This is a genomic window from Phaeovulum vinaykumarii (assembly GCF_900156695.1).
Lineage (GTDB): Bacteria > Pseudomonadota > Alphaproteobacteria > Rhodobacterales > Rhodobacteraceae > Bieblia_A > Bieblia_A vinaykumarii.
On the sequence record NZ_FTOM01000005.1, the window covers coordinates 1 to 56,781 of the forward strand.

General features: G+C 69.2%; 46 protein-coding genes, 3 tRNA genes, 5 pseudogenes and 1 riboswitch (1 of these 55 only partly in view). Of the genes and pseudogenes, 25 read left to right on the plus strand and 29 right to left on the minus strand.

Features of this window, described 5'->3' with window-relative positions:
- Window positions 1-200 (plus strand): annotated as a pseudogene (locus tag BW949_RS10730) (IS3 family transposase); the annotation flags it as partial.
- A gap of 346 nt (window positions 201-546) precedes the next feature.
- Here the strand turns inward: BW949_RS10730 and BW949_RS10740 are convergent.
- Window positions 547-1,932, minus strand: a complete 1,386-nt coding sequence (locus BW949_RS10740; protein ID WP_076365967.1) for a short-chain fatty acyl-CoA regulator family protein — start codon at window positions 1,930-1,932, stop codon at window positions 547-549.
- A 149-nt stretch (window positions 1,933-2,081) separates the two neighbouring features.
- Between BW949_RS10740 and BW949_RS10745 the strand changes: the two genes are divergently transcribed.
- The 4 genes from BW949_RS10745 to prpB are packed head-to-tail and all read left to right on the plus strand — an operon-like array spanning window position 2,082 to window position 6,105.
- Window positions 2,082-2,459 (plus strand): acyl-CoA thioesterase, encoded by a 378-nt coding sequence (locus BW949_RS10745; RefSeq protein WP_235816276.1) that lies wholly within the window; start codon window positions 2,082-2,084, stop codon window positions 2,457-2,459.
- Window positions 2,460-2,478: 19 nt separating this feature from the next.
- Window positions 2,479-3,990, plus strand: coding sequence for an MmgE/PrpD family protein (locus tag BW949_RS10750; RefSeq protein WP_076365971.1), 1,512 nt, complete (start codon window positions 2,479-2,481; stop codon window positions 3,988-3,990).
- Between the two features lie 12 nt (window positions 3,991-4,002).
- Window positions 4,003-5,190 carry a bifunctional 2-methylcitrate synthase/citrate synthase gene (gene prpC, locus BW949_RS10755; protein ID WP_076365973.1) on the plus strand — a complete coding sequence of 396 codons (1,188 nt, stop codon included), beginning with the start codon at window positions 4,003-4,005 and terminating at the stop codon, window positions 5,188-5,190.
- Window positions 5,191-5,193: 3 nt separating this feature from the next.
- Complete coding sequence (gene prpB / locus BW949_RS10760) at window positions 5,194-6,105, plus strand: methylisocitrate lyase (protein WP_076365975.1); 912 nt, start codon at window positions 5,194-5,196, stop codon at window positions 6,103-6,105.
- A 112-nt stretch (window positions 6,106-6,217) separates the two neighbouring features.
- Here the strand turns inward: prpB and BW949_RS10765 are convergent, their stop codons facing one another.
- From BW949_RS10765 to BW949_RS10780, 4 genes are read right to left on the minus strand one after another with little or no spacing between them, the layout of a single operon-like run.
- A complete protein-coding gene (locus tag BW949_RS10765) occupies window positions 6,218-7,639 on the minus strand; it encodes an ABC transporter ATP-binding protein (protein ID WP_076365977.1) in 1,422 nt (473 codons plus the stop codon).
- Complete coding sequence (locus tag BW949_RS10770) at window positions 7,636-8,412, minus strand: ABC transporter permease (protein WP_076365979.1); 777 nt, start codon at window positions 8,410-8,412, stop codon at window positions 7,636-7,638. The genes BW949_RS10765 and BW949_RS10770 overlap by 4 nt, the downstream gene beginning before the upstream one ends.
- The gene (locus BW949_RS10775; protein WP_076365981.1) at window positions 8,409-9,341 is read right to left on the minus strand and encodes an ABC transporter permease; all 933 of its coding nucleotides are present in this window, start codon (window positions 9,339-9,341) and stop codon (window positions 8,409-8,411) included. The genes BW949_RS10770 and BW949_RS10775 overlap by 4 nt, the downstream gene beginning before the upstream one ends.
- Window positions 9,338-10,831, minus strand: coding sequence for an ABC transporter substrate-binding protein (locus tag BW949_RS10780; protein ID WP_076365983.1), 1,494 nt, complete (start codon window positions 10,829-10,831; stop codon window positions 9,338-9,340). Before BW949_RS10780 ends, BW949_RS10775 begins: the two co-directional genes overlap by 4 nt.
- Window positions 10,832-11,086: 255 nt before the next feature.
- A riboswitch (cobalamin riboswitch) is annotated at window positions 11,087-11,303 on the minus strand.
- Between the two features lie 621 nt (window positions 11,304-11,924).
- Here BW949_RS10780 and BW949_RS17060 point away from each other — a divergent pair.
- The 3 genes and pseudogenes from BW949_RS17060 to BW949_RS17740 form a co-directional block, all read left to right on the plus strand.
- Entirely contained in the window at window positions 11,925-12,089 is a 165-nt protein-coding gene (locus tag BW949_RS17060) for a hypothetical protein (RefSeq protein WP_159440065.1), read from the plus strand.
- Between the two features lie 443 nt (window positions 12,090-12,532).
- Window positions 12,533-13,023, plus strand: a pseudogene (locus BW949_RS17735) (sodium-dependent bicarbonate transport family permease).
- Window positions 13,020-13,322 (plus strand): annotated as a pseudogene (locus tag BW949_RS17740) (sodium-dependent bicarbonate transport family permease); the annotation flags it as partial. The pseudogenes BW949_RS17735 and BW949_RS17740, both read left to right, overlap by 4 nt.
- Before the next feature lie 50 nt (window positions 13,323-13,372).
- On the opposite strand, the gene BW949_RS10800 reads toward BW949_RS17740, so the two are convergent.
- Window positions 13,373-14,278, minus strand: coding sequence for a LysR family transcriptional regulator (locus BW949_RS10800; RefSeq protein ID WP_076365987.1), 906 nt, complete (start codon window positions 14,276-14,278; stop codon window positions 13,373-13,375).
- Window positions 14,279-14,389: 111 nt separating this feature from the next.
- On the opposite strand from BW949_RS10800, the gene BW949_RS10805 reads away from it, so the two are divergent.
- From BW949_RS10805 to BW949_RS17385, 5 genes are all read left to right on the plus strand, one after another.
- Window positions 14,390-15,811, plus strand: coding sequence for a form I ribulose bisphosphate carboxylase large subunit (locus BW949_RS10805; protein ID WP_076365989.1), 1,422 nt, complete (start codon window positions 14,390-14,392; stop codon window positions 15,809-15,811).
- Between the two features lie 24 nt (window positions 15,812-15,835).
- Window positions 15,836-16,192, plus strand: coding sequence for a ribulose bisphosphate carboxylase small subunit (locus tag BW949_RS10810; protein ID WP_076365991.1), 357 nt, complete (start codon window positions 15,836-15,838; stop codon window positions 16,190-16,192).
- Window positions 16,193-16,288: 96 nt separating this feature from the next.
- Complete coding sequence (locus BW949_RS10815) at window positions 16,289-17,104, plus strand: CbbQ/NirQ/NorQ/GpvN family protein (RefSeq protein WP_076365993.1); 816 nt, start codon at window positions 16,289-16,291, stop codon at window positions 17,102-17,104.
- A gap of 20 nt (window positions 17,105-17,124) precedes the next feature.
- Window positions 17,125-19,368 (plus strand): nitric oxide reductase activation protein NorD, encoded by a 2,244-nt coding sequence (locus BW949_RS10820; protein WP_076365995.1) that lies wholly within the window; start codon window positions 17,125-17,127, stop codon window positions 19,366-19,368.
- Window positions 19,369-19,730: 362 nt separating this feature from the next.
- Window positions 19,731-20,015 carry a M48 metallopeptidase family protein gene (locus tag BW949_RS17385; protein WP_268875851.1) on the plus strand — a complete coding sequence of 95 codons (285 nt, stop codon included), beginning with the start codon at window positions 19,731-19,733 and terminating at the stop codon, window positions 20,013-20,015.
- Between the two features lie 266 nt (window positions 20,016-20,281).
- Here BW949_RS17385 and BW949_RS10835 read toward each other — a convergent pair.
- Window positions 20,282-20,371: transfer RNA gene (locus tag BW949_RS10835), tRNA-Ser, on the minus strand.
- Between the two features lie 378 nt (window positions 20,372-20,749).
- On the opposite strand from BW949_RS10835, the gene BW949_RS10840 reads away from it, so the two are divergent.
- Window positions 20,750-22,192 (plus strand): HlyC/CorC family transporter, encoded by a 1,443-nt coding sequence (locus BW949_RS10840; protein ID WP_235816278.1) that lies wholly within the window; start codon window positions 20,750-20,752, stop codon window positions 22,190-22,192.
- A gap of 67 nt (window positions 22,193-22,259) precedes the next feature.
- Here the strand turns inward: BW949_RS10840 and BW949_RS10845 are convergent, their stop codons facing one another.
- Window positions 22,260-23,423, minus strand: coding sequence for a M20 aminoacylase family protein (locus BW949_RS10845; protein WP_076365999.1), 1,164 nt, complete (start codon window positions 23,421-23,423; stop codon window positions 22,260-22,262).
- A gap of 64 nt (window positions 23,424-23,487) precedes the next feature.
- On the opposite strand from BW949_RS10845, the gene mazG reads away from it, so the two are divergent.
- Window positions 23,488-24,318 carry a nucleoside triphosphate pyrophosphohydrolase gene (mazG, locus tag BW949_RS10850; RefSeq protein ID WP_076366001.1) on the plus strand — a complete coding sequence of 277 codons (831 nt, stop codon included), beginning with the start codon at window positions 23,488-23,490 and terminating at the stop codon, window positions 24,316-24,318.
- A 69-nt stretch (window positions 24,319-24,387) separates the two neighbouring features.
- Here mazG and BW949_RS10855 read toward each other — a convergent pair whose 3' ends face one another.
- The 3 genes from BW949_RS10855 to BW949_RS10865 all read right to left on the minus strand — a co-directional run bounded on the left by BW949_RS10855 (window position 24,388) and on the right by BW949_RS10865 (window position 26,824).
- A complete protein-coding gene (locus BW949_RS10855; RefSeq protein ID WP_076366003.1) occupies window positions 24,388-25,203 on the minus strand; it encodes a sulfite exporter TauE/SafE family protein in 816 nt (271 codons plus the stop codon).
- A gap of 214 nt (window positions 25,204-25,417) precedes the next feature.
- Complete coding sequence (locus BW949_RS10860) at window positions 25,418-25,834, minus strand: hypothetical protein (RefSeq protein ID WP_328585820.1); 417 nt, start codon at window positions 25,832-25,834, stop codon at window positions 25,418-25,420.
- Window positions 25,835-25,957: 123 nt separating this feature from the next.
- Entirely contained in the window at window positions 25,958-26,824 is an 867-nt protein-coding gene (locus BW949_RS10865; protein WP_097177043.1) for a DMT family transporter, read from the minus strand.
- Window positions 26,825-27,204: 380 nt separating this feature from the next.
- On the opposite strand from BW949_RS10865, the gene BW949_RS10870 reads away from it, so the two are divergent.
- Entirely contained in the window at window positions 27,205-28,080 is an 876-nt protein-coding gene (locus tag BW949_RS10870; protein ID WP_076366007.1) for an S-methyl-5'-thioadenosine phosphorylase, read from the plus strand.
- Between the two features lie 4 nt (window positions 28,081-28,084).
- Window positions 28,085-28,615: an adenine phosphoribosyltransferase gene (locus BW949_RS10875; protein WP_076366009.1), complete on the plus strand. Its 531-nt coding sequence runs from the start codon at window positions 28,085-28,087 to the stop codon at window positions 28,613-28,615.
- Between the two features lie 475 nt (window positions 28,616-29,090).
- On the opposite strand, the gene ispG is transcribed toward BW949_RS10875, so the two are convergent.
- The 3 genes from ispG to hemA form a co-directional block, all read right to left on the minus strand.
- The gene (ispG, locus tag BW949_RS10880; protein ID WP_076366011.1) at window positions 29,091-30,218 is read right to left on the minus strand and encodes a flavodoxin-dependent (E)-4-hydroxy-3-methylbut-2-enyl-diphosphate synthase; all 1,128 of its coding nucleotides are present in this window, start codon (window positions 30,216-30,218) and stop codon (window positions 29,091-29,093) included.
- A gap of 307 nt (window positions 30,219-30,525) precedes the next feature.
- The gene (locus BW949_RS10885) at window positions 30,526-31,824 is read right to left on the minus strand and encodes a helix-turn-helix domain-containing protein (RefSeq protein ID WP_076366013.1); all 1,299 of its coding nucleotides are present in this window, start codon (window positions 31,822-31,824) and stop codon (window positions 30,526-30,528) included.
- Between the two features lie 180 nt (window positions 31,825-32,004).
- Complete coding sequence (hemA, locus tag BW949_RS10890) at window positions 32,005-33,234, minus strand: 5-aminolevulinate synthase (RefSeq protein ID WP_076366015.1); 1,230 nt, start codon at window positions 33,232-33,234, stop codon at window positions 32,005-32,007.
- 295 nt (window positions 33,235-33,529) lie between these two features.
- Here hemA and BW949_RS10895 point away from each other — a divergent pair, with 295 nt between their 5' ends.
- A complete protein-coding gene (locus BW949_RS10895; protein WP_076366017.1) occupies window positions 33,530-33,733 on the plus strand; it encodes a DUF6324 family protein in 204 nt (67 codons plus the stop codon).
- Between the two features lie 177 nt (window positions 33,734-33,910).
- On the opposite strand, the gene BW949_RS10900 is transcribed toward BW949_RS10895, so the two are convergent.
- The 4 genes from BW949_RS10900 to BW949_RS10915 form a co-directional block, all read right to left on the minus strand.
- Window positions 33,911-34,504 (minus strand): DUF6691 family protein, encoded by a 594-nt coding sequence (locus BW949_RS10900; protein ID WP_076366019.1) that lies wholly within the window; start codon window positions 34,502-34,504, stop codon window positions 33,911-33,913.
- Window positions 34,505-34,507: 3 nt separating this feature from the next.
- Window positions 34,508-35,047: a YeeE/YedE thiosulfate transporter family protein gene (locus tag BW949_RS10905; protein ID WP_076366021.1), complete on the minus strand. Its 540-nt coding sequence runs from the start codon at window positions 35,045-35,047 to the stop codon at window positions 34,508-34,510.
- Between the two features lie 166 nt (window positions 35,048-35,213).
- Window positions 35,214-35,287: transfer RNA gene (locus BW949_RS10910), tRNA-Gly, on the minus strand.
- A gap of 249 nt (window positions 35,288-35,536) precedes the next feature.
- A tRNA-Met gene (locus BW949_RS10915) sits at window positions 35,537-35,613 on the minus strand.
- A 368-nt stretch (window positions 35,614-35,981) separates the two neighbouring features.
- Between BW949_RS10915 and BW949_RS16860 the strand changes: the two genes are divergently transcribed.
- Both BW949_RS16860 and BW949_RS10920 read left to right on the plus strand, forming a co-directional pair.
- Entirely contained in the window at window positions 35,982-36,347 is a 366-nt protein-coding gene (locus tag BW949_RS16860) for a hypothetical protein (RefSeq protein ID WP_143524444.1), read from the plus strand.
- Window positions 36,265-36,894, plus strand: coding sequence for a hypothetical protein (locus BW949_RS10920; protein WP_143524445.1), 630 nt, complete (start codon window positions 36,265-36,267; stop codon window positions 36,892-36,894). The genes BW949_RS16860 and BW949_RS10920 overlap by 83 nt, the downstream gene beginning before the upstream one ends.
- Before the next feature lie 195 nt (window positions 36,895-37,089).
- Here the strand turns inward: BW949_RS10920 and proB are convergent, their stop codons facing one another.
- From proB to BW949_RS16865, 3 genes are all read right to left on the minus strand, one after another.
- Window positions 37,090-38,208 (minus strand): glutamate 5-kinase, encoded by a 1,119-nt coding sequence (gene proB / locus BW949_RS10925; RefSeq protein ID WP_083947723.1) that lies wholly within the window; start codon window positions 38,206-38,208, stop codon window positions 37,090-37,092.
- A complete protein-coding gene (obgE, locus tag BW949_RS10930) occupies window positions 38,196-39,230 on the minus strand; it encodes a GTPase ObgE (RefSeq protein ID WP_076366025.1) in 1,035 nt (344 codons plus the stop codon). The genes proB and obgE overlap by 13 nt, the downstream gene beginning before the upstream one ends.
- 364 nt (window positions 39,231-39,594) lie before the next feature.
- Window positions 39,595-39,876 carry a hypothetical protein gene (locus BW949_RS16865; RefSeq protein ID WP_076366027.1) on the minus strand — a complete coding sequence of 94 codons (282 nt, stop codon included), beginning with the start codon at window positions 39,874-39,876 and terminating at the stop codon, window positions 39,595-39,597.
- A 246-nt stretch (window positions 39,877-40,122) separates the two neighbouring features.
- Here BW949_RS16865 and BW949_RS10940 point away from each other — a divergent pair, with 246 nt between their 5' ends.
- On the plus strand, window positions 40,123-41,448 hold the full coding sequence (locus tag BW949_RS10940; protein ID WP_076366029.1) for a UDP-glucose dehydrogenase family protein: 1,326 nt from the start codon (window positions 40,123-40,125) through the stop codon (window positions 41,446-41,448).
- 188 nt (window positions 41,449-41,636) lie between these two features.
- On the opposite strand, the gene BW949_RS10945 is transcribed toward BW949_RS10940, so the two are convergent.
- From BW949_RS10945 to BW949_RS10955, 3 genes and pseudogenes are all read right to left on the minus strand, one after another.
- A complete protein-coding gene (locus tag BW949_RS10945; protein ID WP_076366031.1) occupies window positions 41,637-42,437 on the minus strand; it encodes an iron chelate uptake ABC transporter family permease subunit in 801 nt (266 codons plus the stop codon).
- A gap of 184 nt (window positions 42,438-42,621) precedes the next feature.
- Window positions 42,622-43,377 (minus strand): annotated as a pseudogene (locus tag BW949_RS10950) (ATP-binding cassette domain-containing protein); the annotation flags it as partial.
- A gap of 122 nt (window positions 43,378-43,499) precedes the next feature.
- A pseudogene (locus BW949_RS10955) lies at window positions 43,500-44,048 on the minus strand (Fur family transcriptional regulator); the annotation flags it as partial.
- A gap of 83 nt (window positions 44,049-44,131) precedes the next feature.
- Here BW949_RS10955 and BW949_RS10960 point away from each other — a divergent pair.
- The 3 genes from BW949_RS10960 (at window position 44,132) to BW949_RS10970 (ending at window position 46,986) form a co-directional block, all read left to right on the plus strand.
- Window positions 44,132-45,199 (plus strand): zinc ABC transporter substrate-binding protein, encoded by a 1,068-nt coding sequence (locus BW949_RS10960; RefSeq protein WP_076366033.1) that lies wholly within the window; start codon window positions 44,132-44,134, stop codon window positions 45,197-45,199.
- 281 nt (window positions 45,200-45,480) lie between these two features.
- A complete protein-coding gene (locus BW949_RS10965; protein WP_076366035.1) occupies window positions 45,481-46,476 on the plus strand; it encodes an aldose epimerase family protein in 996 nt (331 codons plus the stop codon).
- 3 nt (window positions 46,477-46,479) lie between these two features.
- Complete coding sequence (locus tag BW949_RS10970; RefSeq protein ID WP_076366037.1) at window positions 46,480-46,986, plus strand: GbsR/MarR family transcriptional regulator; 507 nt, start codon at window positions 46,480-46,482, stop codon at window positions 46,984-46,986.
- A 613-nt stretch (window positions 46,987-47,599) separates the two neighbouring features.
- Here BW949_RS10970 and BW949_RS10975 read toward each other — a convergent pair.
- The 5 genes from BW949_RS10975 to BW949_RS10995 all read right to left on the minus strand — a co-directional run bounded on the left by BW949_RS10975 (window position 47,600) and on the right by BW949_RS10995 (window position 54,203).
- Complete coding sequence (locus BW949_RS10975) at window positions 47,600-49,042, minus strand: cytochrome P450 (RefSeq protein ID WP_083947726.1); 1,443 nt, start codon at window positions 49,040-49,042, stop codon at window positions 47,600-47,602.
- Window positions 49,039-50,286, minus strand: a complete 1,248-nt coding sequence (locus BW949_RS10980) for a hypothetical protein (RefSeq protein ID WP_076366039.1) — start codon at window positions 50,284-50,286, stop codon at window positions 49,039-49,041. Before BW949_RS10980 ends, BW949_RS10975 begins: the two co-directional genes overlap by 4 nt.
- 175 nt (window positions 50,287-50,461) lie before the next feature.
- Complete coding sequence (locus BW949_RS10985; protein ID WP_076366041.1) at window positions 50,462-51,160, minus strand: M48 family metalloprotease; 699 nt, start codon at window positions 51,158-51,160, stop codon at window positions 50,462-50,464.
- A gap of 369 nt (window positions 51,161-51,529) precedes the next feature.
- The gene (locus BW949_RS10990) at window positions 51,530-52,711 is read right to left on the minus strand and encodes a vWA domain-containing protein (protein WP_076366043.1); all 1,182 of its coding nucleotides are present in this window, start codon (window positions 52,709-52,711) and stop codon (window positions 51,530-51,532) included.
- 175 nt (window positions 52,712-52,886) lie between these two features.
- Complete coding sequence (locus tag BW949_RS10995) at window positions 52,887-54,203, minus strand: DUF2927 domain-containing protein (RefSeq protein ID WP_235816279.1); 1,317 nt, start codon at window positions 54,201-54,203, stop codon at window positions 52,887-52,889.
- A 742-nt stretch (window positions 54,204-54,945) separates the two neighbouring features.
- Between BW949_RS10995 and BW949_RS11005 the strand changes: the two genes are divergently transcribed.
- Window positions 54,946-56,781, plus strand: partial view of a methyl-accepting chemotaxis protein gene (locus BW949_RS11005; RefSeq protein WP_083947728.1) — the 5' portion only. The gene runs 243 nt beyond the window's last position; 1,836 of the gene's 2,079 nt are visible here — the first part of the coding sequence; its start codon is at window positions 54,946-54,948; its stop codon lies beyond the right edge, outside the window.

Below are 56,781 nucleotides of genomic sequence, written 5' to 3' on the forward strand. Positions count from 1 at the left end.
CCATCAACGGTCTCTACAAGGCCGAGATCATCCATCGCCGCGGCCCTTGGCGCAGCTTCGAGGCCGTCGAATACGCGACGCTCGAATGGGGCGACTGGTTCAACAATCACCGCCTCCTCGAGCCTATCGGGAATATCCCGCCCGCAGAGGCAGAGGCCAACTTCTACGCAGATCTGGAAACTGAGGACATGGCCGCGTAACTAACGAAAATCAGCCTCCGGAAAAACCGGCGCGGTTCACCGGCGCTTGAGCGCTTCGTTATAGGCCGGCCAGTTCCTGGTCCTGTAGGCAGGAGGTGTAGCTCTGCTCATGACGCCCAGCTACCACGCTGGGTTCACAAGATGAATCCCTCACAGGATTTGTGCAACAGAGCCGGCGAAGATGGAAAACAAACCGACAAGACCGAAACGCGGCAGGTATTACAGAATCTTGAAAGACCAACGTACGGCGACACGGCCGGACGGGGGATGACCCAGGCCCGGGGGCAGGCGTTCGGCGCCACGGGGTGCGCCGCGCCGGACCTGTCGCCGGGCCTGTCGCCGCGCCTCAGGAGCTGCCCGAATAGGGGGCGAAGCGCGCCTCCTCGGGGCGCAGCGCCAGCGGCTTGCCCAGCATCGGAAAGGCCCGCTGCGGGCAATCGGGACGGTCGCACAGCTTGCAGCCCGGTCCGATCCGGGTGGCCAGATCGGGCGCCTTCAGGTTCAGCCCGCGCGCATAGACCAGGCGCTCGGCATGGGCCAGATCGCAGCCCAGCGCCACGGCGAAACGTTTTTCCGGCGCACCGAAGCCGCCCCCCCCCTGCCGCACCTGCCGCGCGATCCACAGATAGGACCGACCGTCGGGCATCTGCGCCACCTGGCGCAGCACTTCGCCGGGGCGCGAGAACGCCGCGTAGATGTTCCACAAGGGGCAAGACCCCCCGATCCGCGAGAAGTGGAAATCGGTCGCGGATTGGCGCTTGGAGATGTTGCCGGCGCGGTCGACGCGGATGAAGAAGAACGGCACCCCGCGCGCCTCGGGGCGCTGCAAGGTGGACAGCCGGTGGCAGGTCGTCTCGAAGCCCACGCCGAACCGGCGGGCCAGAAGGTCGATGTCATAGGCCAGGCTCTCGGCCGCCTCCAGAAAGGCGCCATAGGGCATCAGCAGCGCGCCGGCATAGTAATTCGCAAGCCCCACCCGCAGAAGACGCTGGGCCTCGGGGTCAAGACCCGAGGCCGCGCACAGATCCCCGAGAACCGCGCCCTGTTCCAGGAAGGCAAGCTGGGTGGCGATCTGGAAGGCCTGCTGGCCGGGCGACAGATGCGCGCCCAGATAGAGCACGCCCGCCGCCGCATCGAAGCGCCGCAAGGCGCCGTCGGTCGTCTGCGCCAGCCGGATGCCGTGCGCGCGCTGAAGCCGCGCGCCCAGCGCCGGCGCCATCCGCCCCACGGGCAGATCCGCGGCCACCGCCTCGGCGGCCCCATCCAGCGCGGGGACATGATTGCGGCGGTCGTAGAACCAGTCCCGCACCGCCTCGAAACTGGCCGGCGGGGTCGCGGGGGCGGGCGTGCTCAGCCGGCCGGCCAGCGCATCGGCGCGTTCGGACAGATCCCGCAGCCGCGCCTGCATGGCCACGATCGTGCGCGCCACCTCGGGCATGTTGGCGGCCAGGTCGCGCAGCTCGGCATGGCTGACCGCGGCGCCCTGATCGGCCAGCGCGCCGCGCAATTCGGCGATCAGCCGCGGCTCGTCGGCATCCGAGAACAGCTGCACGTCAAGGCCAAAGGCGGCGTTGAGTTTCAGCAGCACCGGCACGGTCAGGGGGCGCTGGTTGTTCTCGATCTGGTTGAGATAGCTTGCCGAGATCCCGAGACTGCGGGCCAGCGACGCCTGGGTGATCCCGCGCTCCTCGCGCAGACGCCGCAGCCTGAGGCCCATGAATGTCTTTGCCATCTTCGCAACCTTCGCAATTCACTGCGCCGCCCTTCGCAAAACAACGCCTTTTCAATACTTTATCAGACAAGAAAAAGAACCGATAGCTGCCTTTGCCAATTTTGCAAAGGTCGCCCATGTCTCCCCCTGCGCTTCCCCGATCCGGTGCCGTGACATCACCGCCCGCCGTTCTTGTCGAGATGATCTTCCCCGAACAGGCGAACCACTATGGCACGCTCTTCGGCGGGGCCGCGCTGGCGCTGATGGCGCGTGCCGCCTTCGTGACCGCAAGTCGGCGTTGCCGGGGGCCGGTGGTGATGGCGCGCTCGGAACGGGTGGATTTCACCACGCCGATCCGGATCGGGGAAATGCTGGAGCTGCGCGCCGAGATCCTGCGCGAAGGGCGCAGTTCGCTCACCGTGGGGGTCGAGGGCATCGCCCAGCCGATCGGCCCTGAAGCCCCCCGCCCCGCCCTGCAAGGACAGTTCGAGATGGTCGCCGTGGACGCCCATGGCCGGCCCCGCCCGCTTGATCAGACATCTGCTTGAACCGACGAGGAAAGACCCGATGAAGACCCATGTTCTGCGCAGCTATCGTTCGGCCGAGGCCCTGCCGCGCCCCGAGCAGCTGGCCTGGAAAATCGCCGAAGTGGCCGCCGATCCGGTGGCGGTGCGGCCCGATGTCTCGGAGATGATCATCAACCGGATCATCGACAATGCCGCGGTGGCGGCGGCAGCGGTCGCGCGGCATCCCGTGGCCTCGGCCCGCGCGCAGGCCATCTGCCACCCGATGCGCCGCGGCGCGACGATCTTCGGGCTGCCGCACACCACGCGCGTCTCGCCCGAATGGGCGGCCTGGGCCAATGGCACGGCCGTGCGCGAGCTGGATTTCCACGACACCTTCCTGGCCGCCGATTACAGCCACCCCGGCGACAACATCCCCCCGATCCTGGCGGTGGCGCAGCATTGCGGGCGTTCGGGGGCGGATCTGATCCGCGCGATCGCCACCGGCTACGAGATCCAGGTCGAGCTGGTGCGCGGCATCTGCCTGCACGAACACAAGATCGACCATATCGCGCATCTGGGCCCGTCGGCGGCGGCGGGGATCGGCACGCTTCTGAACCTGCCCGTGGAGACGATCTATCAGGCCATTCAGCAGGCGCTGCATGTAACCACCACCACCCGCCAGAGCCGCAAGGGCGAAATCTCGAGCTGGAAGGCCTTTGCCCCCGCCTTTGCCGGCAAGATGGCCATCGAGGCCGTGGACCGGGCCCTGCGCGGCGAGGGCGCCCCCAGCCCCGCCTGGGAAGGCGAGGACGGGTTCATTGCCTGGATGCTTTCGGGGCCCGAGGCGCGCTATCAGGTGCGGCTGCCCGAACCGGGCGAGGCCAAGCGCGCGATCCTCGACACCTACACCAAGGAATATTCGGCCGAATACCAGAGCCAGGCGCTGATCGACCTGGCCCGCCGGCTGGGCCCGAAGATCGGCGATCTGCGGCAGGTCGAACGCATCGTCATCCATACCTCGCATCACACCCACCACGTGATCGGCACCGGCGCGAACGATCCGCAGAAGATGGACCCCGAGGCCAGCCGCGAGACGCTGGATCATTCCATCATGTATATCTTTGCGGTGGCGCTCGAGGATGGCGGCTGGCACCACGAGAAGAGCTATGCCCCCGCCCGCGCGCGCCGGCCCGCGACGGTGGCGCTGTGGCACAAGATCTCGACCGTGGAAGACCCCGAATGGACGCGCCGCTATCACGCGCGCGATCCCGACGAAAAGGCCTTCGGCGGCCGGGTCGTGGTGACGCTGAAGGACGGGCGCGTGATCACGGACGAACTGGCGCTGGCGGATGCGCATCCCGACGGGGCCCGCCCCTTCGCGCGCGCCAATTACGTGCGCAAGTTCCTGACGCTGTCCGACGGCATCCTGACCCCGACCGAACAGTCGCGCTTTCTCGACGCCGCCGAGAACCTTGCCGATATCCCCGCCGACGGGCTCGGCATCCTGAACTTTGCCGTCGCGGCCGACAAGCTTGGCACGCCCAGCCTGCGCGGCATCTTCGACTGGGACTGAGGAGAAATGCACATGTCCGGTTCGATCCTGAAACCGAAGAAATCCGTGGCGCTCTCGGGCGTCGTTGCCGGCAACACCGCGCTGTGCAGTGTCGGCCAATCCGGCAATGACCTGAATTACCGCGGGTTCGATATTCTCGATATCGCCGAGGCCTGCGATTACGAGGAGGTGGCGCATCTGCTCATCCATGGCAGCCTGCCGACGATGGCGGAACTGGCCGCCTACCGCGCCAAGCTGCGGGCGTTGCGCGGCCTGCCGCTGGCGGTGCGCCAGACGCTCGAGGCGATCCCGGCGGCCGCGCATCCGATGGATGTGCTGCGCTCGGGCGTCTCGGCGCTGGGCTGCGTGCTGCCCGAAGCGGCCGATCACAACGCCCCCGGCGCGCGCGACATTGCCGACCGGCTGATCGCGGTGCAGGGCTCGATGCTGCTCTATTGGTATCATTTCGCGCAGAATGGCCGACGCATCGAGGTCGAGACCGACGACGACAGCATCGCGGCGCATTTCCTGCATCTGCTGCACGGGCGGCGCGCCGACGAAAGCGAGGTGCGCGCGCTGCATACCACGCTGAACCTTTACGCCGAGCACGAATTCAACGCCTCGACCTTTACCGCGCGCACCATCGCCGGGACCGGATCGGACGTCTATTCCTGCATCGCCGGCGCCATCGGGGCCTTGCGCGGGCCCAAGCACGGCGGCGCGAACGAGCAGGCCTTCGAGATCCAGAAGCGCTATGCCACCCCCGACGAGGCCGAGGCCGACATCCGCGCCCGCGTGGCGGCGAAACAGGTCATCATCGGGTTCGGCCACCCCGTCTACACGATCGCCGATCCGCGCAACGTGGTCATCAAGCGCGTGGCGCGGCGGCTGGCGCTGCAACAGGGCGCGGGGCGGATGTTCGACATCGCCGAGCGGATCGAACAGGTGATGCAGGACACCAAGGGGATGTTCCCCAACCTCGACTGGTATTCCGCGGTCTCCTATCATCACCTGGGCGTTCCGACGATGATGTTCACCCCGATCTTCGTGATTGCGCGCACGGCGGGTTGGGGGGCGCATGTGGTCGAACAGCGCCTGGATGGCAAGATCATCCGCCCCTCGGCCCATTACACCGGCCCCGATGCGCGGGCCTTCCAGCCCATCGAAGCGCGCGGCGGCCTGCTGCCGGCGCCCCTTCAGCCATCTCTTCAGGCGGAGTGAGACATGCCCTATCTGATCGGTTCCGAACATCCCGCGGCCCCGGCCGGCGCCCGGTTTCGCGCCGCCCTCGCCCGCCCCGGCATCCTGCGCCTTCCCGGCGCCCATAACGGCATGGCCGCGCTTCAGGCGCGCGCGGCGGGCTTCGAGGCGCTCTATCTCTCGGGCGCGGCGATGACGGCGCAGATGGGCCTGCCCGATCTGGGCATTCTCACCGTGGACGAGGTCGCCTTCTTCATCCGCCAGATCACCCGCGCCTGCGGGCTGCCGCTTCTGGTCGATGGCGACACCGGCTATGGCGAGGCGCTCAACGTCATGCATATGGTGCGGGTGTTCGAGGAGGCCGGCGCCGCGGCGGTCCATCTCGAAGACCAGCTTCTGCCCAAGAAATGCGGGCATCTGAACGACAAGAAGCTGGCCCTGCCCGCCGAGATGGCCGCCAAGGTCGCCGCCGCGGTGCGCGCGCGGCGGCATCTGGTGGTGATCGCGCGCACCGATGCGGCCGCGGCCGAAGGGCTCGAGGGGGCGGTGGCGCGCGCCCGGCTCTATGTCGAGGCCGGCGCGGATGCGATCTTCCCCGAGGCGCTGACCTCTGTCGAGATGTTCCGCGAGATGCGCGCCCGGCTGCCCGGCGTGCCGCTGCTGGCCAACATGACCGAATTCGGCCGCACCCCGCAACTGACGGCGGACGAGTTCGAAGCCCTGGGCTATGAGATGGTGATCTGGCCGGTGTCGTCGCTGCGGGTGGCCAACAAGGCGCAGGAGCGGCTTTATGCGGCGCTGGCGCGCGACGGGGCCACCACCGCGATGCTGCCCGAGATGCAGAGCCGCGCCGAGCTTTATGCAACGATCGGGCTGGCCGATTTCGAGGCGCTCGATACCTCGATCGCGCAGAGCGTTTTGCCGCAGCCGGACTGAGCCCGAGACCTGCGGCGAAAAGGGCCCACCGCCTGCGGGGCGCGCCGGACGGGCGCGCCCCCTTCGCGTTTGGGCCCCTTGCGTGTCCCCTTGCGTGCGGCGGGGCATGCGCCTAACCGGCCGCACGCGCCGGATCGACGGCCTCAACATCGGGCGCAAGATGAAGCTGCCGATCGGTCGTCCGGGCGATCAGATCGGGGTTGTGACTGACCAGAAGGACCGCGATCCCCCGCGTCCGGGCAAGCTCTGTCAGCAGCCCGATCACCGCGCGCTGGGTCAAGGGATCCAGACGCGAGCTGGGCTCGTCGGCAAACAGCAGCACCGGATCGAGCAGCAGCGCACGGGCAATGGCAAGGCGCTGCAACTCGCCCCCCGAAACCGCATCCGGCAAGCGCTCCAGAAGCGCCGGGTCCAGATGCAGGCGCGCCATCAGCGGGGCCAGACGGGTTTCGTCGACGCCATGCAGGGCCATCAGATCGCGCAGCCCGCGCCCCAGGGTCTGATGCGGCGCAAAGGCGGCGGGCGGGTCTTGCCAGAGCTTCTGGAACCGGATCGGCGCAAGCCCCGCGCCGCGCGTGATCTGCCCCGCAACCGGCGCGATCAGCCCCAGAAGCGCATCCCCCAGCGAGGATTTGCCCACGCCCGAGGGCCCGCACAGCCCCACCACCTCGCCCGCGTGCAGCGTGATGTCGACCCCCGAGAACAGCAGCCTGCCGCCGCGGGCAACCGCCAGCCCCGTCCCGCTCAGAACCGGCGCGCCCGGCGTCGGCGGGGGGGGCGCGGGCCAGTGGCGCGGCTCGGCGGCCACAAGTGCGGCGGTGTAGCTGTCCTGCGGCCGGTGCAGAACCTGCGCGGCGGGGCCGCGTTCGACGACCTTACCCTCGCGCAGGACGATGACCTCGCCGCCCAGCATCTCGGCCAGCTCCAGATCATGGGTGATCGTCACAAGGGCGCCGCCGGTCTCGGTGACGATGCGCAGGCGGCGGGCCACCTCGTCGCGACGGGCCAGGTCCAGCCCCTTGCTGGGCTCGTCTGCGACCACGATCCGCGCGCCCCCGGCCCGTGCCGCGGCAATGGCCAGACGCTGCGCCATGCCGCCGGACAATTCGAACGGATAGCGGTCAGCCGCCGCGGTCAGCTCCAGCGCCTCCAGATCCGCCTGCGTCGCCCGGCGGGGGGTGTCGCTCTGCGCGACCAGACGATGCACCTCCTCGACCTGGCCCCCGGCCCGCATCAGCGGGTCAAGCGCGCGCCAGGGCTCCTGCGGCAGGACCGAGATCGCACGCCCCCACAGCCCCGCCAGCGCCTGCGGGGCGTCAACGGGAACCTGCCGGCCCAGAACGGCAAGCGTGCCGCGGGCGCGCAGCCCCGCCGGCAAGGTGCCCAGAAGCGCCTGGGCAAACAGGCTCTTGCCCGATCCGGTCTCGCCGATCAGCGTGACCGACTGGCCGGCCGCCAACGCCAGCGAGATCGGCGCGACCATCTCCGCCGTCGGGCCGTCAACGGCCAGTTCCTTTACTGAAAGCAGGGTCATGCGCGCGTCTCTCCCGCGACAAGTGTCAGCGCCAGCAGCGTGATCAGCGTGGCGGCGACAGGTTGGGCCAGCGCCCAGGGCGCTTCGCGCCAATAGGGCAGCAATTCGACCATCATCAGTCCCAGCTCGGGCGTGGGTGCCCGCATGCCCACCGACACGAAGCCCAGCGCGGCAATCCCCATCACCACCGCAGCAAAGGTCAGCGCGAAGGTCGCGCGCAGCACCGGCGCCAGTTCCGGCCACAGATGCACGCGGAAGATGTAAAGCGGGCCAAAGCCCAAAAGGCGCGCGGCCGCAACCGCGGGCGCGGCAAGCCGGGCGCGGATCGTGGCGCGGGTCAGGCGGAAGATCTCGATCCACAGCGTGGCCGACAGCCCCGCCCAGAAGGCCAGCGGCTGATTGGGCAGGATGATCCCGGCGATCAGCACGACCAGCAGCGCCGGCAGCGCCACGACGCTGTCGGCCAGAAGCGTCAGCCCCCGGTCGATCCAGCCGCCGCGCCAGCTGGCCAGCGTGCCCAGCGCCACGCCGATGATCGCCGTCGTGACCAGCGTCGCCGCGGCCAGCCCCAGCGACAGCCGCAGCGCCGAGGCCAGACGCGCGGTCATCGACCGGCCCAGGTGATCGTGGCCCAGCCAATTCTCCGCCGAGGGCGGCGCAAGCGACTGCATCAGGCTCTGCGCCACCGGATCGGCCGGATGGAGAAGCGGCACCCCGAACGCGAAGGCCAGCACCGCGATCAGGAGGGCCGCACCAACATGAGACGCGGTCATCGGCGCACCTCCCGCGGGTCGAGAAGCCGCACGGCGATATCGGCCAGCGCATTGACCAGCACAAAGCCCAGCCCCATCACCAGCGCGGTCCCCTGCACCATCGGCACGTCGCGGTGAAAGACGGCGTGCACCAGCGCATGGCCGATGCCGGGCCAGCCGAAGATCGTCTCGACGACCACGACCCCCTCCATCAGCGCCACGAATTGCGTGGCCATCAACGTCAGCACCGGCACCGCGACATGGCGCAGCCCGTGCCGGCGCAGCACCTGGCCTTCGCTCAGCCCCTTCCAGCGGGCAAAGCGCCACCAGTCAGAGCCGCGCGCCTGAACCAGCGCCTCGCGGGTGATCCGCGTGCTCGCCGCCGCCAGCCCGAGCGCCAGCGTCAGCGCCGGCAGGATCAGATGCTGCGGGGCGCCATGGCCCGCCGCCGGCAGCAGCCCCAGCGCGATGGCGACGACCACGATCAGCACCAGCCCCAGCAGGAATTGCGGCGTCGCCTTCAGGCTGGCGGCCAGCAGCAGCGTCAGACGGTCGAAGGCGCCGCCGGGGCGCAGACCGGCCAGAAGGCCCAGCGGCGGCCCGATCAGCAGCGACAGCACGATCGCCATGCCGGCCAGCGTGGCGGTGGCGCCCAGCTGGTGCCCGATCTCGGCCGAGACCGGCAGCCCCGAGACCAGCGACACCCCCAGATCCCCGCGCACCAGCCCCGCAAACCAGCCCAGGAACGCCCCCACCCCGGCGGGATCGCCAAGCTGGGCGCGCACGATTTCGGCGTTCTGCGCGGTGATGTTGTCATAGCCGAACCGGGCGCCGGCGATCCGCATCACCATGTCGCCCGGCAAGGCGCGCATCATCAGAAAGCTGAGGATGGCGACAAGCACCGCCACCATCCCCGCCTGCGCCAGCCGCCATCCCAGCGCCGGGATCATTCGGCCCACTCCACCGACTTGAGGCCCAGCGTGCGTTCGAACGGATCGAGCACGACGCCCGTGATCCCCTTCGAGACGGCCATGGTCTGCTGATACCAGGCGATGGGCAGAACCGGCAGCTCGGCCTGCATCGTGGCAACCAGGGACGCGCGCGTGCCGTCGGGAGCCACGCCTTCGGCCATGGCCCGCACGCCTTCAGTGAAGGCGGGGTTCGACCAGCCCATCGCGCCCCAGTCCCCGCCCGGCGCGTAATCCTGCAACAGCGTGCCGACCGGGTCGGGGACCAGCGCGAAATTGCGCGCAAACAGCGCGGTATCCAGCGTGCCGTCGTTATGGCGGGTGGGGATCTCGGTGTAATTGGTCGCATTGATCGTGGCCCGGGCGCCGATGGCGGCAAAGGCCTGTTCCAGAACGGCGGCGACCAGCGGCAGCTCGGGACGGTCGGGATAGGTCAGGATCTCGATCTCGAGCTTTTCGCCCTGCCGTTCCAGAATGCCGTCCGGCCCGGCCTGCCATCCCAGCGCCGCAAGTGCCGCGCGCGCCGCCGCCGGATCATAGGCCAGCGGCGCCAGGCTGCTGTCATGCCAGCCGGCCATGCCCGGCGGAAACATCTGCGTGGCCCCCGCCGGATAGCGCAACACCGCCCGCGCGATGCCGTCGCGGTCGATCGCCAGGCTCAGCGCCCGGCGCATGTCGGCATCATAGCGCGCCCCATTGACCTTCAGCATCAGCACCCGCGGAATGGCCACCGAGAGAACATCGAGACCATCGGCCATGCGCAGCCGGCTGACCGAGGCGGGATCGAGGTTGATCGTCACATCGGCATCGCCGCTCTCGGCCATGAGCGCCCGCGTCTCGGCGCGGCTGGCGGCGGTATAGACCGCCTTCGGAATGGCCGGCGGGGCGCCCCAGTAGCCGTCGAAGGCCTCGACGGCCAGCGTGTTGGGCGGCGCAAGTTCGCGCACCCGATAGGCGCCGGTTCCGATCAGCGCGGTGATGCTGCCATCGGCGGCAATCGCCGAAGGGGCCACGATGGCCGAGCGGTATTCCGCCAGCATCGCCGGCAGCATGGCAAAGGGGCTCTCGAGCCGGATCTCCAGCCGATGGGCGCCCGCGGCGCGGATCTCGGCGACGGGCGCGCGGGCCAGAAGGCCGCCGTTTTGCAAGGCGCGGTTGAGCGCGGTGGCAACGGCCGCCCCGTCCATGGGCGTGCCATCGTGAAAGCGCACCCCCTCACGCAGATCAAGGCGCCAGGTCAGACCGTCCGGCGTCACCTCCCAGGCCGTGGCCAGAGCGGGCCGCAGACGGCCTTCGGCATCGGCGTCGATCAGGGTCTCGACGACATCCATCTTCAGGAAGATGTTGCCCGACTGGATCGGGTCGGGCCCTTTCAGCTCGAAGGGGGCGACGACATCAAGAACGCCGTCATTGGCCTGGGCGGGCAGCGCTGCGGTGAAAAGCATCAGGGCAAGGCATGTGGGTCGGATCATTCTGGGCTCCGTGCAGGGGCGCGTCAGCAAAGACGGCCCTGAAAACAGGGGACAATCCCCGGTCCTGCCGCCAAAGCGGGGAAACCGGGCCTGGGGTCAGATCAAGGGGGTGAAGGCCGGCCGCGCGCGGCGCAGACAGCTGTCAGATCTGGGGAAAACGACAAATGCGCGCTGACATGCCGCAGCATGTTACGCGCGCCAAGGCGTCGATCAGCATCATCTTGGTCTCCTTTCCGGGCATCCCCGCCCGGCTTGAGGGTCTATCGGATGATGGCAGGTCTCCTGACTTGCGGGTCATGGCTGGCGCGATCCTTCCCGACCCGATCCGGATCAGTGGAGCCTTTCGCGCGTGCTATCCGCCTACAGTTGCGGGGGCAGTCGCGGATTTGGCGCCTGTCCGGCACCGCACCGCGTTCCCTTTTCATCCCTGGGGGGGCAAGCCCCTTCGGGAACCATCCCGAAATCGGTAGCAAATGCCGGGGAGCCTCCACAAGTGGGAAAACGCGCAGCCGTTATCCGCCGCGCCCCCGACGCGCATCAGCCGGAAGGGACGCCCGGCGGGCGTTGCAAACGACGGGCAAAACGGACAGGGCGGACTGCGCAGCAGTTCAGTTGCGCAAGGCGGGTCGCCCATTGCTGTGCGCTGGACGGGCAAACCGCGGACGTGCCGGCCGTCAGCGACTTGATCCTGCAGGCACCGAAGGTCTGCACAACGAAAGCGACCGAGCAACGGGCATTCGCCACAGCCTCGGCCACCACCGGCGCCCCTGTGCCGATGGCGCGTTTGCGGCTGCGACGCCGACACACGAACGGATCTTTTCTCTCTCACCGGAACGCCGAAAAGCAACGGACAAGGCTGGGATCATGCGCAGCCCAACCACTGATGCCCCGTCGCTGGAGGATGCATCACGCCCTTGCCGAGCGCCGCGCGCCGGAGTTCGAACGAACCAGAGAGCCACGCGCCTTGCCGGCGCCACTTCTGGCCCGTCGCGATGCGGGGGAAGACTGGCGCGTCCCCGACCTTTACGCCCTGAGCGTACCGACGGCCGATCCGCAGCGGTCAATGTCCCGCGCCAGCAAGAGGAGTATGGCAGTGTTCCGCGTTGAAGTGAACGACAAGCAGATCACCGCCGCACGGGACGGGCTCGAGGGCACCAATCCGGCGAACATGGAAAACGCGCTCGAGACCAATTTCGAGTTCTGGATCGACAACGACACCGAGCTGAACGAGCGCGTCAACGCCTGGCTTGTGAACTGATCCCGCCATTTGCGGATCCTGCGCGTCTCTTCCCCGCGAGCTTTTCATGGCAGCGGCCGCCGGGAAGGGCGGCAACGGAAAACGGCGCGCCGCTCGCATGCGGAGATCAGATGGGCCTCAGAGAATGAAATCCGAGGCGGCCAGACCGGTGACCCCGGCCAGACAGACGGTCATCCCGGCAGTGCCGTTGCCGTCGAGGTCGGCCTGCACGCAGACGCCCGAACTGCCCTGAACCCCGAACTGCCCTGAACATAGCCGATCTCGGTGCTGCCGCCGGCGCTGAAGGCCGCCTTCCCGACGAAGCTGCTGCCCGAGAAGATCGAGAAATCCAGATGATCGGTGCCGCGGGTGAAATCGGTGACGATATCGCGCGCCGCCCCCAGGCCGCTGTCGGCGGTGGTGTAATAGACGACCTGTCGGCCCCGGCGGGGGCGGCAAAGTTCATGTCGATCTATCTTTTGCTGGCGATCGGCTTCAAGGGCGGGGTCAGCCTGGCCACGCATGGCATCCGCGCCGATCTGTTCGTGACGCTGCTGGCGGGAGTTGCCCTCTCGCTGCTGATCCCGGTTCCGGCCCATGCGCAGCTGCGGGCGATGACCCGGCTCGACCGGCTGAATGCGGCGGCGGTTGCGGGGCATTACGGCTCGATCTCGATCGTGACCTTCGTCACCGCGACAGCGTGCTTGACGGGGCCGGGATCGCCCATGACGGCTACATGGTCGCGGTCGCCGCCGCGACGGAGGCCCCGGCCATCGTCTCGGCACGGTGGCTGGCGCATCGCGGCGGCGACGCGGCGGCAAGGCCGATCCGGCTTGGACGCGAGGTGCTGGCCAATGGCTCGATCGTGCTTCTGGTCAGCGCCTTCGGCATCGGCGCGCGGGCCGGAGACCGGGGGATGGAGACCGGGGGGATGAAGACCGGGGGATGGAGATGATCGCCCCCTTCATCTTGACGCCCTTCACCGGTATCCTGTGTCTGTTCCTGCTAGACATGGGCGTGACGGCGGGGCGCAGCCTGATCGGTGTCCGGCATTTTCTGACGCCCGGACTACTCGCGGCGGGCGTGCTGATCCAGCTCGTCGGGGCGGCGCTGGGGACCGGCACGCTGATCGGGCTTTCGGGGGGCAGCCTGTTCCGGCTTGTGGTGCTGGCGGCCTCGGCCTCCTATATCGCGGTGCCGACGGCAATGCGGATGGCGCTGCCCGAAGCCGAGCCGGGGATCTCGCTGACGATGGCGCTGGGGGTGAGCTTCCCCTTCAACCTGACCTTCGGCATGCCGCTTTATCATTGGCTGACGCACCGAGGCGGGGCGCCGCGGGCCAGATGCGCCAGAAAGGCCGTCGCCGCCACCGACAGATGCTTGCCGCGCGGATGCGCGACGTTCCACGTCCGCATCAACGGAAAGCCCTGCACATCCAGCACCACCAGCCGCCCGGTGTCGACCTCGAGCGTGATCGTGTCCTGCGACAGGATCGCCAGCCCCAGCCCCGCCGCCACCGCCGCCTTGATCGCCTCGTTCGAGCCAAGCTCCATCCGCACCTGCGGCCGGATGCCTTTCTCGGAAAAGAACTTTTCCGCCGCGGCCCTGGTCCCGGATCCGGGCTCGCGCAAGATGAAGGGCGCCTCGGCAAGCGCGGCAAAGGGCACCGCGGTTCCGCCCGCCAGCGGATGGCCCGGCGGCGCCAGCACCAGAATCGGGTTGCGCGCAATCGGATTGGCGATGACGTCAAGCCCCTCGGGCGGCTGGCCAAGGATGCACAGATCATCCTCGTTTGCGGCCAGACGCGCGATCACCGTCTGCCGGTTGGTGACAGTCAGCGCCACCTCGATGCCGGGGTTTTCGGTGCAGAAATCGCCCAGGAGCCGCGGCAGGAAGTATTGCGCGGTGGACACGATCGCCAGCCGCAGCCGCCCCCGCCGCAGCCCCTGCAGATCGGCAAGCTGCATCTCCAGCCGCTCGATCCCCTCCAGCGTCTCGCGTGCCGTGGACAGCACCGCCTGCCCCGCCTCGGTCAGGAAGAGCCGCTTGCCGATCCGGTCCAGCAGCACCGCTCCGAGCGCATCCTCGAGCTGCTTGACTTGAGTGAAAACCGCGGGCTGGGTCAGGTGCAGTTCCTCGGCGGCGCGGGTGTAGCTGGCGTGCCGGGCGACCGCGGCAAAGACCTGCAACTGGCGAAGCGTGCAACGCATGATAACCTTTTCCCTATTCTGTGACTAAAAAATATTCAGTTTTGTAAAGTCAATCAAGGCCACATAGTCCCCCCCGAGCCCCCAGCAACGGGCCAGCCACACGAGGGAACCATGGCAGCCAAGACCTATGACGCAGGTGTCAAAGACTACCGCTCGATCTATTGGGAACCGCAATATCAGGTGAAGGACAGCGACATCCTCGCCGTCTTCAAGGTGGTGCCGCAACCGGGCGTGAGCCGCGAGGAAGCCGCCGCCGCGGTCGCCGCCGAAAGCTCGACCGCGACCTGGACCACGGTCTGGACCGACCTTCTGACCGATCTCGACTACTACAAGGGCCGCGCCTATGCGATCGAGGATGTCCCCGGCAACGACGAGGCCTTTTATGCCTTCATCGCCTATCCGATGGACCTGTTCGAGGAAGGTTCGGTCGTCAACGTCTTCACCTCGCTGGTCGGAAACGTCTTCGGCTTCAAGGCGGTGCGGGCGCTGCGGCTGGAGGATGTGCGGTTTCCGCTGTGGTTCGTGATGACCTGCCCCGGCGCCCCGCACGGAATGAAGGTCGAACGCGACCTGCTGGACAAATACGGCCGCCCGCTTCTGGGCTGCACGATCAAGCCGAAGCTTGGTCTGTCGGCCAAGAACTACGGCCGTGCGGTCTATGAATGCCTGCGCGGCGGGCTTGATTTCACCAAGGACGACGAGAACGTCAACAGCCAACCTTTCCTGCGCTGGCGCGACCGCTTCCTGTTCTGTCAGGAGGCGATCCAGAAGGCCGAGGCCGAAACCGGCGAGCGCAAGGGCCATTACATGAACGTCACCGCCGGGACGATGGAGGAAATCTACGAACGCGCGGAATTTGCCAAGGAAATCGGCACGCCGATCATCATGTCGGATTATCTCACCGTCGGCTGGTCGGCACATACGAGCCTGTCGCGCTGGTGCCGCAAGAACGGGATGCTGCTGCATGTCCACCGCGCCATGCATGCGGTGATGGACCGCAACCCCAATCACGGCATCAACTTCCGGGTGCTGGCGAAAATCCTTCGGCTGATGGGGGGCGACCATCTGCATTCGGGCACTGTCGTCGGCAAGCTGGAAGGCGACCGCGAGGCGACGATCGGCTGGATCAACCTTTTGCGGGATCGTCACATCAAGGCCGACCGCTCGCGCGGGATCTTTTTCGATCAGGACTGGGGGCCGCAGCCGGGGCTGTTCCCGGTCGCCTCGGGCGGCATCCATGTCTGGCACATGCCGGCGCTGGTCTCGATCTTCGGCAATGACTCGGTGCTGCAATTCGGCGGCGGCACGCTCGGCCACCCCTGGGGCAATGCCGCGGGCGCCTGCGCGAACCGGGTGGCGCTGGAGGCCTGTGTGCAGGCCCGCAACGAGGGGCGCCAGCTGGAAAAGGAAGGCAAGGAGATCCTGACCAAGGCCGCGCAATCCAGCCCTGAGCTGCGCATGGCGATGGAGACCTGGAAGGAAATCAAGTTCGAATTCGACACCGTCGACAAGCTCGATGTGCAGCACCGCTGAGCCCCGGCCCGAAAGGACAGAAAGATGAGCACCATTCAGGATTACCCCTCCCGCCTCTCGCGCCCGGAAAGCCGCAAGATGGGCACCTTTTCCTATCTGCCGCCGATGGGCGAGGCCGAAATCCGCCATCAGGTCGAGTGGATCGTGCAGAATGGCTGGAACCCGGGGATCGAGCATACCGAGCCCGAATTCGCCGCCCAGATCTACTGGTACATGTGGAAACTGCCGATGTTCGGTGAAACCGATGTCGATGCGATCCTTGCCGAGCTGAAGGCCTGCCACGAGGCGAACCCCGGCCATCACGTTCGGCTGATCGGCTACGACAACTTCACCCAAAGCCAGGGCGCCAACATGATCGTCTATCGCGGCGCCACCGTCTGAGCTGAAAGCCTGCCCGCCGCCCCTTCCCTCCCGGCGGCGGGAAAATGGCCCGCCGCATCCTCCTCTGCGGCGGGCCCCCAATCCCACGAGGCGGCCATGAACGAGACCCTGAACGATCTGACCCAGCCTTTCCGCATCGCATCCGAACCCTGGTATCGCCCCGTCGCCGATGAAATCGCGCTGTTCGAGGCCGCCCATGCGGCGCGGATGCCGGTCATGCTCAAGGGCCCGACCGGCTGCGGCAAGACCCGCTTTGTCGAACACATGGCCTGGCGGCTGGGCAAGCCCTTGGTCACCGTCGCCTGCAACGAGGACATGACCGCCTCGGATCTTGTCGGGCGCTTCCTGCTCGATGCCGCAGGCACGCGCTGGCAGGATGGACCTTTGACCTTTGCCGCCCGTCACGGCGCCATCTGCTATCTGGATGAGGTCGTCGAGGCGCGGCAGGACACGACCATAGCCATCCACCCGCTGACCGACAATCGCCGCATCCTTCCGCTTGAAAAGAAAGGCGAATTGCTGCGCGCCCATCCAGATTTCCAGCTCGTGATCAGCTACAACCCCGGCTATCAGGCGCTGATGAAGGATCTCAAGCAATCGACGAAGCAGCGCTTTGGCGCGCTCGATTTCACCTGGCCCGATCATGGCGTCGAGGTGGAGATCGTCGCCCATGAAACCGGCATCGACCCGGCCCTGGCCGAAAAGCTGGTGGCGATTGCGGAACGGGCGCGCAACCTCAAGGGGCACGGGCTCGACGAGGGGATCTCGACGCGGATGCTGGTGCATGCGGGCGGGCTGATCGCGCAGGGCGTGGCGCCGCTGGCCGCCTGCCGTATGGCGCTGGTGCGCCCGATCACCGACGATCCCGACATGCGCGACGCGCTCGATGCCGCCGTCACCACCTATTTCTGAGGCCCGCCGTGTCCGTCGCCATGTCCGCCCCGCCTGCCTCCGAGCTCCTGCCCGATGCGGTGCAGGACACGTTCAAGCGCCTCGCCCCCGAGGCCGCGCGGCAGCTTTCGGCGCAGGGCCGCGCGGTCTGGCACGCGGGGGCGGCGGCGCTTGATCGCAGCGGCAAGGGCAGCGAGGCGGTGCAGGCCTGGGCCGAAGCCGCGCTGCCGGTCGCGCGCGATCTGGGCGAGGATGTGCTGCCCGACCTGATGCGGGCCTGTCTGGCGATGGCCGCGCGCACCTCGGGCGCGGTGATCGCGCGGGTGCTGACGACGGCGCCGCTCGCCGCGCGGCGGCTGGGCGATCCCGATCTGTTCCGTGCCTATCTGGGGTTTCTGGATCTGCTGCTGGCGCAGGCGCCGCGGGGGGTGCGGCCGATGCTGGATCAGCTCGACTCGCTTCTGGGCGTGCTCACGCTGGGCGGTCTGCGCCGCTGGGCGCTGTGGGGCGCCGAGATGCACCGCACGAATTACCCCGAACAGGCACGGTATTTCGCGCTGGAAAGCGCCGAGGCGCAGGCGGTTCTGCAACGCGAACGCAAGGGCGTGCTGTTTGTCGATATCCACCGCCGCATCGGCGCCTATCTGCGCGCGCTGTGGGGGCGGGACTTTCCGATGCGCCCGACCTCGGGCGATTTCGAAACGCGCGAGGGGCTGCGGCCCTATCTGGAAGCCGGGGTGATCCATCTGCCCGACGCCTGGGACGATGGGAACGGCGCGACCGGGCTTGATCTGTATCGCGCCGCCGCCGCCCATGCCGCCGCCCATCTGGCGGCGCGGCGCGGCCCGTTGCCGATGGAGGGGCTGAGCCTGCATCAGCGCGCCTGCATCGGGCTGATCGAGGATGCACGGGCCGAGGCGCTGGCGATCGCCCGCTTTCCCGGGCTGGGGGCGCTTTGGGCGCGGTTTCACACCGGCACCGGGGCGCTCGACCGCATCGCCCGCGCGCTGCTCTCGCCCGAGGCGCCGGAAACCGACGCCGACGCGCTTTGGGCCCGCGCGCAACTGGCCGGTGCCGATCTTGCCGACGAAACTGTCGCGCGGCGCATCGGCCTTGCGCTGGCCGAACGGCTGAACCCGCGCCTGCCCGCGCCCGCCCTGCCCTATCGCGACGACAACCGCGCGCTTTGGGAGGGAGACGAGAGCGACTGGTCCGAGGCCGCCGCGCCGCCCGCGCAGATCCGCCGGTATGTTTCTGTCTCCGAGCTGGTGAACGAGGTCGAGGTCGAAACCGCGGGGGACGACGCGCAGGAAATCCTTGTCTGCGCCACCGAGCTTTTCGACGATGACGGCAGCAGTTTCAATGCACGGGAGGGCCGCCCGCCCGTGGCGCCGCCGCGCCGCTACCCGGAATTCGACCATCGCACCGGGCTTGACCGGCCCGACTGGGCGACGGTGCATGACAAGCGCCCCCGCCCCGGCGATCCGGCCCTGACCGAGGCGATCTTGCAGGAGCACCGCCCGGTTCTGGCGCGGATGCGCCGGGTGCTGGAGGCGCTGCAGCCGCAGGGCGTGCAGCGATTGCGGCGGCTGGAAGACGGCGACGATCTGGACCTGAACGCCGCCATTGCCGCCCGGCTCGACATCCGGCTTGGCCGCCAGCCCGATCCGCGGGTGATGATGCGGCAGATCCGCCGCACCCGCGATGTGACGGTGCTGCTGCTGCTGGACCTTTCGGAATCCACCAACGATCCCACCGGCACCGATGGCCGCCGCCTGATCGAGGTGACACGCGAAGCCACCGTGCTGCTGGCCGAAGCGGTGCACCGCGTCGGCGACCCCTTCGCGCTGCACGGCTTCTGCTCGGATGGGCGGCACAATGTGTTTTATCAGCGTTTCAAGGACTTTACCGAGGACTGGGGCGCCGCGCCCAAGGCCCGGCTGGCGGGGATGGAGGGGCAGCTCTCGACCCGAATGGGCGCTGCGATCCGCCATGCGGGCTGGCATCTGGCCCAGCAGCGCGCGGCGCGCAAGCTGCTTTTGGTGCTGACCGACGGGGCGCCTGCCGATATCGACGAACGCGCGCCCGCGCATCTGCGTCACGACGCCCGCGCCGCGGTGGCCGAGGTCGCACGCCAGGGCGTGCAGCCCTTCTGCCTCAGCCTCGATCCCGAGGCGGATGCCTATGTGGCGCAGATCTTCGGACCGCGCGCCTATCAGATCCTTGACCGCGTCGAGCGCCTGCCCGAACGCCTGCCGCGCCTTTACGCCGGGCTCGCCCGCTGAGCAGAGTTGCAGGGATCGGTCGCGCCACGAGCCTCGGGACCACCTGCGGCAGGACAGCTCTTGGCCATATGCATTTCGAAACCGCGTTGTCGCTGTGCATTCGCGCGGCGGCTTTCGTGCACGCTGCCGATCGGCAAGATTGGTATGTGACCGAATGCAAGGGGCAGGAGGCGTGGGTCGCGCCAAAGGCGACTTGTGCTGCCCGCAATCTCCACAACCTGCGCGTTGCATCGCTTCCGGGCGCGACGCGAAGGGCGGCTATTGGAGCCTTGGTGACGTACGCTTTCGCCATGTCGATTAGGTGAAGCTCTCGCCCGAGGGCAGGACGTAGATGTGCAGCACAAATCAAGTTTCCGGAACGGATCGAACTCTGTCTTGGTCTCTTCCCGGATCCCGAGGCATTCAGGCCGACGGGGCTCATCGTACGCCAGACCCGGCAGCGATGGGGGTCCATGTCACCGGCCGGACGTCTGCTACTGAACCGCCGCCTCGTGCAGGCGCCGGTCGATGCCATCGACTACGTGATCACCCACGAACTCTGCCACGTGGCCGAACCCCATCACGGGGCAGCCTTCTTCGATCTCCTCGACAAGGTGATGCCCGACTGGGAGCGCGGGAAGCAGAGATTGGAACGGGCCATGGCCTGAGAACTTCCGAACCCGGTCGCGGCAGCCCCAAACGCGACTCCAATCCAAGCAGTTTCGGACGCTGGATTTTCTTGTTACCTTACAAGGGCCTATGTGAGATTCACCAAAAGGGCGCAGTCATCAGGTCCAGAGAATATCGGCCCTAGGAGACCGCTTCCGGGCCGTCTAGCGAAGGCGCCAGTGCTCAGCCCCTCCCGCATAACCCTCGAATACAACGGAAAAATCCGGCCGCAGCCGGATCGGGAGAACGCTTTCGCTGGGGCAAGTGGCGGAGAGAGCGGGATTCGAACCCGCGAGACGGTTTCCCGCCTACACACTTTCCAGGCGTGCGCCTTCGACCACTCGGCCACCTCTCCGTGCCGCGTGTCTCTAGCGAAAACGGCGGGGAGAGGCAAGCCCTTGGCTGCACGCGCGCAACGAAGTTCCGCCGCGCGCGGCCTGCCCTTGTCCGGCCCTTCTTTCGAGGCGCTTCTGGCGACCATATCGGCCGGCCAGCGTCTTCGGGTGACCCGAGGCGGATCGGGGCGGATCGAGGTCTCGACCCTCGGGCGGCGCGGGCGCGGGCCTGTCCTTCGGGGCCTCTTTGCCGCAGAGAGCGCGAAAATCGCCCCGATCCCGCGGCGGGGCTTGAACGGCGCCCCGGCCCCACCCATACCTTGGTCAAGGAGACGCCCGTTCACATGATCCCTTTTCGCCTTTTCCCGCGTGGGACCGCCGCCCTGGCCCCAACGCTGATGGCCCCAACGCTGATGGCCCCCGCCGCGTTAATGGCCACGCCGGTTCACGCCGCCGCCCCTCAGGATGATCCCGCCGCCGCGGGCGTGTGGCACGACGGGCTGGCGCGCATCGCCGCCTATCTGCCCGACGCCGCGGCGCTGGATCTGTCGTTCTGGATCACGGCGGCCTCGATCGTGGGGCTTCTGGCGCTCTCGGCCTTCTTCTCGGGCTCGGAAACCGCGCTGACGGCGGCCTCGCGGGCCAAGCTGCGCGCGCGCGCCGACAAGGGCGAGCGCGGCGCCGAGGTGGCGCTGGACCTGACCGACGACAACGAACGGCTGATCGGCGCGATCCTGCTGGGCAACAATGTCGTCAACATCCTGTCGGCCTCGCTGGCGACAGCGCTTCTGACGCGGCTGGTGGGCGATGGGGGCGTGGCGCTGGCCACGCTGGTGATGACGCTGCTGGTGCTGATCTTCTCGGAGGTGCTGCCCAAGACCTATGCGATCTCGACGCCCGAATCCGCGGCCACCCGCGTCGCCCGCCCGATCCGGGTCATGGTGCTGCTGCTGGCGCCCGTCGTCACCGTGGTGCGGCTGATCGTGCGGCTTCTGTTGCGCCTTTTCGGCATGCGCACGGCGGCCGATCAGCACATGTTCTCGGTCCATGACGAGATCGCGGGCGCGCTGGCCATCGGCGCCGAGGAAGGCACCGTGCAAAAGGAAGACCGCGACCGCCTTCTGGGGGCGCTCGATCTGGGCAACCGCACGGTCGAGGAAATCATGCGCCACCGCAGCCAGATCGAGATGATCGACGCCGAGGCCGCGCCTGACCAGATCCTGGCGCGGGTGCTGGCGTCCTCGCATACGCGGCTGCCGCTTTACCGGGGCGAACGCGAGAATGTCGTGGGCGTGATCCATACCAAGGATCTTCTGCGCGCGGTCGAGAAGCTGTTGCGCGGGGATCAGGGGTCGCTGGACCGGATCGGCGGGCTGGACGTCATGAAGATCGCCATGAAGCCCTATTTCGTGCCCGAGACCACGCCGCTGGACGAGCAGATGCGCGAATTCCTCAAGCGGCGGACGCATTTCGCGCTGGTGGTGGACGAATATGGCGACCTGCGCGGGCTCATCACGCTCGAGGATATCCTCGAGGAGATCGTGGGCGAGATCACCGACGAATTCGACCTGGACGGCGAGGCGCAGATCCGCCCCATCCCCGGCGGCGATTATCTGGTGGACGGCGCGATGACGATCCGCGACCTGAACCGCGCGACCGACTGGATGCTGCCCGACGAGGAAGCCAACACCGTTGCGGGGCTGGTCATCCACGAGGCGCAGACGATCCCGACGCTGGGTCAGGTGTTCTCGTTCCACGGCTTCCGCTTCGAGGTGATGGGCCGCAAGGAAAACCGCATCACACGTCTGAAGATCCGCCCGCTGAACGGCGCCGGCGGCTGAGCTGCAAGGGGCGCGCGCCGGCAAGGGACGCCCGCTTGCTCAGGTCAGGGGGCTCAGGCCGTGGGGCTCATGTCAGGGGTTGAGCGCGTTCGACCAGGCGCGCCAGGAAGCTGGCCCCCACCGGCGCCACATCGTCGTTGAAATCATAGGCCGGGTGATGCAGCCCCGCCCCCGGCCCCTGCCCCAGGAACAGATAGGCGCCGGGCCGCGCCGCCAGCATGTAGGAGAAATCCTCCGCCCCCATGTCGCGCCCGGCCTCGGCACAGACCCCCGCGGCGCCGGCGATCTCGCGCGCGACGGTGGCGGCAAAGGCGGTCTGGTCGGGGTCGTTGACGGTGGGCGGATAGCCCTTCTGATAATCGAGCCGCGCGCTGACCCCATAGGCCGCCGCCTGCCCCGCCACGATCTCGGCCATCCGGCGCATCACCATGTCCTGGACCGCCGTGTCGAAGGTGCGCACCGTGCCGCAGATATAGGCGGTGTCGGGGATGATGTTGTCGGCGCTGCCGGTGTGGATCTGCGTGACCGACACCACCAGATCGTCGAGCGCGCGGTGATTGCGGCTGACAATGGTCTGGAGCGCCGCGACGATGCCCACCACGGCCATGATCGGATCGGCGGTCTCGTGCGGGGTGGCGCCGTGCCCGCCACGGCCCTGGACATGGATCTCGAAGGTGTCGACCGCCGCCATCAACGGCCCCGGCGTGGTGGCAAAGGTGCCGAAGTCCTGATTGGGGGCATTGTGCAGCCCGAAGACCCGGCCGATCTCGAAGCGGTCGAGCACACCTTCCTCGACCATCACCCCCGCGCCGCCGCCGTTTTCCTCGGCCGGCTGGAAGATCAGCGCCACGCGCCCGCAAAAGGCCCGCGTCTCGGCCAGGTATTTCGCCGCCCCCAGCAGCATCGTGGTATGCCCGTCATGGCCGCAGGCATGCATCTGTCCGGGGATCTCCGAGGCATGGGCGGCGCCGGTTTCCTCGGTGATGGGCAGCGCGTCGAAATCGGCCCGCAGCCCGATCGTCGGCCCCGGCCCCTGCCCCTTGATGATCGCCACGATCCCGGTGCGGGCGATCCCCTCGTGGATCTCGTCCACCCCGAACGCGCGCAGCCGCTCGGCGATGAAGGCGGCCGTCTTCGGACAGTCGAAACCCAGCTCGGGGCAGCGGTGCAACGCCCGGCGCCAGGCGGTCATCTCGTCGGCAAAGGCGGCTATGCGGTTCAGCACGGGCATTTCTGGACTCTTGCGCTGGGGGTCGGGATAAGACCCACAGGATCATCTGGGGAGTCGAAGCGCAATGGCCAAGAACGATCAAGACCTGTTCACCGAAGGCGACAGCGCCGGCGCCGAATTCGAGCGGCTCTGCGCGATCATGGCGCGGCTGCGCGACCCCGAGACCGGCTGCCCCTGGGACATCGCGCAGGATTTCGCCTCGATCACCCCCTACACGATCGAGGAGGCCCACGAGGTCGCCGATGCCATCGCGCGCGAGGCCTGGGACGAATTGCCGGGCGAGCTGGGCGATCTGGCGCTTCAGGTCGTCTATCACGCGCAGATGGCGGCCGAGGCTGATCTCTTCGACGTGCGCGCGGTGCTGGCGGCGGTCAACGCCAAGATGATCGCGCGGCATCCGCATGTCTTCGGCGACGAGAGCCGCGAGAAATCGGCCGAACAGCAAACCGAGGATTGGGAGCGCATCAAGGCCGCCGAGCGCGGCCCGGCGCGGGTTCTCGATGGCGTGGCGCTGGGGCTGCCGGCGCTGACGCGCGCGCTCAAGCTGCAAAAACGCGCAGCACGGGTGGGCTTTGACTGGCCCGAGACGGCGCAGGTCGTCGACAAGATCATCGAGGAGGCGCGCGAACTGGTCGAGGCGCGCGACGAGCTGGGCCCCGAGGCGACCTTCGAGGAATTCGGCGACCTTCTGTTCGTGATCGCCAATCTGGGCCGGCATCTGGACGTGGACCCCGAAGCGGCCCTGCGCGCGGCGAATGCCAAATTCACCCGCCGTTTCAATGCGATCGAGGACGAACTGAAAGCACGTGGCAAGGATTGGGCGCAAAGCGATCTGGCCGAGATGGACGCGCTGTGGAACGCCGCCAAGGCCGCCGAGCGCGCCGCCAAGACCTGAGGCCCGCGCGGCCCCGAGCCTCCCTCGGGACAGCATCCCCCAGAACAGCGTCCCTCGGAAAAGCGCCCCTCAGAACAGAGCCTTGCGCAGCATGTTGAGCGCGACCAGCGTCAGGAAGGCGGCAAAGACCCGGCGCAGCGGCTTGGGGTCCAGCCGATGCGCCAGTTTCGCGCCCACCGGCGCGGTCATCAGCGTCATGGCGATCACCACCAGGAAGGCCGGAATGTTGACCGCCCCCAGCGTGCCGGGCGGGGCGCCTTCGACCGGCACCATCACGAAAGCGGCCACCGACGGCACCGCGATCAGCGCGCCAAAGCCCGCCGCCGTCGCCACCGCGCGGTGGATCGGCATTCCATAGAGCGTCATCAGCGGCACCCCGAACGAGCCCCCGCCGATCCCCATCAGGACCGACAGGAAGCCGATCGCCGGCGCCACCGACCAGCGCACCCGTCCGCCCGGCATCGCCGCCCCCAGCCGCCAGTCGGCGCGCCCGAAGGCCATGTAGGCCGCGATCATCACCGCCAGCCCGCCAAAGATCGCCTGAAGCGTGGGCGTGCTCAGCCGCGCCACCGTCAGAACGCCCAGAAGTGCCCCCAGCCCGATGCCGGGACCATAGCCGCGCAGGACCGACCATTCGACCGCGCCCTTGCGGTGATGCGCCGAGACCGAGCGCGCCGAGGTCACGATGATCGTCGCCAGCGAGGTCGCCAGCGCCACCTGCATCAGCCCGTCGGGCCCGTAGCCCAGCCCCGAGAAGATCCAGAAGAAGGCCGGCACCAGCACGATGCCGCCGCCCACGCCCAGAAGGCCGGCCAGCACCCCGGCAAAGGCGCCGGCGGCCATCAGCGCGGCCAGAAGCGGAAGAAGGGTGGCAAGATCGGGCATGACGGGCCTCGCACGGCAGGGGGAACGTGCCCTGTCCTAGCCCAGCCGCGCGCGGCGCGCCAGCGCCTGCCTGTGCGCGATATGTCGGCAGCCGCGTTCTGGGGTTCTGCGCAGATAGATCGCGCCATAGCCCGGCCTATGCGCGATGTGCATGTGCCCCGCCGCGGCGTGCGGCGCGGCAGATGCACGAAACGGGCGCGGGGCCCGCGGCGGCTCAGCGGTGGCGCGCCTCGACCCGGACGGGCTGGGCGCGGCGGGGATGCAGACGCTCGGCCAGACGCGCGACCCGCCCGATGCGCGCCTTGCCTCCGCCCGTCGGCCCCGCGCCCTCGGGGGCGGCCATGCGCATGATGGTGATGGCGAATTGCACCCCGGCAAAGACGATGGCGTTGAAGACCAGAAGCATCATCAGCGCGATCCAGCCCCCCTGCGCATGCAGAACCAGATGGCGCAGCCCGCCGACATCGGCCCCCAGCAGAAGCCCCACGAAGACCAACGACAAAATCCCGCCCACCGCCACGTTGCGGATATACAGACGGACAAGGCGCGGCAGGCCCTCCTCGGGCGTGCTCGGATCGGGCGGGCTCGGATCGGGTGGGGCGGTTTGGGGGCGGTCGGGATCGGGGGTCATCGGGCTCTCCTTCGCTGGGGTCAGTTTACACTTGTTCCAGACAAAAGGACAGGCTGGCGAAGGGACAGGGCACACGCGCAAGACGGGCCACACGCGCAAGACGGGCCGGGATCAGCGCCACGATCAGCGCCGGGCCGCTCCGGCGCGCCCCGCGCTCAGCGTGTAAAGCCCGCTGGCCACGATCAGCCCCGCCCCCACCAGCATCGGCAGATCGGGGCGTTCGGCAAAGGCCAGCCAGCCCAGGATCATGGCAAAGATCAGCCGCGTGTAGCGAAAGGGCGTGACCGCCGAGACCTCGCCCAGCCGCATGGCCGCGGTCAGCGCGTAATAGGCCGCCACGCCGAAGACCGTCGCCGCGGCGATGTCGCGTGCGGCCGGCGCCGGGGGGATCGCCCAGCCGCCGGTGATCGCCATCAGGATCGCACCCGTGGGGATCAGCATGAAGAAGCCATAGATCCCCAGTTGCACGTTCGACAGCACCGCGGGCGCCGCGCGCGTGGCCAGATCGCGCCCGGCAAAGCCCGCCATGCCCAGAACCGCAAGGAGCGACGCCCAGCGAAACCCCTCGAGCCCCGGCCGCAGGATCACCAGCACCCCGGCAAAGCCGATCGCAATGGCCAGCCAGCGCCGCCAGCCCACGCGCTCGCCGAAAAGCACCGCAGCCCCGGCCACCACGACAAGCGGCGTCGCCTGCAAGATGGCCGAGGCCGACGAAAGCGGCGTCAGCGCGATGGCCAGCGTATAGCCCAGCCGCCCGGCCACTTCGGACAGCGCGCGCAGCCCGATCGCCCGGCTCAGGATCGCCGGATGCAGCAGCGCCTGGCCCCGCGCCCACGCCAGCGCGGCAAAGAAGACCATTCCGCCCAGGCCGAACAGGATCAGGATCTCGCCCACCGGCAGACGGGTGGCGGCCGATTTGATGAACATGTCCTCGAGCGCGAAACCGGCCATCGAGGCCACCATCAGCGCACTGCCTCGCGCATTGCTCAACGCCTGCCTCCCGCGGCCCGGCCGCTCTGCCCCTGCCCCGCCCGTCGCGGGCAGATCGTCGTCCCGCCTGTCGCGGGCAGATCTTCGTCCCGCCCCTTGCGGGCAAATCTTCCTAGCCTTCCGCCGCCGCGACCGGAAGCCCCTGCCGCGACATTCCGTCCCCCCCACCCCGCGCCGCCGGTTCCGTGCGCGGCTTCGGGGGCCCCGCCCCCGGCGGGCGGCCCGCCCCTCGATGGGGCGGCCGCGCGCTCCCCCCGTCTTCCTCCGGGCGGGATGAATCGCCGCAATCGGGGGGAAACCCTTTCCACCCGGTAAAGGGCGGCCTAATGTCGCCGCGGTGTCCGCGGGGGCACCGGCAGACCAAAGGACGGGATGGCAACATGCAGACGATGATCGGGGTGATCGGCGGCTCGGGCGTCTACGAGATCGCAGGCCTTCAGGACGCACAATGGCAAGATGTCGAGACCCCCTGGGGCGCGCCCTCCGACCAGATCCTGACCGGCACGCTTGACGGCGTGAAGATGGCCTTCCTGCCCCGCCACGGCCGCGGCCATGTCCATTCCCCGACCGCCGTGCCCTATCGCGCCAATATCGACGCGCTCAAGCGCCTGGGCGTGACCGATGTCGTCGCCGTCTCGGCCTGCGGCTCCTTCCGCGAGGAATACGCGCCGGGCGATTTCGTCATCATCGACCAATATATCGACCGCACCTTCGCGCGCGACAAATCCTTCTTCGGCACCGGCTGCGTGGCCCATGTGGCCCTGGCCCATCCGATCTGCGCGCGCCTGGCCCAACACTGCCTGGCCGCCGCGCGCGAGATCGGCGTGACCGTCCACGAGGGCGGCACCTATCTGACGATGGAAGGCCCGCAATTCTCGACGCTGGCGGAATCGAAGCTCTACCGCGATGTCTGGGGCTGCGACGTGATCGGCATGACCGGCATGCCCGAGGCCAAGCTCGCCCGCGAGGCCGAGCTCTGCTATGCCTCGATCGCCATGGTCACCGATTACGACAGCTGGCACCCCGACCATGACGCCGTGGACGTGGCCCAGGTGATCGCCACCGCCGGCCGGAACGCCGAAAACGCCCGCGCCCTTATCGCCCGTCTTCCCGCCCTGCTGGGGGGCGCGCGCGATCTGTGCGAGAAGGGCTGCGACACGGCGCTGACCGGCGCCATCATGACCGCGCCGGCCAAGCGCGACCCCGACGTCCTGAAGAAACTCGATGCGGTCGCCGGCCGTGTCCTGAAAGGCTGAGCCCATGAAGACCGTCAAGGATTACATCCGCACCATCCCGGATTTCCCCCACGAGGGGATCATGTTCCGCGATGTGACCACGCTGTTCTCGGATCCGCGCGGTTTCCGCATGGCCATCGACCAGCTGCTGCACCCCTATGCCGGCGAACGGATCGACCGCGTGGTCGGCCTCGAGGCGCGCGGCTTCATCCTGGGCGGTGCCATTGCCCACCAGCTGTCGGTGGGCTTTGTCCCGGTGCGCAAGAAGGGCAAGCTGCCGGGCAAGACGATCGCGCAGAGCTACACGCTGGAATACGGCGAGGCGACGGTCGAGATCCATGACGACGCGCTGCAACCGGGCGAGAAGGTTCTGATCGTCGACGACCTTCTGGCCACCGGCGGCACCTGCGAGGCCGGCATCAAGCTGGTCGAGAAACTGGGCGCCGAGGTCGTGGGCTGCGCCTTCATCGTCGACCTGCCGGAACTGGGCGGGCGCAAGCTTCTCGAAAGCCTGGGGATGAAAGTCCACATGCTGTGCGAATTCGAGGGGGCCTGAGCCATGGCAACCCGCTCGCGTCGCACACGCGTTCACACCAAGACCCTGCGCCGTGCCCGCCGCCGCGTGGCCTGTCGTTGCGCCCGTGTCGCCCGTCAGCGGCAGGGCGGACCGCATTAACCACTCTGCAAGGGAATCGCCTTACTCAGGTTCTCACACGACGGGTTGCTGCTTGCAAACACGTGAACCCGATGTGTCGCGCCCTGCTGGACCCCACCGGCAGGGCGCAAATCATTTCAGGGGGGGCGATCCTGCGGCACCGGCCGCCGCCCTCGGGCGCCTTGACCAGCGCACCCGCGCCCCTTCGTCCCCGCACCCTGTCCCGCGCCATTCTCCCTTGTCCCGCTACGCAGGGGGGCCGCAGCCGCCGCCCCACATGACAAAGGGCCGCCCGGCATCCCCCGGACGGCCCTTTGCACGATCTTGTCTCGTCAGGCACGGATCTTCTGCGCAGGGCCCCAGGGGGCCCCGCAGATCACTCCGCGGCTTCGGCGGCCTTGGCGGCCTCGATCTCGGCGGCGCGCTTCTCGACCAGTTCGACGATATGGTCGATCATCTCGTCGTTGGACAGCTTGTGGCTCTGCTTGCCGGCCAGATAGACCATCCCCGAGCCCGACCCGCCGCCGGTGAAGCCGATGTCGGTCATCGTGGCCTCGCCCGGACCGTTGACCACGCAGCCGATGACCGACAGGCTCATCGAGGTGGTGACATGGGCCAGACGCTCTTCCAGCGTCGCCACGGTCTTGATGACGTCGAAGCCCTGGCGCGCGCAGGACGGGCACGAGATGATCGTGACCCCGCGATGGCGCAGCCCCAGCGTCTTCAGGATCTCGTAGCCCACGCGGATTTCCTCGACCGGATCGGCCGAAAGGCTGACGCGGATCGTGTCGCCGATGCCCGACCACAGCAGGCTGCCCAGCCCGATCGCGGATTTGACCGTGCCGGCCATCATGCCCCCGGCCTCGGTAATGCCCAGATGCAGCGGCGCATCGGTGGCCGCGGCCAGCGCGCGATAGGCGGCATCGGCCAGGAACACGTCCGAAGCCTTCACCGAGATCTTGTATTCGTGGAAATCGTGTTCCTCGAGCAGGTTGATGTGGTGCATGGCGCTGTCCACCATCGCCTGCGGGCAGGGCTCGCCGTATTTGTCGAGCAGGTGCTTTTCAAGGCTGCCGGCATTGACGCCGATGCGGATCGAACAGCCGTGGTCCTTGGCCGCGCGCACGACCTCGGCCACGCGCTTGGAATCGCCGATGTTGCCGGGGTTGATGCGCAGGCAGGCCGCGCCCGCCTCGGCGGCCTCGAGCGCGCGCTTGTAGTGGAAATGGATGTCGGCGATGATCGGCACCGGGCTTTCGCGCACGATCTCGCGCAGGGCGCGGGTCGCGGCCTCGTCGGGCACCGAGATCCGGACGATATCGGCGCCCACATCGGCGGCGCGCAACACCTGATCCAGCGTCGCCTTCACGTCCGAGCTGTCGGTGTTGGTCATCGTCTGCACGGCGATGGGCGCATCGCCCCCCACCGGCACATTGCCCACCATGATCTGACGCGATTTGCGGCGCGGGATCTCGCGCCAGGGGCGGTGTTCATTGAGAGACATGGGAAGGGCCTTCGAAGATGAGCAAACGCTGACCCAACACATAGGCCAGACCGGCCGCGCGGGCAAGTTCGCACCCCCGCGACCATTCGCGGCGCAAGGCCCGCCGCCGCCCCATGGGCCCGCACGATCGCGTGACCGCGGGCAGGAAGGGGGGCGTGCCCCCCCTGCCCCCGTCCCTGCCCCCCGCCGTCCCTGCCCCCGCCCCGCGCGCGCCGCGATATGAAAAGGGCCCCCAGACGGGGGCCCGGAAACGGGAAAGACGGGATCGACCCCACGGCACCCGCGCCAGGGGCATCCGGTGGGCGCGTCAGGGCCGGCTCAGCCCCAGGCTGGCATCGGCCACCGCCACCGCCCGCGCCAGATCGGCGTCCGAGCCCAGATCGGCCTCGGCATAGCGCTGCCCCAGCGCCTCGGGGGCCAGGACGATGTTCTTCGACACCTGACCGCGGGCGCCGGCGGGCCCGAAGGTCTCGCCGCTCAGCGCGAAATAGATGGCGCCGGATTCGCCGGTGCGCATGACCGGCGGTTCCTCGAGCTTGGGCACCACCCAATGCTCGCCCGCATCCATCACCTTCTCGAAGAGAACAGTGCCATCGGCCGCCTGGATACGCACCCAGGACGGCCGCACCGCGATCACCGCCACTTCGGGGGCATCCTCGGCCACCGTGCGCACGGTGCCGGCCGCCGGATTTGCGCCCGCGTCAGCCGTGCCAAGCGCTTCGGCCAGAAGCGTCCGGTCGGGCGAGAGCGACCCGCTCAGAACCGGCGCTGCAACGGCTGCGGGCCGCACATCGGCAGCCGCCAGAACGCCCGCTTCCTCGGGGTCGATCGCGGCGATCGGCCCGTCGCGGGCCACCAGCACCGGGGTTTCAAGCGCCTGCGGACGATAGAGCCGGTCGACGGTCTCGGGCGCGCCCAAGCCCCCGCCGAACCCGCCCGGCGCGGCGGCGCTCAGGGTGCGGTCCTGCGCGGCCCCGGCGATGGGGTCCAGCTCGGCCGAGGCGGGCAGCGTCTCGATCGGGTCGAGCATCGCCACGACCCCCGGCGCCTGATCGACCGGCGCCAGCTCGACGCGCTGCACTTCCTGAAGGACGGTCCAGCCGCCATAGCCAAGCCCGGTCACCATCAGCGCCAGCACCATCACCGACCCCACGGCGCGCGGCTCGATGCCGGCCCAGAAGGGTTCCGAGCGCGGCACGAAGGCGGCATTGGGATCGGCCAGCGGGTCGAGGGCGGGACCGGTCGGCAGGGCCTCGCGGCGCTGTTTCGGCCCCGAGGCCGCCGCCGCCATCCCGTGCACCGGCTGAAAGCCCGTCTCGCGGCAGAACCGCTCGAAGGCCCAATCGGGATCAAGGCCGAGATAGCGCGCATAGGAGCGCACGAAGCCCGACACGAAGCTGGGGGTTTCGAAAGCGTCGAGATCGGCATTCTCGATGGCCGCGATGTAGCTCGCCTTGATGCGCAATTCGCGCTGCACATCCAGCAGCGACTTGGCCAGCGTCGCCCGCTCGCCGCGCATCACGTCACCGAGCCGCAGGTCGAAATCGTCGAACCCCCGCGGCTCAGGAAGTTCCTGCTGTTTCGGTTTGGACCACCGCCCGATCATGCGCTGCCTTTGCCCTTGCAGCATCGCTGGGGTAAGGCGGAGCGCAGGCGATGAAATCCCGCCTGCACCCCCTGTCCCGCGACGCTTTGCCGCTAGTGATAGTCGAATCGAGTCGTGTTTTCCCGACTTGTTGTGATTTCGTTATCACACCGGCACGAACGTTGCACCGCAGAAAAATTTTCAGGCGCTGGCCTCGGCACGATTCAGCGCACATTGCGCCCAGAGCGCGTCCATCGCCTTGACCAGGTGGTCGATCTGCGTGGCGTCATGCACCGGCGAGGGCGTGAAGCGCAGACGCTCGGTCCCGCGCGGCACGGTCGGGAAGTTGATCGGCTGCACGTAGATGCCGTAATCCGACAGCAGCATGTCCGACAGCGCCTTGCAGTGCACCGGGTTGCCGACATGCACCGGCACGATGTGGCTGCCGTGGTCGATGATCGGCATCCCCAGCCCCTTGAGGCGCATCTTCAGGATCTTGGCGTGCAACTGCTGGGCGTCGCGCAGCTTCTGGCCCTCGGCCGATTTCAGGAAGGCAATCGAGGCGCGCGCCCCGGCCGCAATCGCCGGCGGGAGCGAGGTCGAGAAGATGAAGCCCTTGGCATAGGAGCGCACCGCATCCACCATCTTGGCCGAGGCCGCGATATAGCCGCCGAAGACGCCATAGGCCTTGCCCAGGGTGCCGTTGAAGATGTCGATGCGGTCCATCAGGCCGTCACGTTCCGCCACGCCGGCGCCGCGCGGGCCGTACATGCCGACGGCGTGCACCTCGTCGATATAGGTCAGCGCGCCGAATTCGTCGGCCAGGTCGCAGATCGCCTCGATCGGGCCAAAGTCGCCGTCCATCGAATAGATCGACTCGAAGGCGATGACCTTCGGCGCGGCCGGATCGTCGGCTTCCAGCAGCTCGCGCAGATGGGCCACGTCGTTGTGGCGGAAGATGCGCTTCTCGCCGCCATGGCGACGGATACCCTCGATCATCGAGGCGTGGTTGAGGCTGTCGGAATAGGTGATCAGGCCGGGGAACAGCTGCGGCAGCGTCGAAAGGGTCGCGTCATTGGCGATATAGGCCGACGAGAAGACCAGCGCGGCTTCCTTGCCGTGCAGGTCGGCCAGCTCTTCTTCCAGGCGCTTGTGATAGGCGGTCGTGCCCGAGATGTTGCGCGTGCCGCCCGAGCCGGCGCCCACGGCATCCAGCGCCTCGTGCATCGCCGCCAGAACAACCGGATGCTGCCCCATGCCCAGGTAGTCGTTGCCGCACCACACCGTGATCTCGCTGGTCGAGCCATCGGGACGGTTCCAGGTTGCTTTCGGGTAGGCGCCCTTCTGACGTTCGATGTCGATGAAGGTGCGGTACCGGCCTTCTTCGTGAAGACGGCCAATCGCCCGATCGAGTGCCTGGTTGTAGTCCATTGTGCATTCCCTCGCTTATTCGCTGGGTCAAGCCATATGGCGGCCCTGAATGGTGCACATTGATACGTGTCAAATGACGGAAGCGGAACCAAATTGATCGTCGCAGGGCAAAACTGCCCAACAGGCGGTCACCGGGCAAAGCCGGCCCGAGTCCACGCGCCTTCCCCCCTTGAAATGCGGGGATTTCGCCCTTAAACGGGTGGGCTCCGCCGTCGGTGGCCCGGTTTCGGGCCCACCCTTGCACGGCGGTCACTTTCGCGTTACGCGCAAGTGTCACGCACAGGGAGAACGTCCGATGGGGATCGACCGCGAAAGCGATCTGGCCGCGAACCTTCAGATCGGGCCGACGACGCTCGGCATGGTGCGCATCTATGTCGAGGCCGAGGGCGTCGAGCTGCCGCTCGATTTCGACCCCGAGGAAGCCGAGGATATCGCCGAGGAATTGCGCGCCGCCGCCGAGGCCGCCCGCGCCATGGCGCCCAAGCCCGGCCGCCGCTGACGGCGCCCCCGCGCGCCGCGCCTTTCCTGCCCGCCCTGCCCCTTGCCTGCCCGCGCCTTGCCTGCCCGCCCCGCGCCTGCCGCCCGCTTGCGCCGCGAACGCAAACCGCCCGCCCGGCGAACCGGACGGGCGGATGCAGCGATGGCCCGGTCGGGGCCCCGCCTCATGTGACAAGGGTCACTCGGCGGGCATCTCGGATGCCGGCGCGCGCCGCTCGCGCGACGGGATCACGAAGGCCACCACCACGAAGACCGCGCCCAGGATCAGGCCCAGCATGTCGCCCGACATGCCCTGATAGAGCCCCTCGTATGTCGCTCCCGGGACCGGCGCCAGCGTGACCTTGCCGCCGAAGAGGTCGTCCAGAAGGCCCATCGACTTCACCATCGGATAGGCAAAGGTATAGGCCAGCGCCCCGGCCAGCCCGCCCAGCACGAAGACCATCGCGTCGATCCGGCCCGAAGCCGCGGCCCCGAGGCCGGTGCCCGGGCAATAGCCCGCCAGCGCCCAGCCCGCGCCCAGAAGCGCGCCGCCGATCAGCACCCCGGCATTGGCCGCCTTGACCGACATGTGGGCCACATCGACGATCCCCAGCATCTGCCCGCCGAAGATCAGGATCGAGGCCATGCCGATGGCCAGCAGGATGGCCTTCATCAGCGCCAGCGCGCGCAGCGCCAGCATGCGCCCCAGCACCGACGGATTGGTGGCGCCCACGCGGTCGAGAACGGCCCCGAAGGCGCCGCCGATGACAATGGCAAGAACGATCTGCATCATGGCTCAGCCCTTTCCGCCATAGAGCTTGCGCGCCAGCGGCACCGCCGTGGCAAAGGCGCCAAGCGCGAAGATATACCCCGAAAGCGCGGTCTGGCTCATCCCCGACATCATGTGCCCCGAGGTGCAGCCCCCCGCCAGGCGCGCCCCGAAGAGCACGATGAAACCGCCCACGAAGGCCGCCGAGAGGCGCGAGATCATGCCGCCGCGGGTCTCGGCCCAGAGCGCGGGCACCAGCATCTCGCGGCCCTTGACGCCACCGCGCAGCACCGAGGACAGCCCCGCCCCCGCCGCCAGCGCGATGACGAAGACGAAGCCATAGTTCAGCGGATCGGCGATATGGCCGGCATATTTGTCGAAATAGGCGATGGGCGAGCTGGCGCCCTCGGCACCGGCCGCGATCACGCCGGGATCGACGAAGGCCTGCCACAGCAGCCCGTCGGCGATCACGAATTGCGTCGAGACGCCGATGGGCTTGACCAGCGCCATCGCCGCAAAGAAGACGAGCCCGAGAAGCAGCCCGCCCAGTTTCCAGTCAAGAGACATGGACCTCCCTCCCTGTTGCGTCATCACATTCATATTGGTGAATTTCCCACCCTGCGCCAAGCGCCAAGAGAGACCGGCGGCAGAGGTCCGCAAACAGCCGAACGGACGCGGAAATCACCGCATGACCGACGCCGCGCACGAAGGAACCGAAAAAAAGGGGGGGGATTGGAGCGGGTGAAGGGAATCGAACCCTCGTCATCAGCTTGGGAAGCTGCTGCTCTACCATTGAGCTACACCCGCGATGGGGCGGTGCATAGCACCGGGGGCCGGGGGGCTTCAAGCCCAATGTTGCGGGTCGCGCGCGCATCCCCCAAAGCCCCCGAGAACGCGCTTCACGGCCCTGCGCCGGAGCCCCGACCTGCGCCGGCACGCGCGCCCTGCCCCCGCCCCGTCACAGGCGCGATCAAAGGGGGCACGGGCCGGAACGCGGAAACGACAACGGGCGCCCGAAGGCGCCCGTTCTGTCCAACCTGCCCCTCAAGAGGGGGATGGTAGCGGAGGAGGGATTTGAACCCCCGACACAAGGATTATGATTCCTCTGCTCTAACCAGCTGAGCTACTCCGCCAACGGGGGGTTAGGTATTCGAGCCGCGCGGGAGGGTCAAGAGGGCTTTCGCACCTTTTTGAAAAAAACTGGCTGCCCACTGCTCCGCGCCCCACCGCGCGCACCAACAACATGATAAATATGGATATTCGCATGCGGCCTGCCCACCCTCAGCCCCCCCGTAGCATCGGGCTGCCAGCCCCTCTCTGCGCCCCGGCATGCCCGCCCCGCCTGCGCCACAGGCGCGCTGCACCGGTGACGCGCTCCTGCGCCAGGGACCGATCGCACGCGCGGCCAGGAACCGGCATTTTCCGCGCGCGCCCTTGAATTGTCTTGCGCGAGGTCCGCCTGGCGACAGACTGTTCCGGCCGCAGACCAAACGAGGATCTCTTGCGCTTCATCTTCATCGACGAGGCGGGCACTGCGCCAAAGGAACCCATTCGCATTGTCCCGGGCGTGACCGTCGAAACGGATCGCCAGATGGCCCGCATCGAACGCGCACCCAAGAACGTCCACGACACCTTCGTGCCCGCCGACTTCCGGGAAGGCTTTGCCTTTCACGCCACGGAGGTCTTTTCCGGAACGGACATCGACACGCGGAGATGGCCCCTGCAAGACCGCCTTGATCTTCTGAAAGCCGTGGCAAGCCTGCCCTATGCCTTCGATGCGCCCCTTGGCCCTGGCCGCAGTGAAATCGGCGCCCGAGAAACTCCGCGCGCTTGTCCCCCAGATCTCGCCCGCCGCATTCGAGCATAGTCTGGCTTTCGCGCTGTGCATCGAGCGGGCCGATCATGACATGCGCTCACGCCTGGGCGCGACGGAGGTCGGACATGTGATCGCCGAGGACGTCACGCATATGCGCGACAAGCTCACGAAAGCGACGTTCACGTTCAGGAACGCGGAAAGACTCCTGCCTCCGGAACACCAGAACCCGAGCATCGTTGACGACGCCCTGGGGCTTGCGCCGACGAAGAAGCACCAGACGATCGCACGGATCCGGCACCAGCCGCAATTCCTGCGGCAGGCAGATGCCCCCCTGCTCGCGCTCTCGGACGCCTGCGCCTTCACTTTCCGGCGCTGGATCAGCGGCTACAACCATTCCGAAGAGCTGATGACCGCAATGCTCGGGGCCTTTCACGCCGGGAAGCTGATGCAGGGAACCGCGTGGAAACAGAGCCCCTCATCCGCGTCGCTTATCGACCATGCGGCCTACGACATATGGGAACGCAATACCCGACGCTCAGCCCGGCACCCCTTCTTGCACCAGACCGCCGCGACGGTCGCCCCCGGTGCTGGGGCATGAACGGTCGGCCAGCGACGCTTGCGGCCCTGTCGCGCGGGCGCGACCGGCTTCCCACGGACCTTGTGCCGCCCATCGCGGATCGGGGGGCTCTGCGTCCAATGCCGCGTATCTGTGCTTCTGAAAGAAAGCGCACCCTGCCCCGCCCGCGCGCGTCAGGCGCACGCAACGGCCCTTGCCGGGGCATTTGCGCGCGACTCAGATCGCCATGTCGTCGCGGTGGATCAGCGCGGCGCGGCCGGGATAGCCCAGAAGCGTCTCGATCTCGGCCGAGCGGTGCCCGGCGATCACCCGTGCCTCGGCCGCGGTATAGCGCACGAGGCCGCGCCCCAGCACATTGCCCGAGGGATCGAGGATCGAGACCGGCTCGCCGCGCCCGAAGGTGCCCGAGACACGCACCACCCCTGCCGGCAGAAGCGACTTGCCCCGCCCCAGCGCCGCCACCGCGCCCGCGTCGATGCTCACCGTCCCGCGCGGCTTCATCGCCGCAATCCAGCGCTTGCGCGCCAGCCGCGGGTCGGCATCGGCAAGAAACCAGCTGGCCCGCGCCCCCTCCGCCAGCGCGCGCAGCGGATGCAGCCCCGCGCCTTGCGTGATCGCCATGGCACAGCCCCCCGCGACCGCCGCCTTGGCCGCCATCAGCTTGGTCTTCATCCCGCCCTTCGAGACCCCCGAGACCGGATCGCCGGCCATCGCCTCGATTTCGGGGGTGATCGTCTCGATCTGCGGGATGTGGCGCGCGTCGGGGTCGGTCTGCGGATTGGCGGTATAGAGCCCGTCGACATCCGACAGCAGCACCAGCCGATCCGCCCCGATCGTCACCGCGATCTGTGCCGCCAGCCGATCATTGTCGCCATAGCGGATCTCGTCGGTGGCGACGGTGTCGTTCTCGTTGACGATGGGCACGACGCCCAGCGACAGAAGCGTCTCGACCGTCGCGCGCGAATTCAGATAACGCCGCCGGTCCTCGATATCCTCGAGCGTGACCAGAACCTGCGCGGTCTTCACGCCGTGAGGGGCCAGCGCCTCCTCGTAGGCGCGCGCCAGCCGGATCTGGCCCACCGCAGCCGCAGCCTGGGATTGTTCAAGCGGCAGCGGCCCGTCGGGCAGGTCCAGCACCCGGCGCCCCAGCGCGATGGACCCCGACGAGACCAGCACCACGTCAACACCCGCGGCGCGCAGGCCCGCGACATCCTCGGCCAGCGACCGCAGCCAATCCGCGCGCAGCCCCTGCCGGTCGACCAGCAGCGCCGAGCCGATCTTGACCACCAGACGGTGCGTGCCCTCAAGGCCCTTCGGCGCGCTCAGGGTTGCCACGAGCCCTGCTCCTCCGCCTCCCCCGCCGCGCCGCGGGCGGCATCGACCTCGGTCAGAAGCGCGCGCAGGACCGTGTCGACCCCGCTCTTGGCCACGCCCGAGATCACCGCGACCGGGCCGCCCGACGCCGCCTCGAGGGCCGCGCGCCGCGCCTCCAGATCCTCGGGCGGGATCGCATCGGCCTTGTTCAGCGCCGTGATTCGCGGCTTCTCGGCCAGAAGCTCGGAATAGGCCGCCAGCTCGTGGTCGATGGTCTGCCAATCGGCCACGACATCCTCGGACAGCCCGTCGATCAGATGCAGCAGCACCGCGCAGCGCTCGACATGGCCCAGGAACTGATCGCCCAGGCCCCGCCCTTCGGACGCGCCCTCGATCAGGCCGGGAATGTCGGCCATGACGAATTCGCGCCCGTCCACGCCCACGACGCCCAGATTGGGGTGCAGCGTGGTGAAGGGGTAATCGGCGATCTTGGGCCGCGCATTCGACACCGCCGCGAGGAAAGTGGACTTGCCGGCATTGGGCAGCCCCACCAGCCCCGCATCCGCGATCAGCTTCAGCCGCAGCCACAGCGTGCGCTCGATCCCCTCCTGGCCGGGGTTGGCGCGGCTGGGCGCGCGGTTGGTCGAGGTCTTGAAATGCAGGTTGCCCCAGCCGCCGTTGCCGCCGCGCGCCAGAAGCACGCGCTGGCCGACCTCGGTCATGTCGGCGATCAGCGTCTCGCCGTCCTCGTCCAGGATCTCGGTGCCGACCGGCACCTTCAGAACGACATCCTCGCCGTCCTTGCCGGTGCGCTGGCTGCCCATGCCGTGCTGGCCCGAGCGGGCGAAGAAATGCTGCTGATAGCGGAAGTCGATCAGCGTGTTCAGCCCGTCGACCGCCTCGGCCCAGACCGAGCCGCCCTTGCCGCCGTCGCCGCCATCGGGGCCACCGAATTCGATGAACTTCTCGCGCCGGAACGACACGCAGCCGGCGCCGCCGCCGCCCGAGCGGACATAGACCTTGGCCAGATCGAGGAATTTCATCGTGAGGAGCCCCTGTTTCGCAAGCCTGCGGGATACGCGCTGCGCCGCCATTGTTCAAGTGTCCAGGGCCCGCGCGCGTTCAAGACCCGCGTGCAGGCCGGGCGCGCCGGTCCAGCGCCGAAGGGGCGGGCCCGCCCCGGCCACGGGCCGCGCGATGTTCCCGCCCCGTCGCGCAGGCCCGCGCCTCTGGTCAGCCGGCATCTGGCAGGCTGGCGGTTGGCGGGCCGGCGGTTGGATGGGGGCGGAACGGCCTCGGCGCGCACGCCCCGCCCCGGTTCTTCGCATGAAAGGTTCTGCGCATGAAAAAGGCCGCGGCTGATGCCGCGGCCCCAGATCTTGTCGTGCATTGGCCCGGATCGGGCGCTCAGTTGCCCGTGGTCGTAGTGGACGAGCTGGAATCGTCCGCCGCGACCGCGATGCCCGCGACCACCAAGGCGCCGAGGGCAACCGTGCCGACGGTCACACCGCCCACGACACCGGCGGCCGCACCGACCAGGCCACCACCGACGCCCGCACCGGCACCCGCCGCGCCGGCACCGCCCGCGCCACCGGCACCGCCGGTCCCGGCCGCACCGCCGGTGGTCTGAGCGAAGGCGGGCGCGCCCGCCAGCGACAGCGCGAGGCAGATCGCAGTAATCTTCTTCATGACATTTCCCCGTCTTTCAGATGTCTGCACAACGCCGTCAGTCGGCGCATATTCCACGCGGATGATATGATGGAACACACAGGCCTGCAAACACTTAAATAGGGACAATCGCCAAGAAACCCGCTGCTTCGTGCCGGCCGCGCCACCCCTCCGGCGCGGGCAGCGGCATTGCCGGGCATTGACTTTCGCGGTCCGGGCGCGAAGCTGCGCCCGACGGCAGACCCGGACAGCAGAAAAGGGCCTCACATGAAGATTGCAATGATCGGCACGGGCTATGTCGGCCTGGTTTCGGGGGTGTGCTTTTCGGATTTCGGCCATGACGTGATCTGCGTCGACAAGGATCCGCGCAAGATCTCGATGCTCGAGGCCGGCGAGGTGCCGATCTACGAGCCGGGGCTCGATGCGCTGATGGCGCGCAATGTCGAGGCCGGGCGGCTGACCTTCACCGGCGATCTGAAGGCGGCGGTGGACGGGGCCGATGCCGTCTTCATCGCCGTCGGCACGCCCACGCGGCGCGGCGACGGGCATGCCGACCTCAGCTATGTGATGGCCGCCGCCGAGGAGATCGCCGCGGCAATGACCGGCTATACGGTCGTGGTCACCAAATCCACCGTGCCCGTGGGCACCAACCGCGCCGTGCGGCAGACGATTCGCAAGGCCCGGCCGGAGGCGGAATTCGACGTGGCCTCGAACCCCGAATTCCTGCGCGAGGGCGCCGCGATCGACGATTTCATGCGCCCCGACCGCGTGGTGGTGGGCGTCACCTCCGAGCGCGCCAGCGCGGTGATGGCCGAAATCTATCGCCCGCTCTTCCTGCGCGAATTCCCGATCCTGATGACCGATCTCGAGACCGCCGAGATGATCAAATATGCCGCCAATGCGTTTCTGGCGACCAAGATCACCTTCATCAACGAGATCGCGCGCCTGTGCGAGAAGGTCGGCGCCGACGTCAAGGAGGTGGCCCGCGGCATGGGGCTCGACGGGCGCATCGGCAACAAGTTCCTGCATGCCGGCCCCGGTTACGGCGGCTCGTGCTTTCCCAAGGACACCCAGGCGCTGGCCCGGATCGGCCAGGATAACGCCTGCCCGATGCAGATCACCGAGACCGTCATCAAGGTCAACGAAGAGATCAAGCGCCGCATGATCGACAAGATCGTCGATCTCTGCGACGGAACGGTCAACGGCAAGTCGATCGCGGTCCTGGGGGTGACGTTCAAGCCCAACACCGACGACATGCGCGAGGCGCCCGCGCTGACCATCGTGCCGGCGCTGATCGGGGCGGGGGCGCGGGTGCGGGTGGTCGATCCGCAGGGCCGGCGCGAGGGCGAACATCTCCTGCCCGGCGTGCATTGGAACGACGACGCCTACAAGGCCGCCCAGAACGCCGATTGCGTGGTGATCCTGACCGAATGGAACGAGTTCCGCGCGCTCGACCTCAAGAAGCTGGCGCGCAAGATGGCCACGCCGCGCATGGCCGACCTGCGCAACATCTACACTGCGCGCGATGCCCGGCGGGCGGGCTTTTCGGGCTATGTCTCGGTGGGCCGGCCCGGCCACGGCGGCGCCGAATAACACCACCCGGACGCCCCTCAAGGCGCGCGGGCCTTGGGCGGGCCGGGGTCCGGGGCCCGGCCAGGGCCCCGGCGCGGGTCGGCGGGGGGCGGCCCCCGCCGCGGGACGGGGCCCCTCGATGGGGCCGCGGCCCGCTCGCCACCTTCCGGCCCCCGCACATCATCAGCCCCCCAGTCACACCCACCCGGTCAAACCCGCCGCATCGGCAGGCTCAGCACGAAGACCGCCACCGCCGCCGACACGATCGACGGCCCTGCCGGCGTGTCCCAGTGCAGCGAGGCCCAGAGCCCCGCCCCCACCGACACCGCCCCGATCACACTTGCCGCCAGCGCCATCGTCTCGGGGCTGCGGGCGAATTGGCGCGCCGCCGCCGCCGGGATGATCAGGAGCGCCGCGATCAGAAGCGCCCCCACGATCTTGATCGCCACCGCCACCACCAGCGCCAGCGCCAGCGTCAAAACCAGCCGCTCGCGCGCGGGGTCGATCCCGGCCGCCGCCGCCAGCTCGGGGTTCAGCGTCGCCGTCAACAGCCGCTGCCAGCGCCAGACCAGAAGCCCCAGCACCGCCAGCGAGCCCGCCCAGATCACCGCCAGATCGCTTCGCCCGACCCAGAGGATATCGCCGAAAAGCCAGGCCGACAGGTCCATCCGCAGCGCCGGCTGGAACGCCGCCGCCACCAGACCCAGCGCCAGCGCGCCATGCGCCAGCACCCCCAGCACGCTGTCGGCGGCATATCCGCGTCCGGCCAGCGTCGCCACCACCAGCGCCATGGTGACCGCCACCGCCGCCACCGTGGCCGTCACCGGCAGCCCCAGCGCAAACCCCAGCGCCACGCCCAGGATCGCGGCATGCGCGGTCGCGTCGCCGAAATAGGCCATCCGGCGCCACACGACAAAGGCCCCCAAGGGCCCTGTCGCCAGCACCAGCCCCAGCCCGGCCAACCCGGCGCGCATCATGAAATCGTCAAGAAGCCCGAACTCAGACGGCATGGCGGCCCCCGCATTCGGCGCAGCGCGCGCCCTGCTCGGGCGCGGCGGCACGCCCCGCCTTCCCTCCCGCAACGGACCCGCCCGAAGCCTGAGCACTTGAACCCTGACCGCCTGAGCCTTTGGCACCGGAGCCCTGACTACTGAGGCCCTGCCCGCCGGCGATCGGCACCAACGGCACCGGATGGGCCTCGTGCGGGTGGGCCGGGTCGTGGCCATGTCCGTGGTCATGCTCGTGCCCGTGATCATGGGCGTGGCGATAAAGCGCCAGCGCCCCCCCGGTGCCCAGCCCGAACAGCGCGCGATATTCCGGCGCCGCCGAGATCACCCGCGGCGTCCCCTCGCAGCAGACATGGCCATTGAGACAGATCACCCGATCCGACGCCGACATCACCACATGCAGGTCATGGCTGACCATCAGCACCGAACAGCCGGTCTCGCCGCGGACCTCCTCGATCAGCCGATAGAAGGCGGCGGTCGCGGGCTGATCCAGCCCCGTCGTCGGCTCGTCCAGGATCAGAAGCTGCGGCCGGTCCAGAAGCGCGCGCGCCAGCATCACCCGCTGGAGCTGCCCGCCCGACAGCCCCGCGATCTGGCGCCCCGACAGCCCCGCCACCCCGGTGCGCGCCAGCGCCGCCTCGGCGGCGGCATCGCTCACCCGGCGCGGCAGCGACAGGAACCGGCGCACGCTCAGCGGCAGGCTGGCATCCAGCGCCAGCTTCTGCGGCACATAGCCCAGCCGCAGCCCCGGCGCGCGCATCACCTTGCCCCCGTCGGGCCGCGTCAGCCCGATCAGCGCCCGCACCAGCGTCGATTTCCCCGACCCGTTGGGACCGACGATGGTCACGATCTCGCCCGGCGCGATACGCAGCGACACGTCCTGAAGAACGCGCGCACCGCCATAGGCCACCGACAGATCTTCCGCCGCGATCAGCGTTTCCATCACGCGCCCTCCCCGCCGTCCTTGCCGCCGTCCTTGCCGCCGCCCCTTTCGCCGTCGTTGTCCTGCCCGACATCGGGGGCGACCTCATGCCCGCATCCGCAATCGCCGCTGCGCGCCTCCTGCGCACGGGCCGCACAGGCCGGGCACAGCCCCAGCGCCTCGATCGAGACGCGCTCGACCTGAAAGCCCGCGCTTTCGGCCACGGCATCCAGCGCCGCGCGCACCGGCGCCGAGGGCGCCTCGGCCAGCGCATCGCAGCCCCGGCAGATCAGGAAGACCGGCGCATGATCGGTGCCCGGAAAGACGCAGCCGGCAAAGGCATTGAGCCGGCGGATGCGATGCGCCAGCCCATGCTCGACCAGGAATTCAAGCGCCCGATAGGCCACCGGCGGCTGATGGCCGAACCCGTCGGCCGCCAGCCGTTCCAGCACCTCATAGGCACCCATCGCCCGATGCGCCTCGAGAAGGATCTCCAGCGTGCGCCGGCGCACCGGCGTCAGCCGCGCGCCCGTCCCCGCCAGCGCCGCCTCGGCGCGCGCCAGCGTCTGGCGCGCGCAGGCGATGTGGTCATGGGCGGCAAAGGCACGGGCGGGGCCCGCGGCGGGCAGGGGCGCGCCGGGAGGCGGGGCGTCGCCCTCCGTGGACCGCGGCGGAGCGGGATTGGCTTTCATGTTATCTTATCACATTCGGCTTGACTGTTATGCTATAACATAATTAGTTGCGACGCCGATCACAACCGTTCCGGAGGCTTTCCATGCTGCGCCCGATCCCCTGTTCGCTTCTTGCCCTGACGCTGGGCGCCATGCCCGCCTGGGCCGATGCCCCCCGCGCCGTGGCCGACATCCCGCCGGTGGGCGCGCTGGTGCAGATGGTGCTGGGCGATCTGGGCACCGCCGAGGTGCTGCTGCCGCCCAATGCCGACCCGCATTCCTTCCAGCTGCGCCCCTCGCAGGCCGCACTTCTGGCCTCGACCGCGCCGCTCTTCCGGGTGGGGCCGAAGCTGACGCCCTGGCTGGACGCTCATGCGCTCGAGGCCCGGCCCGAAGGCGCGGTAACGCCCGCCCCGCTGCTGGAGCGCATCCCCGGTCTGGTGCGGGACTTCGGCGCGGATCACGCCGAGGACGAGCACGACGATCATGAGCAGGACGACCATGCGGATCACGCGGCGGATGATCACGGCGCGCACGAGCATGACGCGCACGACGACCATGACACCCCGGCCCCCGGTGCCGCAGCCGAGGCCGATCACGATCACGAGGCGGCCGACCACGCCGAGGACGCGCATGAACATCACCACCACGAGGGCGTCGATCCCCATGCCTGGCTCGACCCCAAGGTGGCCGAAGCCTGGCTGGGCCTGATCGCCGAGGACATGGCCACGGCCGACCCCGCGCATGCCGAGACCTACCGCGCCAATGCCCGCGCCGCGCAAGACCGGATCGCGGCGCTGATCCCCGAGGTGCGCGCCCTCCTGGCCCCGGCCGCCGGGCGTCCCTTCGTCACCCAGCACGCGGCCTATGGCTATTTCGCGCATCGCTTCGATCTGGACGTGGCCGGCGCGATCTCGCCCGGCGATGCCGCCCCCCCCAGCGCCGCGCGCCTGCGCGAGGTGCAGGCGACCCTGCGCCAGGAAGGGGTGGTGTGCCTCTTCCCCGAGATCCGCAACGACCCGGCCCGCGCCGCGCTGTTGATCGAGGGCACAGATGTCCGCCTGGGCGGCGCGCTCGACCCGGTGGGATCGGCGCTGGAACAGGGCCCGGATCTCTATCCCGATCTGATCCGCGGCATGGCGCAGACGCTGACCGCCTGTCTGAAACCCTGATTGGCAGCGTCCGTATCGGGCCCCCGTATATGGACCGCATATCTGGCCTGAGTGTCTGCCTTGAGCATCTGGCCCCTGATCATGGGGCGCCCTCACGCCTGGGCGCCCCCCGCATGTCCGGCCCCTGATCCCCGGCCAGCCAGGGGCGCGCGCCCCCGCGCGCCCCTTTGACGTTGCCCCTGCCCCGGCGCGCCTTTTGCAACCCTGGGCGGCGGATGACGCTTGATCGCAGGGGCCCTAGCCTTCTATGACCGTTCAACACTCTGGGGGCGGAGGGACGGATGAGCATCAGGACCATCGGCACGCTGGACAGCGGCGCCGCGGTCGAGACGATCGCGCTGGCCGCGGGCGATCTGCGCGCCGAGGTGGTCACCCTGGGCGCGCGGCTCAACGACCTGCGGCTGGCCGGCACGCCCTGGCCGCTGGTGCTGGGCGCGGCCACCTTGGGGGGCATGACTGGCCCCATGCGCTGGTTCGGCGCGGTCGTCGGGCCGGTGGCCAACCGCCTGCGCGGCGCCCACGTCGAGATCGCGGGGCGGGTCCATGCGCTTGACGCCAATGACGGCGACGCCTGCCTGCATGGCGGGCACGCGGGCACCGCCGCCCGGCTCTGGCAGATCGCCGACACCGCCCCCGACCGCGCAACCCTGACGCTGACGCTCGAGGAGGGCGCCTGCGGCCTGCCGGGACGGCGCGAGCTGCGCATCAGCTACCGGATCAAGCCGCCGGCGACGCTTGTCGTGCGTCTCTGGGCCACGACCGATGCGCCGACGCTTCTGAACCCGGCGCTGCATCCCTACTGGAACCTCGACGGCACGCCCGACACGGGCGGTCACCGGCTGCGGATCGCGGCCGATCACGTGCTGCCCACCGATGCCGCGCATCTGCCCACCGGCGAGATCCGCCCCGTTGCCGGGCCGTGGGATCTGCGGGCCCTGCGCGCCGTCGCGGATCTGCCGCCGCTGGATCACAACTTCTGCCTGGCGCCGTCGCCGCGCCCGCTGACCGAGGTGGCCGAGCTGCGCGGCGCGCACGGGGTCTGCCTGCGGATCGCCACCACCGCGCCGGGGCTTCAGGTCCATGACGCGCGCGAGATGGACACCGCCCCCTGGCCCGGCTTGACCGGCACCCCCTACGGGCCGCGCGCGGGGCTTGCGCTGGAACCGCAGATGTGGCCCGATGCTCCGGGGCGCGCGGGTTTTCCCGCAATTGACTGCGCCGCAGGGGGACAATGGGCGCAAGAAAGCCGATACAGGCTCGTGCGCGAGGAGGTCTGAACAATGCAATCCGCTGGACAGGATGCCCTTGAGGCGCTGTTTTCCGACATCGCGCCGAAACTGGGGCTGACCCGCCCGGCGGGCCTGTGCTTCGCGGCGATCTGGTGCGCCGACGCGCCCCCCTGCGCCGATGAGCTGGTGACGGCGCTGGGGCTGTCGCGCTCGAACGTGTCGACCGCGCTCAAGGAATTGCGCGCCTGGGGGCTGGTCGGGCGGGCGCGCGTGTCAGGCGACCGGCGCGACCGCTTCACCGCCGCACCCGACCCCTGGGCGGTGGCGCGCCAGCTTCTGGCCGAGCGCACGCGGCGCGACCTGGCCCCCACGCTCGACCGGCTCTATGCGATCGAGGCCGAGACGGGCGACGCGCGCGTGGCCGGGCTGTGCGAGGTGGTCGAGGGCTTTTCCAGCTTTCTCGGGGGGCTGGCGCGTCTTGATCCCGCGGACCTGGCCGAGCATCTGGGCGGCGCCGGCGGCGAGAACGGCAAGAAGAAGAAAAAGAAGAAGGCCTGACCCCGGCCGCAGCGCCCATCGCCCCGGAGATGCCAGGCCCCCCGGAGATGCCAGGCCCCAGGGCGGCAGCCCCGCGATACGTCCCCGCGACATCACGCGCCCCACAAGACGTGTCCCACAAAATGACGACCGCGCCCGGAGACGAGAACGGCGCCTTCGGCAAAGCCGCCGCCCCCCCACGCAGGGGGGGGCACGGTTGCGCTTGCCGCTCAAGGTGCGGAGCCCGCGCGCGGGGGGGGCACGAGGCCCCGCAGATCCAACACCCGGTGCCGCCCGGCGCCCGTGCCCGCTTTTGCTGACGGCCTCGGATCGAGCAGCGCAAGGCAGCCCGGCCCCGCGCGCCATGTCTCCGAGGCGCCCCCACCGCATGCCCGCGCCCCGCGCGAAAGGCGCCGCGGCCGGGACCGCGCGACGCCGCCGCGCCCCCTGAACCCGGCCCCGCCCCCGCAGCGCGCCGTCAGCCCCGTAGCAGACGGAAAACGCCGCCCCACCGCGCCCGTGGCCCGGCGATGTGACGCAACGTAAGATCTGCGCGCCCACGCGGCGCGACGTCAGACCTGCGCGCCCATTCGGCTAGACGGCCCGCGGCACCGCGCGCAGCCCCGCGGGCCGTCTAGCCGGCGGAGAGCGGCGCCTCCTCGCGCGGGATCAGCCGCAGCCAGATGCCGTCGCGGCCGCGCACGGTCAGATGCGCCTCGGGCACCGGAACGCGGCCCGCGACCGGCTCGAAACGGAAGGCGCGCAGCAGAAGCGCCAGCAGAAGCGGCCCCTCGGCCATGGCGAAGGCCGCGCCGGGACAGACGCGCGGACCCGCCGAGAACGGGATATAGGCGTGGCGCAGCCCCTCCTTGCCGTTCGCGGTCTCCCAGCGGCCGGGGTCGAAGGCGTCGGGGTTGTCCCAGATCCGTTCGTGGCGGTGCAGGTGCCAGGGCGAGATCACCACCTGCGCCCCCTTGGGCACCGCGCGGCCGCGCCAATGCAGCGGGCAGGTCGTCTCGCGCACCATCATCGGCACCGGCGGATAGAGCCGCATCGCCTCGCGGAAGACCGCACGCGCCAGCTTCAGCTGGTTGACGACGGCAAAGCCGGGGATCTCGCGGCCGATCCGGTCGCGCGCTTCCTCGGCCAGGCGGTCCTGCCATTCGGGATGGGTGGCCAGCAGATAGAGCGACCAGGCCAGCGCCGAGGCCGAGGTCTCGTGCCCGGCCAGGAAGAAGATCGCCACCTGATCGACCATTTCCTCGGTGTCGAAGGCACGGCCGGTTTCCGGGTCGGGAAAGGTCATGATCTTGGTGGCCAGATCGTCGGGCGCGCGGCCTTCGGCGATCTCGGTCATCCGCGCGGCGGTCAGCTGCCGGATCAGCCCGCGGATCACCGAAGCCGTCCCGCGCGTGCGCGCGGAATGAAAGCGCGGCACCCAGTCGGGCAGCGGGATGAAGGCGCCCAGATTCAGGAGCGGCTGCGCCTTCTGATGGGCGCGAAACTCGGCAAAGGCGGCGGCGGCGGTCTCGTTCTCGATCGGAATGGAAAAGAGCGTGCGGAAGATCACGTCGGCGGCGGCATGGCTGGTTTCGGCCTCGATCTCCATTGGCCCCTGGCCGGCGCTGGCGCGCAGCCGCTCGACCATGGCCACGCCGCTGTCCCACATCGCCGGGAAGGTGTCGCGCAGCCGCCCGCCCTCGAAGGCCGGGTCGATGATGCGGCGCTGACGCTCCCACAGATCGCCATTGGTGATGAAGACCGACTGGCCCAGAAGCGGGCGCAGCCCCTCGCCGATGCGGCCCGACTTGGGAAAGTCACGGTTCGGCGCCTTGAGAACCGCGTCGACCAGTTCGGGCTGGTTGATCAGGAACGAATGGAAGAAGGGCGTGCGGAATTCGGCCATCCAGGCGCGATAGAGCCGCACGGGCTGCGCCGAGAGGATATCGCGGCGAAAGAGGCGCGCATAGCGCAGGAGCGACACGCGCGCCGGCCGGGGCATGGGCTTGGGCGGAAGGGGCGGCGCGGATTGCGGCGGCGCGGCATCGGGCGCGGGGGATTGGGACGGGGGGGTCATGCGCACTCCGTATAGGGGTTGAGGGGCGCGGTGATCCGCCCCGGCGAGGGGGGGCGGCCGGCGTAACGCGCGGCCAGCGTCTGCGGCCCCGCGGTGATGCGGAAATAATCGTAATCGCCGGGGCGGTCGAAGGCGCACAGATACTGGAAATGCAGCCGGAAGAAGCGCCAGCGCAATTCGGCCCAGCGTTCGGGCGACAGCGTCTGCGTGAAGGCCGCCGAGACCACCAGCGGCCATTTCCGATCCGGCGGCGCCACCCCGCTGACCGCGACCGGATCGCACAGCGCAAAGGCGCAGCCGTCGCCCGGCGCGGTGACATCGACCCAGCAGAGCGCATCGCTGCGCGACAGGTCGCGCAGATCGGCCCGCAGCCGCCCCGCCCGCGGCAGGAAGGACACCATCGGCACCACCTGCCCCAGCGTCAGGAACCCGAGCGGCGGATGCCCCTGCGGCAGGCCCGCGCGGATCAGATCGGCCAGGATCGACACGCCCAGATGCGCGCCCGAGGAATGGCCGACCACCAGCACCTCGTCCCAATCTTCGGTCAGGGCGGTGCGGATCGTGGCGCCGAATTCGGCCATCCGGGCCTCGAGCGCGGGGGGATTGGCGCCGCCTTCGCGCGCGTTCAGCGCATAATCATGCATCAGGTAATAGGCAAAGACCTTGCCGTCGGCCTTGCGGAACCGTTCGAGCACCGCGCCCAGGACCGCCGCGCCCACCGCCAGCAGCACGAGGCCGCGGCCGGGAAATTCGGGCAGACCCCAGGCCAGGAGGCGCGCCGCAGCCCAGCCCAGCCCCAGCCCGATCAGCGCCTCGAGGATCAGGAAGATCACCGGATAGAGCGCCGCGATCGTCGGCCCCTTGCGCAGCCGCATCAGCCGCCAGAGCGCGCCCGAGCCGATATAGGCCCAGGCCGTGAACAGAAGCTGCCAGTAGGTGGCCGGGATCGAATGGCCCATCGACTTGCGCACGATGTCGGACCAGACCAGCACCTCGATATGGGTCTCGACCGCCGTGCCCTCGATCCGGCCGCGCACGGTCCAGCCATAGGCGCCGGCGCCGGGCGCCTTGGGCTCCAGCGCGATCTCGTAGCCCGAGATCGCCGCCTGGTCGCGGCCTTCCTTGCGGTAAAGCTCGCGGTAGCGGCGCGGGTGGATCGGGTCATAGCCGGGGATGTAGAAGACCCGCCGCCGGCGCACCGGAGCCGTCGTTGGGGCCGCCGTTGGGGCTGTCGTCGATGCCATGCTGCCTGTCCCCCCTTCCGCCGCGCCTTCGGGGCGCCGCGACGGGCGCCCCCCCCTGGGGTCGAGACTAGGCGGGATGCAGGCGCACAGGAAGGCGCGCGCATTGCCGCAGGGGGCGGCCGAGGCAGGGGGGGACGCGCCCGGCGGGAGAGGGAAGGACCAGCCGGGAGAAGGATCAGCCGGGAGAGGCGCCGCGCCAACGGGCCTCGCGGGCCTCGATCGCGGCGATGCGGGCCTCGGTCGCGGGGTGGCTCATCGCCCAGGCCGGGCCGCCGCGCCCGCCCGCACCGGTCAGCCGGTCGAGCTTGCGAAAGAGCGATTTCTGGGGCTCGGTGCCGATGCCCGCGCGCACCAGAAGCGCCGAGGCCCAGGCGTCGGCCTCCTCCTCGTCGGCGCGCGAGAGCCGTGCCGCCAGCGCCGAGGCCAGAAGCCCCGCGATCCAGGCCCCGATCCCCAGCGGCAGGAGCCGGCCCAGAACACCCGCCAGGATCAGCCGCAGCGCGTTCTGGCCGGTGAAATCGATCATGCGGCGGCGGGAATGACCCAGCCCGACATGGCCCAGCTCGTGCGCGACGACCGAGGCGATCTCGTCGGGGGTGATCTGGCCAAGGTCGAGCTTGTCGAGAAAGCCGCGGGTCAGGAAGACGCGCCCGTCGGGGGCGGCCAGGCCGTTGACGGCGGGGGTCTCGTAGACGTGGACGGGGATCGAGGGCACCTCGAGCGCCGCGGCCAGACGGTCGAGCGCAGGCGTCAGACGCGGATCGCGGAGCGGGGTCGAGCGCGCGTCAAGCTCGCGTCGGGTGCGCCAGGCCGAGAAATGCCAGGCTGCAAGCCCGTAGAGCAGAAGCAGAAGGAAGGGCAGCAAACGGATCATGGCAGGGATATGGGGTGCGCCGCGCCGCAGGCAATGACCTGTGGGAAGGGCGCGCGCTTGGGATGGCGTCTCGGCCCCGCAAGGGGGCGAGCGCGGGCGTCCCCCATCGAGGGGGACGCCCGCGCGCCCGGCCTTGGCCGGGGGCGCCATCCCTTCACTGGCGGCCCCTTCCATGGCGGCCTGTCATCTGGTCCGCGGCGGTCTCGGGACGACAGCCCCCCGCAGGCAGGACGACACGCGTCCCCGCCGGCTACGCGCGCCCGGTTTGCGGGGGCAAGGGCGGTGCCGTCCGCCATCCTCCGCGCCGTTTGCCGACACGACACGAAAGTCAGGCGTCACACGCGGAAAAGATCACCCCAGCCCGCACGATCAGCCCAGATGCCGGGTGGCCTCGGCGATCCCCTCGAGGGTCAGCGGCACCATGCGATCCTCGAAGATCTCGCGGACGATCCCGATCGAGCGCGTATGCCCCCAGTGCTGCCGCGGCGTGGGGTTGATCCAGACATGGCGTGGCCAGGCCGCGCGCGCGCGTTCGAGCCAGACCGCCCCGGCTTCCGCGTTCCAATGTTCATTGGCGCCGCCGGCATGGGTGATCTCGTAGGGGCTCATCGAGGCATCGCCCACGAAGATGCATTTGTAGTCCGCACCATAGCGATGCAGCAGATCCCAGGTGGGCGTCTGGTCCGAAAAGCGGCGCGCATTGTCGGCCCAGACCCCCTCGTAGAGGCAATTGTGGAAATACCATGCCTGGAGATGCTTGAACTCGGCCCGCGCGGCCGAGAACAGCTCGGCCACCTGCGCCACATGCGCATCCATCGAGCCGCCCACGTCGAGAAACAGCACCACCTTGACCGCATTGTGCCGTTCGGGACGGGTGCGCACGTCGATATGGCCGGCCTCGGCGCTGGCGCGGATGGTGCCGGGCAGGTCCAGCTCCTCGAGGGCGCCGGTGCGCGCCCAGGCCCGCAGCCGCCGCAACGCCAGCTTGATGTTGCGCGTGCCCAGCTCCACCCGGTCATCGAGATCGGCAAAGTCGCGCCGGTCCCAGACCTTGACCGCACGCTGATGGCAGCTGCGGTCCTGGCCGATGCGCACGCCCTCGGGGTTATAGCCATAGGCACCGAAGGGTGACGTGCCAGCGGTGCCGATCCACTTGTTCCCGCCCTGATGGCGCGCCTGCTGTTCGGCCAGACGCTGGCGCAGGGTCTCCATCAGCTTCTCGAAGCTGCCCATGCCCTCGATCGCGGCGCGCTCCTCGGGCGAAAGCACCTTCTCGGCCAGTTTCTCGAGCCATTCGCGCGGCAGCTCGGCGCGCGCGACCGCGGCCATCGGGTCGAGCGTGGACACGGCCCCGAAACAGGCCGCGAAAGCGCGGTCGAAACGGTCGTAATGGCGCTCGTCCTTGACCATCGAGAGCCGGGCGAAATGATAGAAGGCCTCGGCCCCGCCCTGCCCCAGCCCCGCGCGCAGCCCCTTCAGGAAGTCGAGATATTCGCGCAACGAGACCGGCACGCCGGTGCGGCGCAATTCCTCAAGGAAGGGGACGAACATCGCGCCCCCCCTTGCCGCCCGGCTGCGCGCCAAGGCCGCCTGTCCCACCGCATCGCTGCATCGCCTGCCCCCCCCTGACGGCCCCGCTGACAGCCCTTCCAGACAGCCCCGCAAGGACGAAAGCGCCGCCCGAGGCCCGCCCCCCGCCCGGGGAGCGGGAGGCTCCGCGCGCGTCTCAGCCGCGGCTGCTGCGGGCCAGCGCCGCGATATCGGCCGCGCGCCGGCGCACCGCCGCATCCGAGCCGTAACCGTAGCGCGCCCAGGAGGCCGCATCAAGGCGGGCCTGTTCGGCCTGCGCCCCCGCCCCCAGCGCGCCATAGGCCTCGGCGCGGATCAGGTGCAGCGTCGCCACCAGCGCGGGGTTGTCGCCGCGGATGGCGGGCCCCATGGCGCGCCCGACCAGCGCCACCGCATCCTGCGCGCGCCCGTCCTGAAGCGCCAGCGCCGCCAGCTGCATGTCGACATGCGCGGCCTGGATGCGGGCGCCGGGCGTGGCGCGGTAGATCCGGCCGGCATTGAGGAAGGCCGAGACCGATTGCTGCGGCGCGCTGGTCATCGTCAGCCGCCCCAGCGCAAACCAGGCAAAGGCCGTGCGCGTGTCGTTCCAGCCCTGCGCCGAGGCATAGGCCAGCGCATCACGCGCCGCCCGCACCCGCATCGCGTTCGACCCCCGCCCCCCCAGCGCCCGGGACAAAAGCCGCGGGAAGGTCTGCGGGGTCGGCCCTGCCGCCGGGGCCGCGGCCCGCGCCGATCCCCCCGCGGGGTTGATCCGCGCCAGGATGCCCGGCAGCCGCGCCCCGACCTCGGGCGCGCTCAGCCCCGAATGCAGCTCGGGCGCGTAATAGGCGCGCAGGATCTTCATGTCGAAGGGCGTCAGCACGGCGTGGAAATTGTCGTCGTTGAAGACGGAATCGGGCAGCCGGTAGAGGTCGTTAAGCGGCCCCAGCGCCTGGGCGATTTCCTCGTGCAGGCAGTCGCGGACCTCCTGCGGCGCGGTGTCGGAGGGGATGAACACGGTGGCATGGCTGCGCGTGCGCAGCCGCGCCCAATCCGTGGCCCCCGACCGGCGCAGCTTCATGTATTCGTCCCAGCTGCGCACGTTGGGCACCACGAAACAGGCCACGTTGGGCACCGCCGAGACCAGCGCCTGCCGGGGCACGAACTGCACCGTGATGTCGTTTGTCGCCGCCGTCCCCGGCGCGATGTCGATCCCGGCCTCGGCGCGCAAGCGGCCGATCAGACGCGCCAGCTCGGCCTCGGCCCCCTGCGGCGCCGGCCCCGCGGTCGACACCCGCACCGGACCCTCGAAGCGGGTCAGCACCGGCAGCGCGCGCCCGCTTTCAAGGTTGAAGGACAATTCCATGAAATCGCGCGCCAGCGTGGCGTTCGAGATCACCGCCGGGCGCGAACGCGCGGGCGGCAGGGGCGTCAGCCCCGCCGTCGAGGCCCGCACCTCCGGCAGGCCAAGCGTCGCCGAGGACGCCCGCGCCATCGGCGGCGTCTGCGTCGACGCGCATCCCGCAAGCCCGAAGGCCGCGAGCAGGATCCCTGCGGCCAGCGTGCGGCTGACACGCGGGCGCGAGGGTATGCGAACACAAGGGGCAAGGCCCCTGTCATCCGCGGTGGCCGGGCACGATGGCTGTCGCGCCGGCCCGACGCGCCTGACCCCCCCGGTCAGGCCCGCCGCGGCAAGCAGTTGGTCACGCATGGCAGTGCGTATCCCCCCAGATATGTGGCTCCAGATTAGGGGCAAGCTGCGGTAACCGATAGTCAATAGTTGGGGCAGGACCGGGACAATTCGGTGTCGGGCCTTTCTTTGCGGCGTATTTTGACCCCCATCCCGCCGCCGCGGCGCCGTGATCGGCCCGCCGAAAGCGCTCTGCGGGGCGAATCCGGCCGGAATCGGGCAGTGTCCTGCCCGCGGGCACGGGGGAATCGGTCCGGCGCGCCGGGGCGCTTGCCACATTTCGGAAACAGGCGTTGCGCGGCGCGAAACATTGTGCGAGTTTTCGGCGGATCGGCGATCCAATGCCGCGCCGGGCGGGGGATTGTTTCCCGCACACCCCGGCCCTCGCGCACGCGCCGGCCCCCGCGCACGCGCCGGCAGGCCCATGCGCATGATTCGCACCCGGCCCGCCCTCAAATCGCGTCCGAAAGGCCCGAAAATCAAGACCAGTTGCACGAAGCATTAATCCCTTCCCGGTAGGAATCCGCTCGGGTTTAGGGAGATTCTCATGGCTCTGTTCAGAAGATCGCGCCGAGCTCAGGCACCGGACTGGGACGCGGCGCTTGCACGCGCCTGCGACGGCGCACTTGCCGTTGCCTGGCTGGATCCGCAGGGGCGGATCCTGCGCGCCAATGTGGCCTTTCACGCGCTGCTCGAGGCGCCGGAGGGCGCGCTCGACGGGCGGCGCCATGACGATCTGCTGGCCGAAAGCCGCGCCTGCGACCCCGATCCGCAGACGCTCTGGACCGCGCTGCGCGCCGGACAGGCGCAAAGCGCCTATGCCGAATGGCGCACGCAGACGGGGCAGCTGCGCCATGTCCAAATGTCGCTGTCGCCGATCCGCGATGACGCCGGGGCGCTGTCCCAGGTGGTCGCGCTGGCCCGTGACGTGACCGCACGGGTCGAGGCCGCGCGCCGCGACGCTGCGATGATCGAGGCGATCGGGCGCTCGAACGCGGTCATCACCTTCGATCCCGACGGCACCATCCTCGAGGCCAACGACCTGTTCCTGGCCGCGACCGGCTATACCCAGGACGAGATCGTGGGCCGCCATCACAGCATGTTCATGCCGCAAGATGAACGCGACACCGCCGACTACCGCGATCTGTGGACCGCCCTGCGCGACGGCCAGTTCCGCGCCGGCGAGATGCGCCGCGTCGCCAAGGGCGGCCGCGAGATCTGGCTTCAGGCCAGCTATAACCCGATCCGCGGCGGCGACGGACGCGTCGCGCGGGTGGTAAAGTTCGCCTCGGACATCACCGAAACCAAACGCCGCGCGCTCGATCAGGCCGGCCAGCTCAAGGCGCTGTCGCGCTCGCAGGCGGTCATCGAATTCGACCTCAAGGGCAATGTCCTGCGCGCCAACGACAATTTCCTGGCCGCCACCGGCTATGGCGCCGCGGAAATCCGCAAGTTGCACCATTCCGCCTTCGTCACGCCCGAACACCGCCAGAGCCCGGATTACGCCGCCTTCTGGCAGGCGCTGGGGCGGGGCGAATTCCGCCAGGGCGAATTCCGCCGCATCTCGAAATCCGGTCAGGACGTCTGGCTCCAGGCCACCTATAACCCGATCTTCGATGACCGCGGCCGGCCCTACAAGGTGGTGAAATTCGCCTCGGACATCACCGCGCGCAAATCCGCGATCGAGAATTTCCAGGCCGCCGTCGAGGCGCTGAGCGAAGGCGATCTGACCGTGCGCATCGACCGCGATGTTCCGGCTGAATTCGACGATCTGCGCCATGACTTCAACCTGGCCATGACGCGCATGTCGCAACTGGTCGGCTCGATCGTCGAGGGCGCCAACGCGATCCAGGCCGAGGCCGGCAGCCTTCAGGACGCCTCGGACGAACTGGGCCGGCGCACCGAGACGCAGGCCGCCTCGCTCGAGGAAACCTCGGCCGCGATCCAGCAACTGGCCTCGAATGTCCAGAAGTCCTCGCGCGATGCCAGCGCCGCCGCCGCGTCGGTGTCCGAAGCGCGCGAATTCTCGCGCTCGGGACATGCCATCGTGCGCGAAACCATCCAGGCCATGGACGATATCGAAAAAAGCTCGGACCAGATTTCCAAGATCACCAGCGTGATCGACGAGATCGCCTTCCAGACCAACCTTCTGGCGCTGAACGCAGGCGTCGAGGCCGCGCGCGCAGGCGAAGCCGGGCGTGGCTTTGCGGTCGTGGCCTCGGAGGTGCGCGCGCTGGCGCAGCGCTCCTCGGAGGCCGCGCGCGAGATCGCCGATCTGATCCGCACCTCGGACGCCCAGGTGCGTTCGGGCGTCGATCTGGTGGGCCGGTCGGGCGAGGCGCTCGACCGCATCGAGGTGCTGATCGGCGGGGTGGACGATCTG

Bases quoted from the DNA above. Each gene is read 5' to 3' on its own strand.
- BW949_RS10740 (WP_076365967.1), bottom strand. From the start codon at position 1,932: ATGGCAAAGACATTCATGGGCCTCAGGCTGCGGCGTCTGCGCGAGGAG.
- BW949_RS10750 (WP_076365971.1), top strand. From the start codon at position 2,479: ATGAAGACCCATGTTCTGCGCAGCTATCGTTCGGCCGAGGCCCTGCCG.
- prpC (WP_076365973.1), top strand. From the start codon at position 4,003: ATGTCCGGTTCGATCCTGAAACCGAAGAAATCCGTGGCGCTCTCGGGC.
- prpB (WP_076365975.1), top strand. From the start codon at position 5,194: ATGCCCTATCTGATCGGTTCCGAACATCCCGCGGCCCCGGCCGGCGCC.
- BW949_RS10765 (WP_076365977.1), bottom strand. From the start codon at position 7,639: ATGACCCTGCTTTCAGTAAAGGAACTGGCCGTTGACGGCCCGACGGCG.
- BW949_RS10770 (WP_076365979.1), bottom strand. From the start codon at position 8,412: ATGACCGCGTCTCATGTTGGTGCGGCCCTCCTGATCGCGGTGCTGGCC.
- BW949_RS10775 (WP_076365981.1), bottom strand. From the start codon at position 9,341: ATGATCCCGGCGCTGGGATGGCGGCTGGCGCAGGCGGGGATGGTGGCG.
- BW949_RS10780 (WP_076365983.1), bottom strand. From the start codon at position 10,831: ATGATCCGACCCACATGCCTTGCCCTGATGCTTTTCACCGCAGCGCTG.
- BW949_RS10800 (WP_076365987.1), bottom strand. From the start codon at position 14,278: ATGCGTTGCACGCTTCGCCAGTTGCAGGTCTTTGCCGCGGTCGCCCGG.
- BW949_RS10805 (WP_076365989.1), top strand. From the start codon at position 14,390: ATGGCAGCCAAGACCTATGACGCAGGTGTCAAAGACTACCGCTCGATC.
- BW949_RS10810 (WP_076365991.1), top strand. From the start codon at position 15,836: ATGAGCACCATTCAGGATTACCCCTCCCGCCTCTCGCGCCCGGAAAGC.
- BW949_RS10815 (WP_076365993.1), top strand. From the start codon at position 16,289: ATGAACGAGACCCTGAACGATCTGACCCAGCCTTTCCGCATCGCATCC.
- BW949_RS10820 (WP_076365995.1), top strand. From the start codon at position 17,125: ATGTCCGCCCCGCCTGCCTCCGAGCTCCTGCCCGATGCGGTGCAGGAC.
- BW949_RS10840 (WP_235816278.1), top strand. From the start codon at position 20,750: ATGGCCCCAACGCTGATGGCCCCCGCCGCGTTAATGGCCACGCCGGTT.
- BW949_RS10845 (WP_076365999.1), bottom strand. From the start codon at position 23,423: ATGCCCGTGCTGAACCGCATAGCCGCCTTTGCCGACGAGATGACCGCC.
- mazG (WP_076366001.1), top strand. From the start codon at position 23,488: ATGGCCAAGAACGATCAAGACCTGTTCACCGAAGGCGACAGCGCCGGC.
- BW949_RS10855 (WP_076366003.1), bottom strand. From the start codon at position 25,203: ATGCCCGATCTTGCCACCCTTCTTCCGCTTCTGGCCGCGCTGATGGCC.
- BW949_RS10860 (WP_328585820.1), bottom strand. From the start codon at position 25,834: ATGACCCCCGATCCCGACCGCCCCCAAACCGCCCCACCCGATCCGAGC.
- BW949_RS10870 (WP_076366007.1), top strand. From the start codon at position 27,205: ATGCAGACGATGATCGGGGTGATCGGCGGCTCGGGCGTCTACGAGATC.
- BW949_RS10875 (WP_076366009.1), top strand. From the start codon at position 28,085: ATGAAGACCGTCAAGGATTACATCCGCACCATCCCGGATTTCCCCCAC.
- ispG (WP_076366011.1), bottom strand. From the start codon at position 30,218: ATGTCTCTCAATGAACACCGCCCCTGGCGCGAGATCCCGCGCCGCAAA.
- BW949_RS10885 (WP_076366013.1), bottom strand. From the start codon at position 31,824: ATGATCGGGCGGTGGTCCAAACCGAAACAGCAGGAACTTCCTGAGCCG.
- hemA (WP_076366015.1), bottom strand. From the start codon at position 33,234: ATGGACTACAACCAGGCACTCGATCGGGCGATTGGCCGTCTTCACGAA.
- BW949_RS10895 (WP_076366017.1), top strand. From the start codon at position 33,530: ATGGGGATCGACCGCGAAAGCGATCTGGCCGCGAACCTTCAGATCGGG.
- BW949_RS10900 (WP_076366019.1), bottom strand. From the start codon at position 34,504: ATGATGCAGATCGTTCTTGCCATTGTCATCGGCGGCGCCTTCGGGGCC.
- BW949_RS10905 (WP_076366021.1), bottom strand. From the start codon at position 35,047: ATGTCTCTTGACTGGAAACTGGGCGGGCTGCTTCTCGGGCTCGTCTTC.
- obgE (WP_076366025.1), bottom strand. From the start codon at position 39,230: ATGAAATTCCTCGATCTGGCCAAGGTCTATGTCCGCTCGGGCGGCGGC.
- BW949_RS16865 (WP_076366027.1), bottom strand. From the start codon at position 39,876: ATGAAGAAGATTACTGCGATCTGCCTCGCGCTGTCGCTGGCGGGCGCG.
- BW949_RS10940 (WP_076366029.1), top strand. From the start codon at position 40,123: ATGAAGATTGCAATGATCGGCACGGGCTATGTCGGCCTGGTTTCGGGG.
- BW949_RS10945 (WP_076366031.1), bottom strand. From the start codon at position 42,437: ATGCCGTCTGAGTTCGGGCTTCTTGACGATTTCATGATGCGCGCCGGG.
- BW949_RS10960 (WP_076366033.1), top strand. From the start codon at position 44,132: ATGCTGCGCCCGATCCCCTGTTCGCTTCTTGCCCTGACGCTGGGCGCC.
- BW949_RS10965 (WP_076366035.1), top strand. From the start codon at position 45,481: ATGAGCATCAGGACCATCGGCACGCTGGACAGCGGCGCCGCGGTCGAG.
- BW949_RS10970 (WP_076366037.1), top strand. From the start codon at position 46,480: ATGCAATCCGCTGGACAGGATGCCCTTGAGGCGCTGTTTTCCGACATC.
- BW949_RS10975 (WP_083947726.1), bottom strand. From the start codon at position 49,042: ATGACCCCCCCGTCCCAATCCCCCGCGCCCGATGCCGCGCCGCCGCAA.
- BW949_RS10980 (WP_076366039.1), bottom strand. From the start codon at position 50,286: ATGGCATCGACGACAGCCCCAACGGCGGCCCCAACGACGGCTCCGGTG.
- BW949_RS10985 (WP_076366041.1), bottom strand. From the start codon at position 51,160: ATGATCCGTTTGCTGCCCTTCCTTCTGCTTCTGCTCTACGGGCTTGCA.
- BW949_RS10990 (WP_076366043.1), bottom strand. From the start codon at position 52,711: ATGTTCGTCCCCTTCCTTGAGGAATTGCGCCGCACCGGCGTGCCGGTC.
- BW949_RS10995 (WP_235816279.1), bottom strand. From the start codon at position 54,203: ATGGCGCGGGCGTCCTCGGCGACGCTTGGCCTGCCGGAGGTGCGGGCC.